40 protein-coding genes, 1 pseudogene and 1 other annotated feature are annotated in these 45,046 nt (G+C 71.7%); of the genes and pseudogenes, 17 read left to right on the plus strand and 24 right to left on the minus strand.

Features of this window, described 5'->3' with window-relative positions:
* On the minus strand, positions 1 to 811 hold an 811-nt coding region (locus tag GXB85_RS15735; RefSeq protein ID WP_161918613.1), incomplete at its 3' end, for an IS3 family transposase.
* On the minus strand, positions 808 to 1,095 hold the full coding sequence (locus tag GXB85_RS15740; RefSeq protein WP_161918614.1) for a transposase: 288 nt from the start codon (positions 1,093 to 1,095) through the stop codon (positions 808 to 810). The genes GXB85_RS15735 and GXB85_RS15740, both read right to left, overlap by 4 nt.
* Positions 1,096 to 1,180: 85 nt before the next feature.
* On the opposite strand from GXB85_RS15740, the gene GXB85_RS15745 reads away from it, so the two are divergent.
* Complete coding sequence (locus tag GXB85_RS15745; RefSeq protein WP_161918615.1) at positions 1,181 to 1,984, plus strand: hypothetical protein; 804 nt, start codon at positions 1,181 to 1,183, stop codon at positions 1,982 to 1,984.
* 4 nt (positions 1,985 to 1,988) lie between these two features.
* Here GXB85_RS15745 and GXB85_RS15750 read toward each other — a convergent pair whose 3' ends face one another.
* Entirely contained in the window at positions 1,989 to 3,206 is a 1,218-nt protein-coding gene (locus GXB85_RS15750; RefSeq protein WP_237728335.1) for an ROK family transcriptional regulator, read from the minus strand.
* Positions 3,207 to 3,341: 135 nt separating this feature from the next.
* Between GXB85_RS15750 and GXB85_RS15755 the strand changes: the two genes are divergently transcribed.
* The 3 genes from GXB85_RS15755 (at position 3,342) to GXB85_RS15765 (ending at position 9,299) form a co-directional block, all read left to right on the plus strand.
* Positions 3,342 to 5,873, plus strand: coding sequence for a glycoside hydrolase family 2 protein (locus GXB85_RS15755; RefSeq protein WP_202628067.1), 2,532 nt, complete (start codon positions 3,342 to 3,344; stop codon positions 5,871 to 5,873).
* A gap of 26 nt (positions 5,874 to 5,899) precedes the next feature.
* Entirely contained in the window at positions 5,900 to 6,721 is an 822-nt protein-coding gene (locus GXB85_RS15760) for a LacI family DNA-binding transcriptional regulator (RefSeq protein ID WP_370524288.1), read from the plus strand.
* Between the two features lie 142 nt (positions 6,722 to 6,863).
* Positions 6,864 to 9,299: a family 78 glycoside hydrolase catalytic domain gene (locus GXB85_RS15765; RefSeq protein ID WP_161918617.1), complete on the plus strand. Its 2,436-nt coding sequence runs from the start codon at positions 6,864 to 6,866 to the stop codon at positions 9,297 to 9,299.
* 60 nt (positions 9,300 to 9,359) lie between these two features.
* Here GXB85_RS15765 and GXB85_RS15770 read toward each other — a convergent pair whose 3' ends face one another.
* The 3 genes from GXB85_RS15770 to GXB85_RS15780 all read right to left on the minus strand — a co-directional run bounded on the left by GXB85_RS15770 (position 9,360) and on the right by GXB85_RS15780 (position 12,561).
* On the minus strand, positions 9,360 to 10,517 hold the full coding sequence (locus GXB85_RS15770) for an ABC transporter substrate-binding protein (protein WP_161918618.1): 1,158 nt from the start codon (positions 10,515 to 10,517) through the stop codon (positions 9,360 to 9,362).
* Positions 10,518 to 10,732: 215 nt separating this feature from the next.
* The gene (locus GXB85_RS15775; protein WP_161918619.1) at positions 10,733 to 11,554 is read right to left on the minus strand and encodes a carbohydrate ABC transporter permease; all 822 of its coding nucleotides are present in this window, start codon (positions 11,552 to 11,554) and stop codon (positions 10,733 to 10,735) included.
* A complete protein-coding gene (locus GXB85_RS15780) occupies positions 11,554 to 12,561 on the minus strand; it encodes a carbohydrate ABC transporter permease (protein WP_370524289.1) in 1,008 nt (335 codons plus the stop codon). Before GXB85_RS15780 ends, GXB85_RS15775 begins: the two co-directional genes overlap by 1 nt.
* A 126-nt stretch (positions 12,562 to 12,687) precedes the next feature.
* Here GXB85_RS15780 and GXB85_RS15785 point away from each other — a divergent pair, with 126 nt between their 5' ends.
* Positions 12,688 to 13,578 (plus strand): nucleoside hydrolase, encoded by an 891-nt coding sequence (locus GXB85_RS15785; protein ID WP_161918620.1) that lies wholly within the window; start codon positions 12,688 to 12,690, stop codon positions 13,576 to 13,578.
* A gap of 93 nt (positions 13,579 to 13,671) precedes the next feature.
* Here GXB85_RS15785 and GXB85_RS15790 read toward each other — a convergent pair.
* A pseudogene (locus GXB85_RS15790) lies at positions 13,672 to 14,397 on the minus strand (nucleotide sugar dehydrogenase); the annotation flags it as partial.
* A 25-nt stretch (positions 14,398 to 14,422) separates the two neighbouring features.
* Positions 14,423 to 15,669, minus strand: a protein-coding gene (locus GXB85_RS15795) for an IS3 family transposase (RefSeq protein WP_237728332.1) whose coding sequence is annotated in 2 segments (ribosomal slippage) — positions 14,423 to 15,360 and positions 15,360 to 15,669 — 1,248 coding nt in all. Because the reading frame shifts where the segments join, the coding sequence is not laid out codon by codon here.
* Positions 15,254 to 15,366, minus strand: a sequence feature (AL1L pseudoknot). It overlaps the preceding gene by 113 nt.
* A gap of 69 nt (positions 15,670 to 15,738) precedes the next feature.
* Here GXB85_RS15795 and GXB85_RS15800 point away from each other — a divergent pair.
* Both GXB85_RS15800 and GXB85_RS15805 read left to right on the plus strand, forming a co-directional pair.
* Positions 15,739 to 16,149 carry a sigma factor-like helix-turn-helix DNA-binding protein gene (locus tag GXB85_RS15800; protein ID WP_370524290.1) on the plus strand — a complete coding sequence of 137 codons (411 nt, stop codon included), beginning with the start codon at positions 15,739 to 15,741 and terminating at the stop codon, positions 16,147 to 16,149.
* Complete coding sequence (locus tag GXB85_RS15805; protein ID WP_161918623.1) at positions 16,146 to 17,228, plus strand: hypothetical protein; 1,083 nt, start codon at positions 16,146 to 16,148, stop codon at positions 17,226 to 17,228. Before GXB85_RS15800 ends, GXB85_RS15805 begins: the two co-directional genes overlap by 4 nt.
* 41 nt (positions 17,229 to 17,269) lie before the next feature.
* Here the strand turns inward: GXB85_RS15805 and GXB85_RS15810 are convergent, their stop codons facing one another.
* A complete protein-coding gene (locus tag GXB85_RS15810; RefSeq protein WP_161918624.1) occupies positions 17,270 to 19,585 on the minus strand; it encodes a glycoside hydrolase family 65 protein in 2,316 nt (771 codons plus the stop codon).
* Positions 19,586 to 19,683: 98 nt separating this feature from the next.
* Here GXB85_RS15810 and GXB85_RS15815 point away from each other — a divergent pair, with 98 nt between their 5' ends.
* A complete protein-coding gene (locus GXB85_RS15815) occupies positions 19,684 to 20,610 on the plus strand; it encodes a PfkB family carbohydrate kinase (RefSeq protein ID WP_161918625.1) in 927 nt (308 codons plus the stop codon).
* Positions 20,611 to 20,634: 24 nt separating this feature from the next.
* Here the strand turns inward: GXB85_RS15815 and GXB85_RS15820 are convergent, their stop codons facing one another.
* The 3 genes from GXB85_RS15820 to GXB85_RS15830 form a co-directional block, all read right to left on the minus strand.
* Entirely contained in the window at positions 20,635 to 22,431 is a 1,797-nt protein-coding gene (locus tag GXB85_RS15820) for an AAA family ATPase (protein WP_161918626.1), read from the minus strand.
* A gap of 232 nt (positions 22,432 to 22,663) precedes the next feature.
* Positions 22,664 to 23,653 (minus strand): pirin family protein, encoded by a 990-nt coding sequence (locus GXB85_RS15825; protein WP_161918627.1) that lies wholly within the window; start codon positions 23,651 to 23,653, stop codon positions 22,664 to 22,666.
* Positions 23,654 to 24,574: 921 nt separating this feature from the next.
* Complete coding sequence (locus tag GXB85_RS15830) at positions 24,575 to 25,099, minus strand: DinB family protein (protein ID WP_161918628.1); 525 nt, start codon at positions 25,097 to 25,099, stop codon at positions 24,575 to 24,577.
* A gap of 65 nt (positions 25,100 to 25,164) precedes the next feature.
* Here GXB85_RS15830 and GXB85_RS15835 point away from each other — a divergent pair, with 65 nt between their 5' ends.
* From GXB85_RS15835 to GXB85_RS15850, 4 genes are all read left to right on the plus strand, one after another.
* Positions 25,165 to 25,764, plus strand: coding sequence for a TetR/AcrR family transcriptional regulator (locus GXB85_RS15835; protein ID WP_161918629.1), 600 nt, complete (start codon positions 25,165 to 25,167; stop codon positions 25,762 to 25,764).
* 4 nt (positions 25,765 to 25,768) lie between these two features.
* Positions 25,769 to 26,278 (plus strand): CinA family protein, encoded by a 510-nt coding sequence (locus tag GXB85_RS15840; protein ID WP_161918630.1) that lies wholly within the window; start codon positions 25,769 to 25,771, stop codon positions 26,276 to 26,278.
* Between the two features lie 63 nt (positions 26,279 to 26,341).
* A complete protein-coding gene (locus tag GXB85_RS15845) occupies positions 26,342 to 26,710 on the plus strand; it encodes a hypothetical protein (protein ID WP_161918631.1) in 369 nt (122 codons plus the stop codon).
* Positions 26,711 to 26,798: 88 nt separating this feature from the next.
* Positions 26,799 to 26,978: a hypothetical protein gene (locus tag GXB85_RS15850; protein ID WP_161918632.1), complete on the plus strand. Its 180-nt coding sequence runs from the start codon at positions 26,799 to 26,801 to the stop codon at positions 26,976 to 26,978.
* A 6-nt stretch (positions 26,979 to 26,984) separates the two neighbouring features.
* On the opposite strand, the gene GXB85_RS15855 is transcribed toward GXB85_RS15850, so the two are convergent.
* The 7 genes from GXB85_RS15855 to ehuB form a co-directional block, all read right to left on the minus strand.
* Entirely contained in the window at positions 26,985 to 29,147 is a 2,163-nt protein-coding gene (locus GXB85_RS15855; protein ID WP_370524291.1) for an acyltransferase family protein, read from the minus strand.
* A gap of 120 nt (positions 29,148 to 29,267) precedes the next feature.
* A complete protein-coding gene (locus GXB85_RS15860; protein WP_161918633.1) occupies positions 29,268 to 29,852 on the minus strand; it encodes an NUDIX hydrolase in 585 nt (194 codons plus the stop codon).
* On the minus strand, positions 29,852 to 31,780 hold the full coding sequence (locus GXB85_RS15865) for an NHL domain-containing thioredoxin family protein (RefSeq protein ID WP_161918634.1): 1,929 nt from the start codon (positions 31,778 to 31,780) through the stop codon (positions 29,852 to 29,854). Before GXB85_RS15865 ends, GXB85_RS15860 begins: the two co-directional genes overlap by 1 nt.
* A 106-nt stretch (positions 31,781 to 31,886) precedes the next feature.
* A complete protein-coding gene (ehuA, locus tag GXB85_RS15870) occupies positions 31,887 to 32,702 on the minus strand; it encodes an ectoine/hydroxyectoine ABC transporter ATP-binding protein EhuA (RefSeq protein WP_161918635.1) in 816 nt (271 codons plus the stop codon).
* Positions 32,692 to 33,339, minus strand: coding sequence for an amino acid ABC transporter permease (locus tag GXB85_RS15875; protein ID WP_161918636.1), 648 nt, complete (start codon positions 33,337 to 33,339; stop codon positions 32,692 to 32,694). The genes ehuA and GXB85_RS15875 overlap by 11 nt, the downstream gene beginning before the upstream one ends.
* The gene (locus GXB85_RS15880) at positions 33,339 to 34,043 is read right to left on the minus strand and encodes an amino acid ABC transporter permease (RefSeq protein WP_161918637.1); all 705 of its coding nucleotides are present in this window, start codon (positions 34,041 to 34,043) and stop codon (positions 33,339 to 33,341) included. Before GXB85_RS15880 ends, GXB85_RS15875 begins: the two co-directional genes overlap by 1 nt.
* Before the next feature lie 12 nt (positions 34,044 to 34,055).
* A complete protein-coding gene (gene ehuB / locus GXB85_RS15885) occupies positions 34,056 to 34,988 on the minus strand; it encodes an ectoine/hydroxyectoine ABC transporter substrate-binding protein EhuB (protein WP_237728333.1) in 933 nt (310 codons plus the stop codon).
* A gap of 323 nt (positions 34,989 to 35,311) precedes the next feature.
* Between ehuB and GXB85_RS15890 the strand changes: the two genes are divergently transcribed.
* Complete coding sequence (locus GXB85_RS15890; RefSeq protein ID WP_161918638.1) at positions 35,312 to 35,797, plus strand: hypothetical protein; 486 nt, start codon at positions 35,312 to 35,314, stop codon at positions 35,795 to 35,797.
* 13 nt (positions 35,798 to 35,810) lie between these two features.
* Here GXB85_RS15890 and GXB85_RS15895 read toward each other — a convergent pair whose 3' ends face one another.
* The 3 genes from GXB85_RS15895 to GXB85_RS15905 form a co-directional block, all read right to left on the minus strand.
* Positions 35,811 to 36,026 carry a hypothetical protein gene (locus GXB85_RS15895; RefSeq protein ID WP_161918639.1) on the minus strand — a complete coding sequence of 72 codons (216 nt, stop codon included), beginning with the start codon at positions 36,024 to 36,026 and terminating at the stop codon, positions 35,811 to 35,813.
* A 71-nt stretch (positions 36,027 to 36,097) separates the two neighbouring features.
* Positions 36,098 to 37,126 carry a hypothetical protein gene (locus GXB85_RS15900; protein ID WP_161918640.1) on the minus strand — a complete coding sequence of 343 codons (1,029 nt, stop codon included), beginning with the start codon at positions 37,124 to 37,126 and terminating at the stop codon, positions 36,098 to 36,100.
* A gap of 162 nt (positions 37,127 to 37,288) precedes the next feature.
* The gene (locus GXB85_RS15905; RefSeq protein ID WP_161918641.1) at positions 37,289 to 39,274 is read right to left on the minus strand and encodes an adenylyl cyclase; all 1,986 of its coding nucleotides are present in this window, start codon (positions 39,272 to 39,274) and stop codon (positions 37,289 to 37,291) included.
* 253 nt (positions 39,275 to 39,527) lie between these two features.
* On the opposite strand from GXB85_RS15905, the gene GXB85_RS15910 reads away from it, so the two are divergent.
* From GXB85_RS15910 to GXB85_RS15925, 4 genes are all read left to right on the plus strand, one after another.
* Positions 39,528 to 40,352, plus strand: coding sequence for a DUF4397 domain-containing protein (locus GXB85_RS15910; RefSeq protein WP_161918642.1), 825 nt, complete (start codon positions 39,528 to 39,530; stop codon positions 40,350 to 40,352).
* A gap of 94 nt (positions 40,353 to 40,446) precedes the next feature.
* The gene (locus GXB85_RS15915) at positions 40,447 to 41,157 is read left to right on the plus strand and encodes a class F sortase (RefSeq protein ID WP_370524293.1); all 711 of its coding nucleotides are present in this window, start codon (positions 40,447 to 40,449) and stop codon (positions 41,155 to 41,157) included.
* The gene (locus tag GXB85_RS15920; protein WP_161918643.1) at positions 41,154 to 41,783 is read left to right on the plus strand and encodes an RNA polymerase sigma factor; all 630 of its coding nucleotides are present in this window, start codon (positions 41,154 to 41,156) and stop codon (positions 41,781 to 41,783) included. Before GXB85_RS15915 ends, GXB85_RS15920 begins: the two co-directional genes overlap by 4 nt.
* Positions 41,773 to 42,600 carry an anti-sigma factor gene (locus GXB85_RS15925; RefSeq protein WP_161918644.1) on the plus strand — a complete coding sequence of 276 codons (828 nt, stop codon included), beginning with the start codon at positions 41,773 to 41,775 and terminating at the stop codon, positions 42,598 to 42,600. The genes GXB85_RS15920 and GXB85_RS15925 overlap by 11 nt, the downstream gene beginning before the upstream one ends.
* A gap of 60 nt (positions 42,601 to 42,660) precedes the next feature.
* Here the strand turns inward: GXB85_RS15925 and GXB85_RS15930 are convergent, their stop codons facing one another.
* Together GXB85_RS15930 and GXB85_RS15935 are read right to left on the minus strand one after the other, a co-directional pair.
* A complete protein-coding gene (locus tag GXB85_RS15930; RefSeq protein WP_161918645.1) occupies positions 42,661 to 42,891 on the minus strand; it encodes a DUF6458 family protein in 231 nt (76 codons plus the stop codon).
* Positions 42,892 to 42,983: 92 nt separating this feature from the next.
* On the minus strand, positions 42,984 to 44,717 hold the full coding sequence (locus GXB85_RS15935; RefSeq protein ID WP_237728334.1) for a cytochrome c oxidase assembly protein: 1,734 nt from the start codon (positions 44,715 to 44,717) through the stop codon (positions 42,984 to 42,986).
* Positions 44,718 to 45,046: the final 329 nt, after the last annotated feature.

Consider the following 45,046-nt stretch of genomic DNA (forward strand, 5'->3'; position numbering starts at 1 on the left):
CCGCCGGATCAGCGAGGGCAAGACCAAACGCGAAGCGATGCGCTGCCTCAAGCGCTACTTCGCCCGCCACGTGTTCAGGCTCCTGGAGAGCGCCCCGATGCCCACTTGACGCCGATAGGAGCATCTCCATCATCGTGTTGTCCACGCTCGAGGCGACCCGCCCCATGGATCCGAGCAGGCCGGCCGAGCGCAGCCGGTGGCCGAAGATCCACGACGTGTACTGGGCTCCGCGGTCTGCGTGGACGATCGCGCCGGGCCCCGGCCGGCGGGTCCAGATCGCCATCTGCAGCGCGTCGACGACGAGCTCGGAGCGCATGTGGTCCGCGATCGACCACCCGACGATCTTGCGGGTGAACACGTCCAGGACCGCGGCGCAGTAGACCTTCCCGGTGTTCGTCGGGTGCTCGGTGATGTCGGTGCACCACAACCGGTCCGGACCGTCGGCGACGAACCGGCGCTGGACCAGGTCCTCGTGCGGGGCCGGCGCCGGGTGGTGACGAGCGCGCTTGCGCCGGTGGCTGATGCCGCTGACCTGCGCGGCCCGCATCAGCCGCGCGACCCTCTTGCGGCCGCACGCGATGCCCATGCCCAGGCGCAGCTCGGCATGGACCCGCGGGGCGCCGTAGGAGCACCGCGACATCTGGTGGACTGCCACGATCGTGGCCGTCAGCTCGGCGTCGGCGACCGCTCGGGCCGACGGGGGTCGGACCTGCCAGTCGTAGTAGCCGGACCTGGAGACGTCGAGCACCCGGCAGGCCACCGCGACGGAGACACCGTCGTCGGCGAGTTCACGGACCAGCCGGAACGTCATTTTGGGAGCACGTTCTCCCGCGCGAAGTAGGCGCTGGCGCGCTTGAGGATCTCGTTCTCCATCTCCAGCACCCGCGTCCGGCGCCGCAGCTCGACCAGCTCCTTGCGCTCGTCGCTGGTCAGCCCCTCCCGGCGGCCGGTGTCGACGTCGTCCTGAGCCATCCACCGGCGCAGGCACGACTCGCTGATCCCCAGGTCGGACGCGACCTTCGCGACCGGGTGCTGACCGCTGCGGGCAAGATCCACCGCGCGACGCCGGAACTCCGGCGGCTTGGCTGCAGGCACAAGGACTCCTCTCGGAGATGACATCGTCACCTCAGGACAGGTGTCCGGGGAAGCGGGTCAGGCTCCCCGAGGCTAGCGTCTGTCTGTGCGCTCCACACCGTTCGCCGTCGAACGCCGGCTGATTGACGGAATCCCGGCGATCTCAGTGCGCCCAGCGGCTGCATCGTCGAACCGCCTCGTCGTGTGGTTGCCGCCGTTGGGCGAGTCCGCTGAGGCCATGGTGCCTCATCTCCAGCGGTTGGCGGCCACTGGAGTAACTGCCCTGAGCATCGACCCCTGGCAGCACGGCATGCGGCAGGCTGCGCCTTCCGGTGCCCTTCGGGCAGCCGTGCTGGCCGACTTCCGACGGCGCATGTGGCCGATTCTCGGGCGGACGACTATCGATGCGCTCACCGTCGTGGACCACTGGGGGCCCATGCTCGGGACAGACCCGACGTCCTACGACGTAGGTGGTATGTCGATGGGCGGCGACATCGCCCTTGCCCTCGCCGCCCTCGATGCGCGCATCGGTCGAGTCTCCGTAGTCGCGGCAGGCCCGGACTGGGGCCGTCCCGGCATGCGCAGCGTGGATGGCAGCGACAAGACGATCGACCAGGGCCTCGAAGATGCGGGCGCACACTGGTGGCGACAGCAGCTCGAGCCGGCAACACGCGCCGCTGCTTTTGCGCGCGACGTCCACGTGGACCTTGAGCTCGGCGGTGCGGATACTCACGTGCCGCCGGACGCGGCGCTGGAACTTCGACGGCGCGTCGTCGCTCTCGACCCGAGCGCCGCAACACGATTCTCATGTCATGTGCATCCAGCGCTCGATCACCTCGCTGTCCTTGCTGATCAGGCAGTGATCGAACGCGCACTCTCGCGGCTCGGCGGTGCGAGTCCGTTGCAGTAGGGCCTCAGAGTGAGGATGCCTGCTGAGATACCTGCTCCTTCAACACCATCTCCGCAGCCCCGACTGCGGCCGCATCTCGCATGGTCAGCGACTCACGCACGGCCACAGGATGCGCGTGCCGACCGAGGAACGCGGTGTCGAGGCGCCGCTGGATCGTCTCGATGTAGATCGAGACTGCACTGCCGAAGCCCGATCCTGCGAGGATGACGTGATCGAGATCGAGCAGGTTGGCGGCGCCTAGAACTGCCTGCGACATTGCGTCCGCGGACGCCTGGACCGCTGCCAGCGCGGCGGGGTCGTTGCGTAGCGCCAGGGCGGCCACGCGATTCATGGCGAGGCGACGGCCCGCTAACGCCGCGTAGGACTGCTCGACCGCGGCGGGGGCCGCCACAGCCTCGAGACAGCCTCTGCCTCCGCACCGGCACAGCTGCCCAGCCGGGTCTACGACGACATGGCCGATCTCCCCCGGCCGTCCGAGCCTGCCCCCCAGCGGCGCTCCGTCGAGGACGATGCCGCCGCCGATGCCGCGATCCATCTGGATAAGCAAGAGCCTTGAGTCCTTCCCGGCGGCACCACCCCAAGCCTCACCCGCCGCTGCGGCGGCGCCGTCGTTGTACAGACGCACAGGCACACGTGCGGCGTCCTCCAGTGCGTTTCTCAACCGGAACCCGGCCCACTCAGGGAGGACCCTCGAGTCAAGGACAACATCCCGCGAGGCATCGAGTCCACCAGGCACCGCAACGCCAAAACCGACGATGCTCTCCGGCCGGAGCCCGAGGGATGAGAGCAGCTCGGCAGCAGCTTGGGCCACGCGCGTGGTCGACGCTGCAGGGCCGTCGACGCCATGGCGGAACCGCGAGCGGCCGACGACCGCACCCCCGAGACCCTCAACGACGATCGTTGCGGAGTCGGCCGTCAACTGCGCACCTAGTGCGTACCGGGACGCTGCGTTGATCTCAAGGAGAACTCGGCGCTTGCCTCCCGTGGACTCGCTGTGTCCCGACTCCGTGACCAGGCCTTCAGCGATGAGTCTGCGCGCGATGCTCGTGATCGCTGCGGGCGTCAGCCCGACGATGCCCGAAAGCTCGACTCTGCTGATCGGCGCCCGCGCCCGGATCTCCTCAAGCACGACTTCGCGGTTGTTGACGCGTCGCCGCCGGGGGGCGCCGCCGGGCGTCGGAGCGCCCCGGGCGTCGCGTCGCTCAGGCTCCTCCGGTCGCATCTCCACTTACTCCCTTTGCTTAATTTAGTCGCTTGACTAAGCGTGGTGTGGGGTCCAGTCTAGGTCTTGCAATGGCGCGACGACTCGCTGCCGTGGCTTGAGGTCGCAGGCTGCGGCCGGACAAGGAGATCTCGCGTGCACCGACCGCTACATGATGGATGGCAGGTCCGCCTGGTCGCGGGATCGGCCCCAGAGGAGATCGCCGCGAGGCTGCGTGACGGCATCCCAGCACGGGTTCCGGGAGTGGTTCATCTTGACCTGCAGCGCGAGGGGCTGATCGGCGACCCCTTCGTCGACGATGCGGAGTCTGAGCTGCAGTGGATCGGTGAAGCCGACTGGGAGTACATCACCCATTTCGAATGGTCTCCGGATGCCAGCGACCGACACGACCTCACCTGCGACGGACTCGACACCGTCGCGACGGTTCAGCTGAACGGCAGCACGGTCGCGCATACCGTCAACCAGCACCGGTCATATCGGTTCGACGTCACCAACGTCTTGCGTCCGGGCTCGAATGAGCTCCGGGTCTACTTCGCTTCGCCGGTCCGCTTCGCCCGCGAGCAGGAGTCCGTGCTGGGTGAGCGCCCGCACTCCTACCACCACCCCTTCAACTGCATCCGCAAGGCGGCATACTCGTTTGGATGGGACTGGGGCCCGGACCTCGCCTCGGTGGGCATCTGGCGTTCGATTGGCATCCACTCCTGGTCCCAGGCGCGCATCCGTAGCGTGCGTCCGATCGTGGACGTCATCGAAGGCGTGCCCTCGGTGGAGGTCCACGTCGATCTCGAGCTCTCCGATGAGAAGCAGACCGACGGCGCGCTCCGGCTGGACGTAGCAGTCGCCGGGCAACAGGGACACCTCGACGTCACGGGGCCCGGAGCACATGTGCTCCGCCTTGAGGCCCCCGACGCGCCCCTCTGGTGGCCTAGGGGCCACGGGCGCGCAGCGCTGCATGAGCTGACCGTGGGGGTTTCCAAGGCCTCTGGCCAGGGGCCGCTGGACAGCTGGTCCCGCTGCATCGGCTTTCGCACGATCGACATCGATCTGGCCCCGGACGCTCACGGAAGCGCATTCACGCTTCGGGTCAACGGCGAGGACGTGTATGTCCGAGGTGCCAACTGGATTCCCGATGACGTGTTCCTGCCGCGAATCCGGCGCGATGATCTTCACGCCAGCATCACGGATGCGACGGACGCCGGCATCAACCTGCTACGGGTGTGGGGCGGCGGGATTTACGAGTCCGAGGACTTCTACGAGCTCTGCGACGAGGCCGGTGTGCTCGTCTGGCAGGACTTCCTCCTGGCGTGTGCGGCATACAGCGAGGACGCGGTGCTCTGGGACGAGTTCGCAGCCGAGGCGGAAGAGGCCGTCACGAGACTCACGGCCCACCCGAGCTTGGCCGTGTGGAACGGCTGTAACGAGAACCTCTGGGGATATGTCGACTGGGGCTGGCGCCCCGCCCTCGCTGGCCGGACATGGGGAGAGGGCTACTACCGCCGGCTCTTCCCGGAGATCGTCGCCCGGCTCGCTCCGCGTACGCCGTACATTCCTGGCAGTCCGTGCTCGTTCAGCGACTACCTGCACCCCAATGATGACAGCAATGGCATCATGCACATCTGGGACGTGTGGAACACGCACGACTACACGCGCTATGCCGAGTATCGGCCGCGGTTCGTCTCCGAGTTCGGGTTCCAGGGCCCGCCAGCGTGGTCAACGCTGCAGTACGCCGTTCACGACGAGCCGGCGGATCCATTCGGGCCGCACCTTCTCGTCCACCAGAAAGCCACCGACGGCAACGGAAAGCTCATGCGTGGGCTCGGTGATCACCTACCCACACCGGCGACCTTCGAGGACTGGCACTGGGCCACGCAGCTCAACCAGGCTCGCGCCGTGGCATTCGGCATCGAGCACTTCCGCTCCCTGTTCCCACTCAACCGGGGCTCCGTGGTGTGGCAGCTGAACGACTGCTGGCCATCAGTGTCCTGGGCGGCCGTCGACAGCCTCCGCCACCGCAAACCGCTCTGGTATGCACTGCGTCGTGTGTATGCCGACCGCCTCGTCACCGTCCAGACCGGCGAACACGGCCTCGAGGCGATCGTGCACAACGACTCCCCGGACCGCGTCATGGCGACGGGGCGGCTGGTGCGCGAGCGGTTCGATGGCACGGCTCTTGCGGAGTACGAGTTCACCGTCGACGTCGCGGCGCGGGACATTGTGCACCTCCCGATCCCTACGGCGATCGCTTTGCCTGACGATGCATCGCGGGAGGTCCTCGTCGTCGAGCTGGAGGGGCTCGCACCCGCCTATCACTGGTGGGCGGAGGACCCGAAACTTGCACTCCGCGGCGGGGACCTGGATGTCAGTGCGTCCGCGGTCGCCGAGGGCTACGAGGTTCGCGTGCAAGCACGAACTCTCACCAAGGACGTCACCCTGCTCGTCGACCGGGTTCACCCTGACGCCAGTGTCGACGATGCCCTCATCACGCTACGTGCCGGGGCGTCGCGAGTCTTCCGGGTTCAGGCACCGGCGGGGCTGCCGCCTGAAGCGTTTGCGGATCGCCTCGTGGTGCGCTCGGCCAACGACCTCGTTGCAACCGCCGCACCGTGCCACGACGAAGGACAGAGCTCACCGGCCGTCTCCGCCATTCCCGCGGCGGCTCGGCCGTGAAGGCCCGTGGCGCCACTGTCGGCCTGGTGCTGCGGCGCCCCGTGCGCATGCTCGGCATCGAGGCGTTCTACACGGACTTCATGGCAGGGGTCGAGGACGTCCTCATGGAGGACGACCGCGAGCTCATGCTCCAGGTGGTGCCGGACATGGAACGTGAGCTCGATGCATACGTGCGGTGGTCGGAAGGCGACCAGGTCGGCGCGGTGATCATTGTCGATGTACTGGTTGATAGCGATCCGCGGCTCGCCCTGGTCAACGACCTTGGCCTGGCGGCGCTCGTCGTCGCGCATCCGGATGACGCAGGCATGCACAGCTGCCTCGTCACCGATGAAGCCGCGCTGGTGGACACCATCGTTGACGAGCTGCTCGGTCTCGGGCACCGAGTCCTCGCGCGCGTCTCCGGACCGCTGGCGCTCGCACACACGTCCAGACGGACGGCAGCTTTCGAGGCGGCCGTGAGAACACACGGTGGGCAGCCCATGGTCGTCGAAGCGGACTTCACGGCCAAGGAAGCACAGCGCGCAGTCACTCGTCTGCTCGACGGCGACCAGCCACCGACTGCGATGGTCTTCGACAACGACGTCATGGCGGTGGCCGCCCTCGAGGTCATCAGCAGTCGTGGCCTGCGGGTGCCCGACGACGTCTCGCTGGTAGCCGGCGACGACTCAGTCGCCTGCCGTGTAGCGTCACCGCCGCTGTCGGCGATGAGCCGTGATGTCCACGAGCTGGGCATGCAAGCGGGACGCGCTGTCGTCGACGTTCTTTCGGGCGCTCCCGTGAGGACGTATGCCGCGCCTCGACCGACATTTGCGGCACGTGCGAGCACGGGACCCGTGCGGCTTGCCTGACCTCGTTCAGCTGCGGGTCGAGCACACCGTCGAGCCACTCGGTGTCGACGTCCCTCAGCCACGTCTGTCGTGGGTTGTTCGCTCTGCGCTACGGGGTGATGTTCAACGCTCCGCGCGGGTCCGGCTGCGGCGGGGCGGGGTGGTGGTGTGGGACAGCGGCGCGCTGACGAATCCAGACGTGCGGCACGTCGATGTCGACGGCGCGCTGCTCCAGCCCGACGTTCGCTACGAGTGGAGCGTCGACGTGCGCACGGCTGAGGGCTCGGCGTCGGCATCGTCGTGGTTCCACCGCGGGTTGACCCATGATGATCAGTGGCACGGCGCGCAGTGGATCGCCGGATGGTCGGACGGAGCGCTCCTCGGCAGTCAACGCCCAGCCCCGGTGCTCCTGGGACGTCTGAACCTCACCCACGCACCGGAGGACGACGCGGCACGCCTCTACGTCGCGGCTGGCGGCCACACAGCGGTACGGATCAACGGCAAGGACGCCGACCTTGGTGCCGTGGTCCCAGGCTTCACCGACTATGACGTCCGCGTCCAGTACGTCGCTGCCCACGTCGGCCGGCTGCTGCGCAGGGGCGACAACATCGTCAGCCTCGAGCTGGGGCGCGGGTTCTATGGACCGCTGGCCCGGAGCACGTGGGACTGGCACATCGCGCCGTGGCACGGGGAACCGACGGCTCGATGCATGCTGGTCGTCGACACGACACACGGTCCTACCCGCCTTGTCACTGACGACAGCTGGGAGGTCGTCGATGGCGGGACGCTACGCGACGATCCGTTTGCCGGCGAAGACTACGACGCTGCAGCGGATCGCACGCTTTGGCCGGAAAGCAGCGAGCGGCCGGAGCGACGGCGACCGGCCGTCGTCGTGGCAGGCCCGCGTGGACGCCTGGAGCACCAGCGGCAGCAACCGCAACGGGTCATCGACCGCATTCCACCTGACCGTATCGAGCGCACCGCTCCAGACGTCCTGCTCGCACACTATCCGCGCCTCGTCTCGGGGTGGGTTGAGGTGGCGCCACCTGGTGACCAGCCTTCCCGACTGAGGCTCGACTACGGTGAAAGGCTCACAGCAGCGAGGACGCCCGACAACCTCGACACACACGGCTACTTCGATGGTCGGTTCCAGGTGGACGAGGTTGCGTTCCCGGCGGTGGCCGCTGACAACGTGCGAGACTGGCATCCGAGGTTCGGTTACCGGGGCTTCAGCTGGGTTCAGGTGACGGGGTGGCCGGAGGAGCGGGGTGCGGGTCTGCCCGCTCCAGAGAAGCTCAGCGCCCTAGTCGTCCACAACGACGTGGCATCCCGGGCAGAGTTCACCTGCTCCGAGCCATCACTCGTCGAGCTGCACGCACTTGTGCGCCGGACAATCCTCGTGAATCTCCACGACCTACCGACCGATACGCCGACGTACGAGAAGAACGGGTGGACCGGCGACGGCATGCTGGGCGCCGAGATGATGCTCCGGAACTTCGACACCCAGCAGCTGCTGGCGAAGTGGCTCGATGACATCGCCGACACGACGCGCCACACCGGCCTGCCCGCTGTCATCGCGCCGCACGGCGGCTGGCGCGCGGACTGGACGCCGACGCCGACGTGGAACGCCGCGTTCCCGCTGCTTGCATGGTGGCTGCGGGTGTACGGCGGTGACGACCGCCCGATGTTGCGCCACTACGACGCGTTGCTCCGGCACGCGCGGCTGGAGCATGACCGCACAGATGGTGGCATTGCGACGACGACGCTCGGTGACTGGGTCAGCCCCGAGGCGGACCCCGGCGGCGGCAACCCCCCGGAGGATCTGCGTGTCGCGGCGACAGCGTACGTGTACCGCATCCTGAGGACGGTCATGCGGATCGCCCTCGTCCTTGGCCGGCGAGACGATGCCCGAGAGCTCTCAGGGCGCGCCCGCGACGTCCGTGACGCGTTCAGGCGCACCTTCGTGAGTGCTACGGGCGCGGTGCGCGGCGCCGACGAAGAGACCTTCCGCCAGACGCACCAGGTTCTCGCACTCAGGTTCGGTCTCGTACCCCGCAGCCTCCAGGCACGCACCGCCGCCGGCCTCGCTGCGGACGTACGCGCCCGGGGCGACCACCTCAACACCGGCGCGCTCGGAACGAAGTACCTCCTGCCGGTCCTGAGTCGGCACGGCTACGCGCGCGAGGCTCTGTCCGTCGCGGTCAATCCCACGTATCCCGGGTGGGGCCACTGGCTGCAGCATGGTGCGACGACGCTCTGGGAGCACTGGGCGCCTGAGTCACGATCACGTGGACACTACTTCCTGGGTACGGTCGACGACTGGCTCTTTGAGGACGTCGCCGGCATCCGCCCCGCCTCGCCGGGATGGCGCACCTTCGACGTGGCGCCCACCCTCACGCACCTTCTCGACCATGCCGCCGCTCGGCTGCAGACACCACTCGGTGATGCGGCAGTGTCCTGGTATCACGAGGACCGCCGGGTGGTCCTCGAGGTGGAGGTGCCAGTAGGGGCCGTCGCTCGGCTCCGAGTGCCCGGAGCCGATGGACGCAGGCTCGGCCCGGGACGCCACCGACTGGAGCTGGCAGGACCGTCCGGATGACGATCGCACCGGCATTCCGCCGTAGCGGAACGCCGGTGCGTTGACGCCGGTGGGATCGTGTCAGCTGGCGATTGCGTCGTCGAGGCGCTGGAGCACCTCCGCCGGGGTGACGTCCCGGTTGAAGAGCTCCTGCATCGCGATCAGGTACTCCTCCTTGACCTGGGTGTTGGGCCACGTCTGGTCGGGGTACACCGCGGCGCGTCCTCTCTCCAGGGCGTCGATCAGCGGCTGGTTGATCTCGTCGGCCTCATAGTCCGGCGCGGGGAGTGCCGGCGAGCTGTCCGACGCCGTGGCGAACAGGGCCTGCCCCTCGGGCGATGCGACAAAGGCGAGGAACGCCTTCGCTGCCTCGGGGTTCTCCGCCTTCGCGTTCATAGCGAAGTTGATACCGGGAGCGACGGGGACGTAGGTGTCGTCCGGGTTCTCCGTTGCCGGGAACGGCGCCAGGGAGAAGGTGGTTCCGTCGGCTGCGTACTGGCGGGCCGCTGAGACCGCCTGGGAGACGTGCACTGCTCCGAGGGCCGCCCCCTCGCCCACCATCGTCATCTGCGCGTCGTACGCCGTGCCGTTCGCTCCCTCGTTGAAGCAACCGGCGTCGTCCATCTCAACGACCTTCTCCAGAGCCTCCATCCACCCGGAATCCGTGAAGGACGCCGTGCCCTCGGTCTGGTCTTCCGTGAAGGACGGATTGGGGCCGTAGACCAGGGTGCCCGTGAGCGCGTACGGCAGCAGCTGCGCCGTCCACGCGTCCTTCGTTCCCAGCGCATAGGCCACCTTGCCGTGTTCCTGAGCAGTTGCGCAGAGCTGGAGGACCTCCGACCACGTGGTGGGGGCGGTGGCACCAACCTCGTCCATGGCAGCATCGTTGTAGATGGCGCCGATGCCGCCGATCGTGGCGGGCAGTGAGTACAGGTCACCTTCGTGTCCTGCGAGGGCGACGAGGTTCTCCGGGATGTCGCTTGCCCACGGTTCATCGCTGAGGTCGGCCACCAGGCCGTCCGCCGCGACGGCCCCGATCGCCATCGCATCGCCTGCACCTGGCCACACCTTGAAGATGTCGGGTGCTGTCCCGCCGGAGAGCTGGGTGCGGAGCTGCTGGATGTATGCGGCGTCCTGCTCGATGAACACGGGCTCGACCGTGTACTCCGGGTGCGCCTCCTCGAAGGCAGCGAGGAGCGGCTCAGCGGCTACCTGCTGGCCGCTCGCGAATGTCAGCACAGAGCTGGCGTCACCAGTGCTGGTGCCGCTGCCGGTGGGGTCTGCTGCCTCCGTCGAACAGGCACTGAGTGCCAGCGTGAGGATTCCTAGTACGGCGCATGCACCGGCGGCGCCTGTGGGCTTAGAAGTACGGTTCACTGCTGTCTCCCTATGAGTGTCGCGTCATTGCAAACTGGGAACACCAGCCCCTGTGGGCACGGTGGTCGTGCGGCCTCTCAGCCCTTCAAGCCCCCCGCGAACCCGCGGATGATGTACTTCTGTAGGAGGAAGTACAGGATCAGCACCGGCAGAATCGTGATCAGCAGCGCGGCGAAGACGAGAGGCCATTGGGCCACGTACTGACCGACGAAGTTGTAGATGGCGACCGGAGCGGTCGTCTGGCCACTGCCGGAGAGGTACAGCAGAGGCGTGAAGAACTCGTTCCACACGGACACGGAGTTGAGGACGACGATGGTGCCGGTCACGGCGCGCAGGAGTGGGAACACCACGCTGACGAAAGTCCGCACCGGTCCGCAGCCGTCGAGCACAGCGGCTTCCTCATACTCCACCGGCAGCTCCCGCAGGAAGGTGGTGTAGAGAAAGATCGAGAACGGCAGCTGACCGCCGATGTTGATGAGGACGACGGCCCACAGCGTTCCGAGCAGGCCGGCGTCTCGCATGGTCACGTAGAGCGGAAGCAGTCCGAGCTGGGATGGGATCAGGAGTCCGGCAAGGAAGAAGAAGAACGTCCCGCGGGACCAGCGGCGCGTGCTGCGCGCAAGGGGGTATGACGCCATCGCAGCGATGACGACCACCCCGACGACACTGAGCACCGCGACGACGGCGCTGTTGACGAGCGCCCCGCCTAGTGCGCCCTGTGACCATGCCTGGACGAAGTTGTCGGTGCTCAGGGGCCAGGAGATGGTGAGAGCGTCGGCCGGTCGACCCTGCGGGGTGAACGCGACGTTGGTGAGTGCCAGGAGTGGCACGAGGAACACGAGGGCGACGAGGATGACGCCCGCCTCACGGAGGCCGGTCCGAACGGTGTAGCGATGCATCAGGTCACCTTCCGGGCGGTCATCCGGTACTGGATCGAGGCGATGACCGCGATCAGGATCGTCATGACCACGGCCAGAGCGATCGACACGGGATACTCGCCTGAGCTGAAGGCCCCCTTGTAGATGGTGGTGGAGATCGTCTCGGTAGCGATGCCCGGTCCTCCCCCGGTCATGGCCATGACCTGGTCGAACTGCTTCAGACCGCCGATCAGCGACAACATGACGTTGATGACGATCGAGCCGTTGATGAGCGGGAGTGTCACGCTTACGAACCGGCGCCATGGACCCGCGCCGTCCATCGCGGCTGCCTCGTTGATCTCCTCCGGTATTGCTTGGAGGCCGGCTAGGAAGATGACCATGGAATACCCGGTGAACTGCCAGATGATCGCGGCACACACCGCCCACAGCGCCGTCGATGGGTTCCCGAGCCAGTCCTGCCGCCACGACTCCAGCCCGACTGTGCTCAGGAGTGTGTTCAGGGGTCCGGTAGGAGCCAGGAGGAAGCTCCATATGTACCCCGACACGAGTGGCGTGAGAACGACGGGCGCGAAGAAGAGCACCCGGAGCACGGAGCGCGACTTCAGCGCGCCGTTGAGGGCGACGGCGAGGCCCAGGCCCAGTGCGTTCTGCACCACGGTGACGACGAAGGCGAGAAGAACGGTGTTCTTGAGTGCGGACAGGGCACGACGGTCATCGAAGACCTCGGCGAAGTTCTCGAAGCCGACGAGCTGCCAGTCGCCGGACAAGCCGTTCCAGTCGGTGAAGGCGTAGAAGCCACCGCGCAGGCTGGGCCAGACCACCACGAACACGTACATCGCGACGGCGGGAACGAGGAACCACCACGGCGCGCGCAGGGGGGACCGCCGGCGCTGGCTTCCGGGTGCGCGGCCATCAGTGGGGGACTCGTCAGTCCTGTGCACCGTTTCGATCTCGCTGCGGCGCCGCGGCACGGTGGCGATCGTGCGCCCGAGATCTGGGTCCCCGCGCTGTTGCCTCTGGTCTGTCACGACATCCTCGTCCCTGTGTGACCTGCATCCCACTCCGTACCGCTGGACGGGACGCTAGTCGACGCGCGGACTAAATACAACTAATTAAGTAAGATCGATCCGTTGTCCACTCACCGAGGAGTCCACGTGCAGTCCACCCCGCTCCGCAGTCGCCTTCTGCTCTCCACAGACGCGAAGAACGAGGCGGACGACCAGTTCGCCATCGCGCACGCCTTGCTGTCGCCGACCCTTGACCTGCGCGGCGTCCTCCCGGCACACTTCGGCACGCGAGTGCCGGACTCCCGCGCGCAGTCGCGCGCTGAGGTGGACCTTCTGCTCGCGCTCGCGGGCCGAACCGACGTCACCGTCGCGGACGGAGCGGACGGCCCACTTGGGGACCGCACCACGGCACGTCCGAGCGAAGCGTCGCAGCTCATCGTCAGCGAAGCGCTGGCTGAGGACGAGGCGCCGCTGTTCGTCGTCGCTCTCGGCCCGCTCACGGACGTCGCTTCCGCCATCTTGAGCGAGCCGGGCGTCGCCGCGTCAGGAGCCACCGTCGTCTGGATCGGCGGTCCGCCGTACGACGACGTGGAGCCGGTCTACTGGCCGGAGTACAACCTGTCGAACGACATCGCCGCAGCGAACGTCGTCTTCAGCTCCGGGCTGGAGATCTGGCAGGTGCCGATGGACGTCTACACCCGCGTGGGCGTGAGCTACAGCGAGCTGGACCACCGCGTACGTCCCCACGGCCGACTGGGCGGGTACCTGGTGCGACAGCTGCACGAGTGGAACGCGCAGCACATGTCACGCGCGGTCGATCATCGCTCGTTGGGAGACCAACCCGGTATCGGCTTGGTGCTGAACCCGTTCGGGGCCGTCTGGCGGCGCCTCCCTGCGCCCTCGTTCAACGCTGATGGCTCAGCGACTCAAGGAGAGCCGTCGCGACGTGTGCGTGTGTGCAGAGAGCTCGACACTCGCTGGCTACTCGAGGACTTCTTCCACAAGATCGCCGACCACGCGCGAGACTCCGTCGGGTGAGCCGAGCGCTAGACCGACGCGTGGGCTGGCCGGCGAGCTGATCACAGCCCCGACGCTGCCGGGCGGCGGCGGACGGCGACTCCGCGCCTCGGCTCAGGCCGCCCCGACGACGACGCGGGGAGTCCCGGCCCAGCGAGCCGGGTCGGTGACGTTGCGCCCGTCGGACAGCAACCGGATCCCAGGCAGGTCCACCGGCGACAGCTCGGCGTACTCGGGGTGGTCGGCCTGGACTACGGCGAGGTCGACCGGCTCCCCCAGGTGGTACGGCGTCCACCCGAAGCGGGCGAGCTCGTCATCCGCGTACATGGGGTCGTGCACGAGCACCTGCGCGCCGCGCGCCTCGAGCGCCGCGACGGTCGCGAAGACGCCCGAGAAGGCCGTCTCCTTGACCTTGCCCCGGTACGACGCGCCGAGGACCACGGCCCGCAGGCCGGTGAGGTCCCCGAGCAGCTCGGCGGCGCGCTCCACGACGTGCTCGGGCATCGCCGCGTTGTGCTGGCGGGCCGTGCGGACGATCGAGGCGTCGGGGTCGGTGGACAGGTACAGGCGCGGGTAGACCGGGATGCAGTGCCCGCCCACCGCGATGCCCGGCCGGTGGATGTGTGAGTAGGGCTGGGAGTTGCAGGCCTCGATGACCTTGTACACGTCGATGCCCGCCTTCTCGGCGAAGAGCCCGAACTGGTTCGCGAGCCCGATGTTGACGTCGCGGTACGTCGTCTCGGCGAGCTTGGCCATCTCCGCGGCCTCCGCGCTGCCCATGTCCCACACGCCGTTGGGGCGGGCGAGGTCGGGACGCTCGTCGAAGGTCAGGACTGAGTCGCCCTGGCTTTGATGGAGGCTCGGGCTATGGGATTTCGACCAGGGTCTGGCCGCTCCCGTGGGTAGCGTAGAACGTGGTCTCGAACTCGGCGGGTGGGACGTCGCCGAGGTAGCCGTGCAGGCGCGCGGTGTTGTGCCAGTGGACCCAGCCGAGGGTCGCGAGCTCGACGTCCTCGACGCTCTTCCAGGGACCGGTGCGGGCCGGGCCGCGGATCAGCTCGGCCTTGTAGTAGCCGTTGACGGTCTCGGCCAGGGCGTTGTCATACGAATCGGCCACGGTCCCGATCGAGGGGCTCGCGCCGATCTCGGCGAGGCGTTCGCCGTAGCGCAGTGACGTGAACTGACTGCCGGCATCGCTGTGACACCTCAAACCCTCGATCCTCGTGCCGCGGGACCAGCGGGCCATCTCGATGGCGTCCAGGACCATCTCGGTGCGCATGTGCGCTGCCACGCGCCAGCCGACGATCATCCGAGAGTAGGCGTCGGTGATGAAGCAGACGTAGGCCACCCCGGCCCACGTCGGGACATACGTCAGGTCGGTGACCCACAGCTGGTTCGGGGCGGTGGCTGTGAAGTCGCGTTCGACCAGGTCCGGGTGCCGGGCCGCGCCCGGGTCGGCCTTGGTGGTGCGGACCCGCTTGGTGCGCCGGGCACCCTCGATGCCCTCGGCCCGCATCAGCCGGGCGACCTGATCACGACCCACGTCCCAGCCGGCCCGGACCGCGGCCTTCCAGAGCTTGCGCGCCCCGTAGACGCGGTAGTTCTCCTCCCACAACTGGCGCAGCACCGGGCGCAGGACGCCGTCGCGGACCTCCCGCGCCGAGGGCCGGCGGGCCTTGGCCGCGTAGTACGTGCTCGGCGCCACCTGCAGCACGCTGCAGATGGGCTCGACGCCGAGCTCGTCACGGTTCGCGTCGATGAACTCCACTACTTCTTGTGTTGGCGGTCGAGCTCCGCCCCGAAGAAGCTTGCGGTCCGCTTCAAGACCTCATTCGCCCGGCGCAGCTCGCGGACCTCCTGCTCCAGTTCCCGCATCCGGGCGCTCTCGCTCGAGGTCACCCCCGGCGCGTGACCGTCATCGATGTCAGCCTGCCGCACCCACAGCCGCACCGACTCCGTCCCATAGCCCAGCTGGGACGCGACCCGCTGGACCGTGCCGTGCTCAGTCCCGAGCTCCGCGCGCAGAGCCCGGACCATCCGCACCGCCGCAGCCTTCTCCTGATCGGAGTACCGACGCGTAGTCGGCTTCCCCTTCGACACCTCTCGTGGCATGACTCCATCCTCGTTTCCAAGGTCAGGAGCCTCCAACCTCTCCAGGGCGACTCACTCCCCTGGCTCCTGGTGGTCGCGCGCAACACCATCGCCAACCGCCGTCGCTCGGTCTACCGCAGGCGCGCCGTCGAGGCAGAGCTGGGCAGGGTCGCCCACCTCGTGCGGGCGGACGACGATCCGCACATCGGTCTCGACGAGCGGGAGAGCCTGCTCACCGCGCTTGCCGAGCTCAGTCCACGGGAACGCGAGGCGTTGTTCCTCACCGGCTGGGACGGGCTCTCGCCTGCGGACGCCGCGCACGTCGCCGGCTGCAGCCCGGCGACGTTCCGCATGCGCCTCTCCCGCGCCCGCCGTCGGCTGAGCGCCGCGGCGGACCGTGCCGTGGCCGACGACGCAACCCGCACGCGTACACCCACCCCGCCCATGTCGGCGCTCGACCCCGATCCCACCCTTCCTTCTGTTCAGGGAGAACACCGATGACCCGCGACGCGTGGACCCTCCTGCTCGAGCTGGCTCCTTCTGTGCCCGTGGACGAGGCCGGGCTGGCCCGCGCTCGGTCTCACGTCGAGGCCCGCCGGGCCGGCGTCGACGATCTGGCCTACCGCAGGCGTCGTCGTGCACTCGGTGTGCGACGTCTCACCGCCGCCGCCGGCGTCGCAGCGGTCGCAGCGGTGGTCTGGCCGCTGGGCGGGAACGGCGACGGGGACGGACCGTCGACGGGAGTGCCGCAGGCCCTCGGCGTGCTGCCAGCCGCTGCGGTGGGCATGGGCTGCACCAACGAGGACCTTCCGGTCCCCGGTCTCTCGGACCCGGACCAACCCGTCCCCCGAGACCTGTGGGGCTCGGTGCCGCAGGTGCGCGAGAGCCTGTACCTCGTCGGTGACCGCACGCCCGAGACGGCGCACGTGACGTCAGGTCCGGCCGTGTGCGACGCCATCCCCGTCGCCGTGCTCCACGACGAGGTCGGTCGACGAGGGGTCGTCGTCTACCGCGACGTCACGCAGGCGTTCCGCGGGGCCACGAACCTCGGCCGGACGACCGTGCGGGGTCACGCCGCCCAGGTGCTGAGCCCGCCGGCGGGGCACCACTTCGTCTCGTGGACCGATGACGAGGGCATCCGGTGGTTCACCGAGGCCGCCGGGGTCTCCGTCGAGGAGCTGGTGGGGATCCTCGACACCTCTCTGGACGACGACGGCCTCGTGGCGACGCCCGAGGGCTTCCGCTCGGTTCCCGTGCACGCCCCCGACCCGGAGGGCACCGTGTACCGCTGGACCGTGCAGTACGAGTCCGGTGGCTACCTCTACCTGGAGGTGACGACGCCGGCACGCGGCGCCGTCGAGATGCGGGCGTCGTGGGCGACGGAGCAGCAGTACACGACCGTCGGGGACGTCCGCGCGGTCTACCTCCCGCAGGAGCAGGGCGGGGCCGGCCTGCGTTGGACGACCGACGAGGCCAGCTATCGACTGGTCGTCGCTGGTGCGGATCTCGCGGAACTTCAGGAGATCGCCACGAGCCTCGAGCACGTCTCGCCGGACGACCCGCGTCTGCCGAGGCCGTAGTCCGGCGGCAAGCGCGTCCTCAGGCGGCCGAGCCTCCCGTCTCAGGCGAACGGCTCGCGACCCGGAGGTTGGCGCGGGGTCGGGCCCGGTGCCGGGCGCGGCGACACCGGGCGCGTCACCTCAGGTACCGCCGGCGTGAGCTCCACACGCCCGCCGTCGTGCGTCAGCACGACCCGGGGGCCGCCCGTGAGCCGGTAGGTCGCCGTCGTCGGCGTCACCTGCACGCGGAACGTCGACGGCCCGAGCCGCAGACCGAACGAGAGCCCGCGCAGCGCGGGCGGGAGCACGGGCCGCAGGTGCAGGCCGTCGTCGTCCCAGCGCAGCCCGCCGAACCCCGCCACGAGCGCGGTCCACGCACCCGCGTGGGCGGCCACGTGCACGCCGTCGGCGGTGGGGCGGCCGTCGTCGCGCAGGTCCACCAGGGCGGTTTCGCGCGTGTACGCCCACGCGAGGTCGAGGTACCCGACCTCCGCCGCGACCACCGCCTGCGGGGGCGCCGAGAGCGACGAGTCGCGCACCGTGAGCGGCTCGTAGTAGTCGAGGTCGCGCCGCTTCTGCTCGGGCGTGAACGCGTCGTGCGCGAGGTAGGCCGCCATGACGACGTCGGCCTGCTTGAGAACCTGGTGCCGGTACAGCGCGCTGTAGTGCGAGCTGCCGTGCAGCGGGTAGTCCTGCGGGCGTTCGGCCGCGAAATCCCACACCGCGAGCTCGGTGTAGCGCGCGGCCTGCTGGGTCACGCCCAGCTCGTCGTCGTACGGGACCGCGATCGCCTCGGCCGCCCGCTGCCACGCCGCGCGCTCGTCGGGCGTCACGCCGCGCTCACCGGCCTCCTGCGGCAGCCGGCTGGTCAGGAGCGCCGCCCAGCGCAGCGTGCGCGCGGCCATGAGGTTGGTGAAGGCGTTGTCGTCGAGCAGCGCGCTGTACTCGTCCGGCCCGGTCACGCCGTCGATGTGGAAGCGCCCGTCGCTACCCCACCGCCCCAGCCCGGCGTACATGCGTGCGGCCTCCACGACGACGTCCAGGGCCACCTCGCGCAGGAACGTCTCGTCACGCGTCACGACGGCGTGCCGGACGACGGCGTCGGCCACGTCCGCGGTCGCGTGCACCGCGGCCGAGCCGGCGGGCCAGTAGCCCGAGCTCTCACGGCCCGTGATGGTGCGCCACGGGTACGCGGCGCCCTCGAGGCCGAGCACCCGCGCCCGGTCGCGCGCGGCGGGCAGGGTCGCGTGCCGCCAGCGCAGGTGGGCCTGCGCGCCCGCGGGCAGCACGTGGTCGAGCACGGGCGCCACGTAGGTGTCGGCGTCCCAGAAGGTGTGACCGTCGTAGCCCGTGCCGGTGAGGCCCTTGGCGCGGATGCCGACGTCGGCCGAGCCCGCGCCCGCCTGCACGGCCTGGAGGATCCCGTAGCGCACGGCGCGCTGCAGCTCCTCGTCGCCGTCGAGCACCACGTCGCCGTGCTCCCAGACCTCCGCGAGCACCGCGGCGTGCTCGTCCAGCAACGCGTCCCAGCCGAGGTCCGCGACGCCGTCGAGCACCGCGCGCGCGTCGGCGAGCAGACCGTCCGCCGCCCGGTCCGGGCCCGCGACGTAGGCGACGGGCAGCACGAGGCGCAGCCACTGCCCCGGGGCGAGGTCGGCCGCGAGGGTCGTCACGTGCGGGCCGCCACCCCTGTGCACCTGGACGCCGTCGGCCGCCTCGACGCGGTGCACGCCCGCGGCCCCGACACGCACGCCCGAGCGCACGGCGCGGTGCACGGTGGTGGACCGCTCGCCGTCGTGCGCGCACGCCTCGACCACGAGCGCAGGGCGGTCGGGGTCCGGCTCGGGGGCCTCGGCCGCACCCGGGGCACCGGCGCAGCAGGGGAACGGGCGCAGCTCGACCCGCGCCGCCGTCGTCGCGCGCACCTCGTACTGCACCAGCACCAGCTCGCGGCGCGCGAGGGACGCAAACCGGTCGCTGCGCACCTCGACGCGCGCACCCGACGGCGTTGTCCAGTCGAGCTCGCGGCGCAGCACGGCCCGGCGCAGGTCGAGCGTGCGCTCGTGGCGCTCGGGCTCGAGGCGCACGTCGAACGGGTGGTCGTCGACCCGCAGCTGGACCGCCCACGCGTCGGGCACCGGGACGAGGTGCTCGCTCGAGCTCGGGTAGCCGTAGGCGGGCTCGGCGTAGGTGAGCGGCACGTCGTCGTGCGCCGCGGCCATGAGGGTCGCCGGCCCGGCGGCCGGCCGCAGCTCGTCGAGCGCGCCGCGCACGCCCACCCAGCCGTTCGACACGGCCAGCACCGAGGCGCGCGCCTGCGGGCTCGGCTGCTGCACCGCGGCCTCGGGGAGCGACCACGGGTCGAGCGCACGCGTCATGGCGCACAGTGCACCAGACCACGCCCGGTCGCGCGCGCCGTCGTCGGGCCCCAGCCTGGGAGGGCGGCGCCGCCCGGGCGTCGCGGGACGGAGGCGGGATGGGACGCGTGGCCGTGGTGGGACAGGTGGGCCGCGACCTGGTGCTGACGGTCGACGCGCTGCCCGACGGCGGCGGTGCGGCCGACGTGCGCGGCCGGCGCGAGCTGCTGGGCGGCAAGGGCGCGAACCAGGCGGTGGGCTGCCGACTGCTGGGGCACGAGGCCGCGCTGGTCGCCGTGGTGGGCGACGACCCGGCCGGTGCGATGGTGCTCGACGAGGCGCGGAGCGACGGGATCGCCGTGGACGCCGTGGCGCGGCGGGGCACGACGGCGCTGCTCGTGGACCTCGTCGAGGCGGACGGCACGCGGCGCCTGCTCGAGCACGTGCCGGGTGAGGCGTTGCTGACGCCCGACGACGTGCGCGCTGCGGGTGAGATGCTCGCCCGGGCCGATGCGGTGCTGCTCCAGCTCCAGCAGCCCGGCGACGCCGTGCTCGAGGTGCTGCGGATCGCGCGCGCGGCCGGCGTGCGCGTGGTCGCGGACGGCGCCCCCGAGGACGACGGTGTGCGGGACGCCCTGCTGGGTGGCGCGCACGTGCTGCGCGCTGACGCGGCCGAGGCCGCGCTGCTGCTCGGCGACGAGCCGTCCGGGGTCGACGCGACGCTCGAGGCCGCACGCGAGCTCCAGGGGCGCGGCCCCGCCGTCGTCGCCCTCGCGGCCGGGACCGAGGCGAACGTGGTCGCGTGGGACGGCGGGTACGTGGTGATGCCGCTGCTCGACGCCGGGCCCGCGGTGGACCCGACCGGCGGCGGCGACGCGTTCGTCGCCGGGCTCTCGGCCGCGCTGCTGCGGGGCGAGCCGGCCGAGGTCGCCGCGTGGTGGGGGTCCGCAGCCGCCGCGCTCACGGTCACCCATGCCGGTGGGCGGCCGGACTACGACACGGGGTCGGTCGAGGCGCTCGCGGCCCGGGCCAGGGCGACCCACTGACGCCGTCGGCGACGTCGGGCCGGGTCAGGCGGCCGAGCTCGCTGCGGCCTCGGGCGACAGCGTGTGCTCCGCCGCGTGCGCGGCAACGGCAGCGTGGAGGACGTCGGTGATCTGCGGGCCGATGAGCTCGTGGCGTTCGAGCAGGGCGTCGCGCAGGGCCTCGACCAGGTGCAGGTTGCGGGTCAGCAGCCAGGTGGCGCGCTCCTTGGCCTCGTCGAGCACCTTCTCGAGCTGCTCGCGGGCCGACGCGTCGCGCAGCACCGACGTGACCAGGTCGCCCTCGGCCGCCATGAACGAGACGAGCGAGCCGGTCATGCCCGCGGCGCCCACCATCTGCGCCGCCGTCCGTGTCGCGGCCGCGAGGTCGCTCGCCGGGCCGGTGGACGTGCGGCCGAAGAAGATCTCCTCGGCCACCAGGCCGCCCATCGCGATCTGGACGAGCGCGCGCAGGTCGCTCGACGAGTGCGTGTAGACCTCCTCGGCATCGCCGTGCGCGAGGAGGCCCAGGGACTCGCCGCGCTTGACGATCGTGAGGACCTCGAGCGTCCGGTTGGGCGCCACGAGCCAGGCGACGACGGCGTGCCCGGCCTCGTGCGTCGCGATGAGCTCCTGCTCCGCGAGCGTGTACTCGACGGGCTGGCCGATGCCCACCATCTCGGTGATGCGCGCGCTCTCGACGTCGGCGAACGTCATCCGGTCAGCGCCGCGGCGCAGCGCGTTGACCAGGGCCTCGTCGAGCAGGTGCTCGATCATGACCGGGGTCCAGCCGTTGGTCGCGGCGGCGACCCGCTCGCGCAGCGCTGGCTCGTCGAGCTCGGGCGCGTGCGAGCGCGTGCGCAGGAAGCGGTCGACCAGCGCGCGGCGGCCGTGCACGTCCGGTGCGGGAAACGTGAGGCGGCGGTCGAACCGACCGGGGCGCAGCAGCGCGGGGTCCAGGCTGTCGGCGCGGTTGGTCGCGGCGATCAGCAGGATCGGCGCACGCACGGGCTTGATCTGCGGGATCTGCTGGTCGGCCGAGAGCAGCAGGTTGATGCCCGCGATGAGCCGGTTGAGCAGCTTCGCGCCGCCCGTGGGCTGGTCGAAGGACTGCATCTGCACCAGCAGCTCGTTGACCACGCCGCCCGTGCCCTCGCTGATCATCGCGTTCTGGACCGTCCCCGGGACCCCCGCGTGGGACGACGTCGTCATGCGCGTGCCCGGGGCGAGCATGCCGCCGCGGCGCAGCGCGATCGCGTCGATCTCCTCGATGAAGCCGATCGCACCGCCCTCGGCGCGTGCGGCCTTGCGCAGCGCGGTGAAGTACGCGCGGATCTTCTTGGCGGTCGCGCCGTAGTACATCGACTGGAACGAGGTCGCGGAGACGAAGAGGAAGGGGACGCCGGCCTCGGCCGCCATCGCCTTGGCGGTCATCGTCTTGCCGGTGCCGGGGAGGCCCTCGAACAGCAGGCCGCGGCGCGGCGAGCCGCCCATCTGCTCGGCGAAGCGCCGGTGGGTCTGGAAGAGGTCGATCGAACGGCGCACGTCCTCCTTGATCGGGTCGATGCCGATCACGTCGTCGAGAGTGACGTCCACCTGCTCGGGCCGGTAGGTGAGGTGCGGCGAGCGGCCGGCGACCACCTGCGTGCCGCCCACCACGAGCAGCAGCAGCGCGAAGAACACGATGATGACGATGAGGAACGGGTCGAGCGCCGGGACCGGGAGCAACGGCCGGCCCGCGAGCGCCATGCCGATGACGTACGCCTCGAGCACGATGAGCACCGCGGCGACGCGGTAGAACCGGCGCCTGCGCAGCCGTTCGCGATCGAGCGCGACGTCGTGCATCAGGCTGGACCTGGGAGCGTCGGTTGTCGCCACGGGGGCCTCCAGTCCGTGCCGGGCGCGCCTGGCACGCGACCGGGAAGATTCATCGTGACCCCGGACCCGGGGCTCGGCAACCGGACATATCGGACACTGAGACGATCCCGCCCCACCCCACCCGAACGAGTGACCCGCCCCCCAGCCCGCGCCCGCGCCCGCCCCCCACCCGCCGAGATGGGTGGAGCGGCGGGGCCCGTCAGGATCTCGGGAGGAGGCGTTGGGTCGGCATGGGTGGGGCCGGGAGGTGGGGCTCCGGGTGGCCGTGGACCTGGCCGAAGCGGCCCGGGGCCGCGGTGCCCTCGGGGTCGGCGGCAGCGAGCTGGGCCTGCCACGCGTCACGCGCCGCGACGACGTCGTCGTGGTTGCGGCCGATGAAGTTCCACCACATGACGATGCGCTCGCCCAGTGGTGCGCCACCCAGCACGAGGGCGCGCAGCTCTCCGCCGCCGGCGCCGGCCTCGACCTCGAGCGCGTCGCTGCCGGGCGGCACGTAGGCGAGCTCACCGGCGCGCACGTGCACGCCGCCCACCACCGCCTCGCCCGCGTCGACGAGGAGGCCGTGCTCGTGCGCCGGGTCGACGGCGAACCGGTGCCTGGCGCCGTCGTGCAGGCGCAGCTCGGCGCCCAGCAGCGGCGAGAAGGTCGCGACCGGGGACGCCACCCCGCCCAGCGAGCCCAGGAACACGCGCAGCTGGCCGTCGGGCAGCGTCGTCACGGGTGGCACGTGGTGCTCGAAGGCCGGCGGGACGTCGCGCAGCACCTCGGGCAGCACCACCCACAGCTGGACGCCGTGCAGCACACGGGTGTCGTCGGTCGAGTCCTCCGAGTGGCTGATCCCGTGGCCCGCCGTCATGAGGTTGAGCTCGCCGGGCCGCACCAGGGCGTGCGTGCCGAGGCTGTCGCGGTGCTCGATCTCGCCGCTGAACAGCCAGCTCACCGTCTGCAGCCCCGTGTGCGGGTGCGGCGGGACGCGCATGCCGCCGGTGATCGAGACGTCGTCGGGCCCGTAGTGGTCCGCGAAGCACCAGGCCCCGATGAACGAGCGGCGCCGCTGCGGGAGCGTGCGACGCACGGTCATGGCGCGCGGGCCGCCGAGGGGGACGTCGCGCGGCTGCAGCACCTCGACCGCCGACGACGGCGCGTCGCGGCAGTCGAGCTCGGGCGGTACGGCCTCGAGGTTGGTCACGCGGGGCTCCCTTGCTCGTCTGCCCAGGTGAACGCGTGCGCGTGCGGCGCTGTTCCACGCGCGCCCGCATCCGACGCCCTGCCTTCCCGCCGCCCCGCCGCCCCGCCGCCCCGCCGCAGATACGAACCCGCACGCAGAGAGAGGCGGTCTGAACGTCCACTTGTGCGCGCAGGTTCGCCTTCGAACCTTTGGGCCGGGTGGGTGTGTCGTTGGGGGCGGGTGGAGGGCTCGCCGCTTACCCTGGGCGTGCACGCGCGCAACAGCAAAGGCCCCTCGGAGTAAGCGTCCGAGGGGCCTTGCTGTTGATCATCCGACCTTCGCGTTCCGGTTGCCCGGAGGACGGCGGTCCCGCGCCGACGTGCGGTGGACCCGTCGCTCTCCCCTGCGCCGAGGCGGTCAGGTCGAGCTGTCGGTCCTGATGATCACCCACCGATCCGTGCGGCCCCTGTGGCGTCGTCCACAGCCCGGCAGGTCGCCCTGCCGAGTGCCCTGCGAGTCGCCCCGCCGAGCCGGTCCACCGTGAGCCGGTGAGCACCGGAAGCGCCTCCAGCTGCGCGGCGATCCGGGTCTCCCCGGTCCGTCGCCCTCCCAGGTCTCCCTGGTCGGATCCGTCCGGGTCTCCCCGGCCGGTGCGGCTGACCTTGCTTGCCGATGACCCATTTCTAGACCTGCGGTGAACGGCCGACAAGGCCCCGGCGACCACCAGTTTTCGTCCACCGATGAGTCACAGGTTCGTCCACAGGCGGAGCCGCACGATCCCCAGGCGATGCACAACCCTGTGGACAAAACTGGTGCACGACGACCTCGCGCGCTGGGCCGAACGGGTGATCCTCGTCCGCCTCGAGCGACGCAAACCACGAGCGCGGAAGGTGGCCCGGCGGCTTCCGCGGACAACGTTCCACAAGGCCTCGCGGCCCGGCCTCAGGCGTGGACGTCGTGGAGGTGGTGGACGACGTCGTGCGCGAAGTACTGACCCAGCGTCTCGACCGTGAAAGCCGAGCCGTTGCTCCGCAGCCCCGGGCGCTGCCACTGCTCACCGTCCACGGACGCGAACCTCGCGGCGATCGCCGCGCCCGCCTCGGCCAGCTCGTCACTCACCAGCGCCGGCGCCTGGTCCGCGTAGCGGCGCTCGAGCGCGGTCTCGTCCTGGTCCCAGTTCGGGAAGGTCGGCGCGTCCTCGGTGAGCATCAGCCGCACGCGCTCGTCGAACACGGTGAAGACGTCGCGCACGTGGCACGCGTACTCGAGCGGCGACCACACGGTGGCCGCGGGGCGGCTCGTGGCGCCGGGACGTTCGAGCACGTCCTGCCACCGCTCGACCCACGCCGGCACGAGGTGCGAGAGCGACGTGCCGCGGATCGAGGAGGCGTCGAGCCCGCACTCGGGGCACGGCTGCTGCAGCACCCACGTCCAGTCCTTGGTGTCCGGTTCGATCGGCTCGGTCATGGTTCGACCCTAGGACGCACCGCAAGCCCCACCGATCTCCCGGCGAGCGGTGGAACAATAGACGTGTGCCCAAGATCATCGGGGGCTCGCTGAGCGAGCACCGCGAGCAGACCCGCAACAAGCTGTTCGCCGCCCTGACCGCCCTCATGGCCGATCGCGGCTTCCACGCGATCAGCCTCGCCGACATCGCGGCCGCCGCGGGCATCGGCCGTACGGCGGTCTACAACCACTTCCCCGACAAGGAGTCGCTGCTCCTCGCGTTCATCACGCACGAGACCGAGCAGTGGGTCGCGTCGCTCGAGCGCGCGCTCGCGGGCGTGGACGACCCGGTCGAGAAGCTCCGCACCTACGTGCGCCAGCACGCCCAGCTCAAGCGCGTCTTCCACCTCGCCCCGGGCCCGGACCTGCGCTCGGTGATCTCGGCCGAGACCGGGCGCCGGCTGCGCGAGCACGCCGAGCCGGTCGAGGAGATCCTGCGCGAGATCCTCGCCGACGGCATCGCGTCAGGTGCCTTCGCGGCCCAGCCCGTCGACACGACGGTGCTGCTGGTCAACGCGTGCCTCGCGAGCCGCGGCGTGCCCGACGGCGGTGCGGGGCGCGAGGCCGCGATCGCCGCGACCGAGGCGTTCGTGCTGCGCGCCGTGGGGGTGTCCTCCCTAGGCTGAGACCATGTCCGACCTGCACATCGCCGTCGAACGCACCGCAGAGGCCGCGAGCACGCTGCTCGAGGGACTGGACGACCTGCTCCGCGAGCGCGGCTGGACCCTCGCGACCGCCGAGTCGTTGACCGGCGGGACCATCGCGACCGTCCTCACCGCCGGCCCGGGCGCCGGCGACTGGTTCCGCGGCAGCGTGGTCGCGTACTCGGCCGAGGTGAAGTTCGACCTGCTGGGCGTGCCACGCGGCCCCGTGGTCACCGAGGAGTGCGCCACGATCATGGCCCGCTCGACCGCCCGCCTGCTGGGCGCCGACCTGTGCGTCGCCGTCACGGGCGTCGGCGGACCCGAGCCCGACGAGGGCGAGGAGCCGGGCACCGTATGGCTCGCCGTCACCACGCCCGACGGCGTGTGGACGGAGAAGCTGGTGGTCGAGGGCGACCCCGCCCAGGTGCTCACCCGCACCAGCGCGCACGCCCTCGCCCTGGTGCGCCAGGTGGCCGGCAGGGGCGACGGAGGCTGAGCCGCACCGTGGAGCGGCGGGGAGGCCTCCGCCGCCCGCGTCGGGACAGGAGAGGCAGCGGTGATGCCACGAGTCGCAGGCCGTGCGACCCAGGTGATGGTTCTTGCGGCGGCCGTGGCCGGCTGCGGCGGGACCGGGCCCACCGACACGGTGCGCACGGCGGTCCCCTTCCACGAGGCGTGGACCAGTGACGGCGCCGATCTCCAGGTGAACGCCTCCTCGTGCAACGGCGAGCCCGAGATCACCGCACTCGAGGAGACCGCCGACCAGATACGCCTCGAGCTGACCGCGACGATCCCGGCGCCGGGTAACGCAGGGGACGGCTGCCTGGACACGGTGATGGTCCCGCTCGAGCAACCGCTCGGCGACCGCGCCCTCACCGACGTCACCAGCGGGAAGACCGTCCCGGTCGAGGTGCGGCGGCAGGGCTGACAGGACGCCGGTCCGACCGCGCCCCCTGGACCTGCCGCACAGAGCGGTCGACGCGCGCCCCACGTTCCCCGATGCGAGGGTGGAAGGCATGAAGGCCCTCCTCGTCACCCTGCTCGTGATCTGGCTCGCCGTGTCGCTGCTGGGCGCAGTCATCGAGGGCCTGCTGTGGCTGACGGCGATCGGCGTGCTGCTGATCGTCGCGACCGCCGCCTACGGGTGGTTCAAGCTGCGCCACGCCGTCGGCGGCCGGCAGGCGCCACAGGCCTGACCTGCCTCACCGTCCGACCAGCTCCTCGAGCTCGGTCGCGAGGCGTGGTGCGAGTGCCGTCGCGTAGTCCGCGGCGATGTGGCTGTAGTCGCGGTAGACGACCATGTCGCCGACCACCGGGTAGCACGTGGTGTCGTCGCAGAACGCGTCGTCGAGCTGGATGAGGTGCACGCTCTCGCGGGCGCCGGACTGCCCGACGGCGTCCACGACGGCACTTCCCGTCAGCCCCGTCTCACGCGGGACCGCACAGGCCATGCGGTCGTCAGGGTGCGCCGCCAGGCAGTTGGGCACGTTCTCCCCCTGTGTCCTCGGGACGTCGGAGAGCACGACCACCTCGATGCCGGCCTCGACGAGCTCTGCCCACAGTGCCGTGAACCCGTCGACCCGTGGATCGGCGAGGTCGTGCGCTGCGGATGGCGCCCACTCGTACGCGGTCGTGTACGCGGCCGTCACCACGACGTCGACGTCAGACGCGAGCAGCTCTGCGAGGACGGCGTCCCGCCACACCCCGCAGTCAGCAGCCTCGGCGTCCGTCTGCTCCGAGGCCAGGACGCGCGTGGCGAGGGTGAAGGGGCACGACGCCTTGGTGTACGTCCGGACCGTCCACCCCAGGTCCTCGCCCACTGCCTCCATCGCCGGGAACCACTGCGTGGCGTGGGAGTCCCCGACCATCGCGACGGTGCGGTGCGAGTCAGCGGGGTCGGGGCCGAGGACGCACGAGGCGACCTCGCTGCCTCGGAGGCTCGCCTGACACCCTCGGTAGAGCGGCTCGGTGTTCTGCCGGCTGACGACCTCGGGAGGCGGGACGAGCGCACCCGTCCCCTCGACCGGGTCGCAGCCGTTCGCAGGGTCCAGGGCGGTCGGCCCGACGCACCCCTGACCGGCGGCCTGCTGCGTCGCGGCCTCGGCTGCGGCCGCTCGACGGTCGAGCTCCCAGGTGAGGCCCGTACCGGCGCCCACGGCAACGACCATCCCCAGCGCACCCGCGGCGAACGTCCGCCACGGGGCGGCGGCGAGGACACCCCAGGTACGCGCCGGGTCCTCGACGAGTACCTTGCTCGCCCAGGCGAGGAGGACGGTCAGCACCAGGATCGCCAGCTTGTCGACGGTCCCGAGCGGCGCCCCCGTCGCGTGCGGCCAGACGACGATCAGCGGCCAGTGCCAGAGGTAGACCGAGTACGAGATGTCGCCACCGAACCGCATGGGCGCCAGGGACAACCACCGGGCGGGCGCGAACCTGCTCGCCGTCGTTCCGGCAGCGAGCACCGCGACCGTCCCGAGCACCGGGAGCAGCGCGACCCAGCCAGGGAAAGGCGTCGCGCCGTCGAAGGCGAGCCCTGCTGCGAGCACCGCCGCGAGGCCGGCCCACGCGAGCGGAGCTCGCCACACCTGGCCCGGCAACCCCTTGGCGGCGACGAGGGCGAGCATCGCTCCCGCCGCGAACTCCCAGGCCCGTGCCGGGGTGACGAAGTACGCGAACGACTGGTCCTGCGAGGTCACCCACACCGAGTACCCGAGCGAGACCAGCGCGAGGAGACCGAGCCCTCCGACGAGCACGGAGCTCAGCGAGACGCGTCGGGGGGCGGCCCGCCACAGGGCCGCGAAGCCGAGGAGCAGCACGGGCCACACGAGGTAGAACTGCTCCTCGACGGAGAGCGACCAGTAGTGCTGCGCGACCGTCGGGACGTTGTCGGCCGCCATGTAGTCGACGGCGTCGCCCGCGAGCGCCCAGTTCTGCACGTAGAGAGCACTTGCCACGACCTGTCGCGCCGTCTGGTCCCACATCGTCGCCGGCACCCAGACGAGTGCGGCCACGCTCGACGCCACGAGCACGAGCAGCGAGGCCGGCAGCAGCCGACGCACGCGGCGGGCCCAGAACCTGCGCAACCCGATCGTGCCCGTGCTGACCAGCTCGCGGTGGATGTGCGCCGTGATCAGGAAGCCCGAGATGACGAAGAAGACGTCGACGCCGACGAAGCCTCCGGTGAGGCGGTTCGGCCAGAGGTGGTAGAGCACGACGAGGCCGACGGCGACGGTTCGCAGCCCCTGGATCTCGGGACGGAACCGATCGGCCGCCGCGGGGGCAAGACCCGAGGCGGCGGAGCCCTCACGCAGCGCGCGTCGTGTGCGGAGGTCTCCTCCGGTCGACGCGGTGACCGCACTGGTCACGAACGCCTGCAGGTCTGCTCGGACGTCGCGAGAGTCCTCACTCTCGTCCTCCACTGGTCGCGCAACGGGACGTCCAAGTGTAGGGCCGTCGTCGCGCGCGCCCTCGACCACCCCTGCTCCTCACGTGCGCAGCGCGGCGCGCACCCGGGCGAGGCGGCGCGGTAGGTCAGCCACGGCGCCGTCGGGCAGGGCGTCGACGGCGAACCACGCGACGTCGTGGCTCTCGTCGCTCACCGCGGTGGCGGCCCCGGCGTCCGCGACCAGCGCGTAGCCCACGTCCCAGTGCTCGCGACAGCGGCCGAACGCCGCGCCCAGCGCGTGCCGGTCGACGTCTACGGCGCCGGGCAGCGCGAGCGCGACGTCGGCGATGCCGCTCTCCTCGCGCGCCTCGCGCAGGGCGGCCTGGGCCGGGGTCGCGTCCCCCGGCTCCATGTGCCCGCCGGTCTGCACCCAGAACCCGCCCTTGCGGTGCAGGCACAGCAGCACGTGCGCGAGGTCGGGGCTCAGCACGAACCCGCTCACGGTCAGGTGCTCGGGCCCGCCGTCGCGCCGCACCGCGTCGCCACCGCGCGCGTCGAGCAGGGCGAGGTACTCGGCGCGGAGCGCCGTCTGCTCCGGGCCCGACGGCGTCCAGCCGGTCAGGTCTGCGGTCGCGCCCCGGGCGAGGCCCGCCCAGGCGGCCGTCGCGGCGCCGTCGTCGGGCATCAGCCGTGCAGCGGGAGGGTCAGCACCGCCGGACCGCCGTCGACCACGCGCACCGGGACGCCCCAGTCCTGCTGGTTGAGGTGGCACGCGGGGAACTCGATCGACGGGTCGGCGTCGCACGACGCGGCCTGCGCGGTCACGTGCAGCACGCCCTCGGTGACCTCGGGGTTGATCCGCAGCACGCGCTCGAGCGGCACGTCGTCGCCCGCGCCGTCGAGCAGCAGCTCGGGCGGGGAGGCCGACACCTGGAGGCGGGTCGAGGGGCCGTACCGGTCGTCGTACTTCTGGCCGGTGGCGGGGGTGAAGACGACGTCGAGGCGCACCTCGCCGCCGCCGATCTCGGAGACCGGCCGCTGCGTGCGGTGTGCACCCGCGTCGAGGATCTCGCCCGTGAGCCCCACCGGCAGGCGCAGCCGCGTCAGCCGGTGCGCGGCGGACTCGACCACCAGCAGGTCGAGCGCGCCGTCGTCGTGCACCTCGACCAGCAGGCCCGAGGGTTCGGCGAGGTCGCGCGCGAGGGTCGTGACCTCGCCCGGTCCGTCGGGGGCCGGGGCCCAGCGGCGGATCGCGCCGTTGTAGGTGTCGGCGATCGCGACCGAGCCGTCGGGCAGCGCGGCGACGGCGAGCGGGTGCTGGAGCAGCGCCTGGTCGGCCGGGCCGTCGCGGTGGCCGAAGTCGAACAGCCCGGCGCCGACGGCGGTGCGCGCGGTGACGGACGCGCCGTCGGTCGGTTCGAGCCAGCGCAGCGCGGACACCTCGGAGTCGGCGAGCCAGATGCGGCCGTCCGGGCCGACGGCGAGCCCGGACGTCTGGGCGAACCACGCATCGCGCCCCGGCCCGTCGAGCAGGCCCTCGTTCATGGTGCCGGCGAGGTGCGTGATCGAACCCTCCTTGAGGTCGAGGGCCCAGATCGTGTGGTTGCCGGCCATCGCGACGACGAACGCCGCGAGGTCCTGCGACCAGGCGACGTCCCACGGCGAGGTGAGGTTGATCCGCAGCGGGTCGCCCGCGTAGTCGCTGCCCGTACGGTCGGCGGTCGGGTGGTCGTCGACGACGTTCTCCGCCCCGCCCACCATGAACTGGCGCCCGGTGCCGGCCACCGTGGTCACCGCGCCGTCGGAGAGGCGCACCGTGCGGATGGCGTGGTTGACCGTGTCCGCGACCACGACGTCCGCGTCGACCCACGGGCGCAGCTCGTCCGGCACAAGGCACAGGCCGTTGGGCTCGGAGAACCGGGCGTCGTCGGGGCCGCCGTCGGCGAGGCCGCGCTCGCCCGAGCCGATGCGGCGGACGAGCGTCTCGCCGTCGGGCGCGAGCTCGGCCAGGGAGTGGTGGCCGGCATCCGCGACCAGCAGGTTGCCGTTGGGCAGGCGGACCGCCTTGGCCGGGAAGCGCAGGGTCGACGACGTCGCGGGCGGGGGCACGTAGGGACCGTCGCCGCGGTGCAGGGTGCCCTTCGCCTCGTGCTCGGCGACCAGCTCCCGCACCAGCACCGCGAGGTTGTGCTTGTGCCCCTCACCGGCCATGTGGGCGACGATGTAGCCCTCCGGGTCGATCACCACGAGCGTGGGCCAGGCGCGGGCGCTGTAGGCCGACCAGGTGGTGAGCTGCGGGTCGTCGAGCACGGGGTGGTGCACCTCGTAGCGCTCGACGGCGGCGGCGAGGGCCACCGGATCGGCCTCGTGGACGAACTTGGGCGAGTGCACGCCCACGATCACGAGCACGTCGCGGTGCTGCTCCTCGAGCTCGCGCAGCTCGTCGAGCACGTGCAGGCAGTTGATGCAGCAGAAGGTCCAGAAGTCGAGGATCACGACCTTGCCCCGCAGGTCGGCCAGCGTGACGTCCTTGCCGCCCGTGTTCAGCCAGCCGCGGCCCACGAGCTCGGACGCGCGGACGCGGGGCAGGCGGCGGGTGCTCTGGTCGCTCACACCGGTAGTGAACACGAGCGCGCCCGACGACGTTCCGTCCGGCCGCTGGGTGGGCGGCTTCGTCGGGAACGCTCCACACCAGGGTGGGCACCCGGCCACGCGCGCGTCAGAGGACGGCCTGGAGGAACTCCCGGGTGCGTGGCTCGGTGGGGTTGCTGAACATCACGTCCGGCGCGGCCTCCTCGATGATGCGGCCGTGGTCGAACATGAGCACGCGGTTCGAGACCTCCTGGGCGAACTGCATCTCGTGCGTGACGATCAGCATGGTGATGTCGGTGTTCTTCGCGACCTCGCGCAGCACGCCCAGCACCTCCCCCACGAGCTCGGGGTCGAGGGCCGAGGTGACCTCGTCGAGCAGCAGGATCTCGGGGTCCATCGCGAGCGCCCGCGCGATCGCGACGCGCTGCTGCTGACCGCCGGACAGCTGCGTGGGGTGGGCGTCGGCCTTGTCGCCGAGCCCCACCTGCTCGAGCAGCTCGCGCGCCCGGGCCTCGGCCTCGTCCTTGGACCGGCCGAGCACGTGGATCGGTGCCTCGGTGATGTTCTCGAGCACGTTCATGTTCGGGAACAGGTTGAACTGCTGGAACACCATGCCGATGCGCCGCCGCACCCGGGCGACGTCCTTGGGCTTGCGCTCGACGCGCTTGCCGTTGCGCTCCTCGAACGTGAGCGGGTCACCGTCCACGTAGATGTAGCCGCCCGTGAGGTGCTCGAGCGTCATGAGCAGCCGCAGGATCGTCGTCTTGCCCGAGCCGCTGGGGCCGATCAGCGTGACGCGCTCGCCCTTGGCGACCGTGAAGTTCAGGCCGTTGAGGACGACGGTGTCGCCGAACTTCTTGACGACGTCCTGGAAGACGATGCGAGGCGCGTCACCGCTGGTCGAGCCGTCCGCGGGCCCACCTGTGGGGTTGTCAGTAGGCAAGTCTCTTCTCCAATCGGCGCATGAGCACGGCCGTGGGATAGCTGGCGGCGAGGAAGATCAGGCCGGCGATCGTGAACGCCTCGACGTAGGTGAAGTTCTCCCCGCCGTACTCGCGGGCGGAGGTGACCATCTCGGCCACGCCGATGACGATGAGGAACGGCGTGTCCTTGAACATCGCGATCGCCCAGTTGCCGAGCGAGGGCAAGGTCGCGCGCAGCGCCTGCGGCACGATCACCGCTCGCCACGTGCGGCTCTTCGGGAGCGAGAGCGCGGTGGCGGCCTCCCACTGTCCCTTGCGGATCGACTCGATCCCGGCACGGTACGACTCGGCCATGTACGTCGAGTAGTGCACGCCGAGCACGATGAACGCGATCGTCATGACGTCGAGCTGCACGAACACGTAGTAGAGGAAGAACGCCTGCAGCGGCAGCGGCGTCATGCGGATGACGTCGAGCACCCAGGCGAGCACCTTGCTGACGGGCGTCGGCAGCTCCCGCAACGCGACCGCCCAGACCAGACCGAGCGCCGCGGCGATGAGCGAACCGACCACCGTGAGCACCAGCGTCTTCGTGACGAAGGCCTCGAGCAGCAGGGGGAAGACGCCCGCGGCGTCCTGCCAGTCCCAGTTGATCCCCATCAGGCCACCGCCCCTGCCGTCGCCTGCGCCGTCTGCGCCTTGGTGGGCGCGAGCCCGAGCTTGCGCTGGGCGCGCCGCTCGAGCATGCGCAGCACCGTGGAGAAGCCGAGCGAGATCAGGTAGTAGAGCGCGAACCCGACGCCGAAGGCGAAGTACGTGCCCTCGGTGCGGCGCAGCTCGTCGACCACGAACGTGAGGTCGTGCAAGAAGATCAGGAGCGCCAGGGCCGTGCCCTTGACCAGCATCACCATGAGGTTGTTGAGGCCGGGCAGCATGAGCGCCCACGCCTGCGGCCAGATGATGCGGCGCATCTTGGTCACCCACGGCATCGAGAGCGCGGTGGTGCCCTCCCACTGCGCCTTGGGTACGGCGTTGAGCGAGCCGCGCACCACCTCGGCGCCGTACGCGCCGTAGTTGAGGCCCAGCGCGACGATGCCCGCGGCCATCGACTCGAGCCGGAAGCCGAGCTGGGGGAGCACGAAGAACAGCCAGAACAGCTGCACCACGAGCGACGTCCCGCGGAAGAACTCCACGAGCACCCGCGAGACCCCGCGGACCACGCCGATCTCGGAGATCGAGCTCAGCCCGAGGGCGACCGCGATGACGAAGGCCAGCGCGGCGCCCCCGAGCGAGAGCTGGAGAGTGATCTGGATGCCTGACCACAGCTGTGGCCAGGCATCCAGCAGAGACTCAAAGAAGTCCAAGGAGTCGCTCGATCACTCGGCGTCGGGCAGCTCGCCGGCGCACAGCATCTCGGTGGTGATGTCCTCGGTAGGACGCTCGGCCTCGCTGAAGCCGAACTCGCCGAGCACGCGCTCGAACTCTGCCGAGTCGCCGATGATCTGTGCCGAGGCCTCGTTGTAGGCCTCACGCAGGTCGTCGTCCTCGGGGCGGAAGACGGTGCCACCGGCACCGACCTGCTCCTTGCCGTCGACCACGGCGACGAACGCGTCGGTCACCTCGACGGGGGCGTCGGGGTTGTTCTCCGCGAGCGCACGCAGCGAGATGCCGGTGAGCGCGAACACGTCGGCGCGACCGCTGACGACGGCGTCGAGGCCGTCCGTCGGGGAGCCGACGTCCATCGAGTCGATACCGAGGCTGGTGGCGTAGCCGTCCTCGATCGCACCGCTCATCGCGGCGAACGTGACGTCGTCGGCCTCAGCGACGTCCTGCATGTTCTCCAGGCCCATCGGGTTGCCCTCGGGAACCATGAAGGCCGTCGTGTACATGATCTCCGGGATGGAGAAGTCGGCCTGCTCGCAGCGCTCCGGGAGGATCGACATGCCGGCGCTGATCGCGTCGAAGCGACCCGCGTTGAGGCCCGGGATGAGGGAGTCCCACTCGACGAGCTGGCCCTCGACGTTGTCGATGCCGAGCTCGGCGAACACCTCCTCGTGCAACGCGATGACGGCGCCCGTGAGCTCGCCGTCGTCGTCGAGGTAGCTGTAGGGCTCCTCACCCGCGATGCCGACGGTGATGGTGCCGGCGTCCTGGAGCTCGGCGAGGATGCCGCCCTCCGAGGAGCTGTCGCCGCCGGCGGTCTCGCCGCCGTCCTCGCCGGTGGTGCTGGTGCAGGCGGCGAGCAGGCCCAGGGCCAGCACGCCCGCCCCGGCCGTCAGCGCGCCCTTGCGGCGCGTCATGCTCGTCATGAGAGTCCCTTCGGTTGGACGAGGCAAAGCCCCACTGCCGCAGGCCGTCAGGCCCCCAACGCAGGAAAGTCGCCCCGAATGGTCATGGCGCGTCGACCAACTTAGGCAGATGGTCACGACAGGGGCAAAGGGAGGTCATGCATGCCCCCCGGGGTGCACGGAGCGGCTCGCGCGGGCGCCAGATCCGCCCTCTGACCTGCGGCGTCACCGCTGCGTGCCGCCGCCTCCGCGTCGCGCGCGGACGCGCGTCCTCGCAGGTCAGATCGTTACCTTCTCGAAACATTGAGGCGGTGCGACCGCCCTGACCGGGGCACACTCGGAGCATGCGGATCGAGCTCACGATCGACGAGATTCTTGCCCTGGCGCGCGCCGCCGCGCCCCTGCCGCCGGTGGTCGCAGACGTCCGTGCGGCCGACGACGGCGTGCACGTCACCCTCGATCTGCGCGAGCTGCCCGGTGTGACCGGCGCGCAACGGATCGCGGTGCGGATGGCCGGTACGGCCGAGGTGGTCGCGCGCCTGCACGGGTTCGCCGACGGCGTGGCCACGCTCGACCTCGACGTCGCGGTGCGCGGGCTGCCGGTCGACCGGCTCGTGGGTCTGCTCGGCGACCGGCTCGTGAGGACGCTCGAGGCCCAGGGTGTGCCGTGTGGCGCGGTGACCCTCGTCCAGCAGCCCGAGCTGGCTGCGCGGGTCGACGTGCAGCACGTCCTCGCGGAACGCGTCACGGGGGTGCGCCTGACGTCCCTCGAGGTCGACGGCGGTCGGGTGCGGGGCGAGATCGACCTCGGCGCGGTCACGCTCCGGTGAGCGGGTCAGCGCGTCAGCCCTGGGCGCGCACCCGGCCCACGACGCGCACGTCCACGGGCACACCGTCGACGTGCTCGGGCAGCCCGGCGCCGTCGGCGTCCTCGACGAGGTTGACCACGAGGCAGTAGCCGTCGGCTCGGCGACGCAGGCCCACCTGGACGCCGCTGCGGCCCGCGAGCGCCGCGCGCAGGTGCGCCTTGGCCACCCTGGCCTGCTCGATCTCCGTCACGGTCCCTCGCTCACCGCCCTGTCCGGACGGGCTCGCGGCGCGGCGAGGACGTCCCGTCGCGCGGGCGGGCGTCACCTCAGCAGCGTCGCGCCGACCTTCTCGAGCACCGTCGCGATCGGGTTGAGGTACGTCAGCCCGGTCCCATTCTCGCCCCCGCTCTCGGAGCCAGCAAAGAGCAGGCCGACGGCGGCGCCGTCGGCCGTGCGGTAGACGAGCGAGCCGCTGTCACCGCCGCGCGAGAACGGCCCGGCACCCAGACCCTCGACCTCGATCTGGTCGTCGAAGCCGATCTCACCCACGCCGGGCCCGTATCCGACCACGACGTCGTCGAGCTCGATCGCCGTGACGCGCCCGCGGGTCACTCCCGTGGTGCGGCCGATCTTCTCGACCTCCTCGGCCCCCTCCACCTGGGCGAGCTCGGTCACGCGTCCCACGGGATAGGTGGGGTCGACCTCCGAGGCGTCGAGCAGTGCCGTCGCGGCGTCCACGTAGGCCGCCTCGCCGGGCTCGAGCTCGACCACGCGTGCGAGCTCGCCCACCTTGTCGCGCGGGTCGACGCCGCCGTCGGCCGGGCCCGGCTGGAGGATCGCGTCCCCCGCCTGGGCGCGCGCCGACCCGGCGAGCACGTGGAAGTTCGACAGCGCGTGCAGCACGCCCTCGACCTGCACGAACGCCCCGAGCGTGCCCGCGCTCACGTCCACGTGCGCGATCGAGACGCCCGGGCGCAGCGGGCGCACTCGACCGGTCTCGCCGAGCGCCTGGGCCGTCACGACGGGTGGACGCGGGCCGACGCCCCGCGGCAGCGACGGCGGCACGGCGCGGATGCGACCCGTGCGTCGCACGTCGACGGCGGGACCCGCGTGCTCGGCCACGCGGCGCGCGACCATGCGCGCCGTCGGCACGCCGAGCCGGTACCGCACGGCAAGCCCGTAGCCGCCGTCGGACTGCGGGGAGAGCCCCAGGCTCACGCCGAGCGACGAGCGCACGCCCGCGGCGGCGTCGTCGGCCTCGAGACCGCGCGCCTCGACCTTGCCCGCGAGCAGCTCCCGCACGAACCCCGCGGCCTCGACCTTCGCCGCGCGCGCCGTCACCAGATCCATGTGCGCTCTCCCCCCGCTCGTCCCCCAGCCTGCACCCACCCGCCGACACCCGCCCTGCCGAGACGACGACGTGAGCGCGGGTGCCCGGGCGGGGCCGACGACGACCTCCGCCCCGCCCGGGCCGTGGGAACGGTTACGCGCGCCGGGGCGCGCTACCGCTGGTCACGGGTACTCCGCCACGTAGGCCGGCACTCCCGTGTTGGTGTTGTCCACCTGGCCGCCCACGCCATTGACGACGTGCTCGATGGTCCCCGCGCTCAGGTTGACGGTCATGATGTGGTGCAGCCGCACACCGGGCCGCTGCGGCACCTCGAACCCGTTCTCGGTGACGATCTCCGGGTTGTTCTGGTTGAACACGTAGACGCCGCCGCCCCAGAGCTCGTGCGTGCGCACCTTGTCGCCCACCTTGTACCCGGCCCAGCCGAGCGTGCCGTCGGGCTCGGTCCAGTCGGCCTGGGTGGGCGGGTCGTACGGGAGCTCGTTCTGGTAGAGCACCACGCGTCCGCGCTCGCCGTTCCAGATCGTGTTGTGCTCCTGGAAGTGCTCGACGAACAGGCCGGTCGCGGTCACGTCGTCGCCGTTGACCACCACGCCCACACGCCCGGTGTTGGTGCGCCAGCGCTCGGTGTCGCCGTTGACGCCCTCGGTGAAGCCCTCGACGCCGTGGTCCGCACGCCACACCCAGGTGTGGTCGATCAGCACGTCGTCGGCGTTGACCTCGAGCGCGACGTCGGTCTTGCCCACGTGCGGGCCGCCCACGCGGAAGTAGACGTCGCTCAGCGTGATCGGGCCCAGGCCCTTGCCGCCGTGCCCGTGACCCCAGCCCCGGCCCTTGCCGTGACCCCAGCCCTTGCCCTTCTTCTCGCCCACGCGCAGCAGCACGGGCGACTCCTCGGTCCCGGCGTCGATCGTCACGCCGGCCACCACGATCCCGGCCGCGTCCGCGACGGTGAGCGGGACGGCGCCGTCGACGGCGGTCAGCGTCGCGTGGCCAAGCCCCAGCACCACGGTGCCGGGACGCGTCACGGCGATCGACTGCGCGACGTCGTACACGCCGGGGCTGAGCAGCAGGTGCTTGCCGCGCGCGAGGGCCCGGTTGATCGTGCGCACCGAGTCGGACGGCGTCGCGACGTGGAACTGCGTGAGGGAGAGCGTGCGGCCCGGCGTCATGCCGTCGGCCCACGTGATGCCCCGCGTGCCCGTCGCGGCCGAGGGCACGCGCACGTTCCACGCACCCCGCCGGTCCACGAACAGGTACGGCTTCTCGCGGCTCACGGGGGTCTCGTCGAGCGTCGTGTACGGCGGGTCGGGGAAGGTCGCGTCCGACGGCGCGCCCTCGACGCCCGCGAACACCTGGTTCCACACGGCGTTCGACCAGCTGCCCACGACGCTGTTGCGCGTGAGCCACTGCTGCTGCGAGCCGTTCGTGACGTCGCCGAACCGCGAGTCCGCGATGAACCCGCCGCTCGCGTACTGCGGGCCGGCCGTGCAGTAGTCCATGAGCGAGAAGCCCGGGCGGCCGTCCCCCGTCAGCACGTCGAGGCGGCGCACCGAGACGGCCTGCGAGACGGCCCAGAAGTTCGCCGTCGCGCGGCAGTCGTCCTGCCCGGTCGCGTCGATGTCCAGGGTCAGGTTGGACAGCGTGCGCCAGAAGTTCACCAGCGCGATGCAGTTCGGGTTGGCCGGGTCGTCCGAGAGGCAGCGGTTGTAGGCCTCGATCTTGCCGTGCACGACGACGTCGCCCGGGGACGCGCCGAGGCCGGCGACCTCCGTGTAGTAGCCGACCTTGAGGTGCAGCGGCTGCTCGGCGCTGCCGTAGGTGCCGGGCAGGAAGAGCAGGCTGTGCCGGTTGGTGCCCATCTCGTCGTCCACCTGCTGCGCGTGCAGGGCGTCGACGGTCTCCTGGATCTCGTCCGCGGGCATGCTCGGATCGAGCACGACGACGTTCGGCCCCAGGTCGGGCGTGCGGGCGTGGTGGCCGGGCGGGCCGGCCACGGCCGCGGGGACCGCGAGCGCGAGGCCGCCGAGCGCGGCGACCAGCGCGGGAGCCGCACGGCGTGCGAACCGCCGTCGGGCGGGGTGCGGCGCGGGGGCCGCGGGACCCGACGTGACGCCTCCGGGGCGCCGTCGGGCAGGGAGCTGGACCATCCGAGTTCCTCTCCGTCGAGGTGTCCTCCGGCGGGTCGCCGGGGGTCGGGGTGCGCCGTCGGCCGGACGGCGCGCAAGGGGGCCCGCGCTCACCCAAGCACCGCAGGACGCTGCTCCACAAGAGTGAACTGGGACCGGTCTCATCCGGGTCGAGAAGTCTCTTCGCATCTGCTGCATCCAGATGTGGGGGGCGTCACGTAGTAGAGGCGTCAACCAGTTCAGGCCCTCCGGGGTCGTCACGAAGGAGATCCAGATGCGCACCCGAGTCGCAGCTGCCGGTACCGCCGGCCTCGCCCTCGCCCTCGCGGCCGCCGTCCCGGCCACCGCCGCCACCGACGACGCCGCCTCGCTGTCGGTGCTCCACGGCGTGCCCGACCTGACGGTCGACGTCTACGTCAACGGCGAGCTCACGCTCGACGACTTCGAGCCCGGCGACCTGGCCGGGCCGCTCGAGCTCCCGGCCGACACCTACGCGGTCGCGATCACGGCCGCGGACGCCGCGGACGACAGCTCGCCCGCGATCGGCCCCGTGGACCTGCCGCTCGAGGCGGGCATGAGCTACACCGCCGTCGCGCACCTCGACGCCTCGGGCAACCCGACCGCGACGCTGTTCACCAACGACATGTCGCAGACCGCCGCGGGCGAGGGCCGGCTCACGGTCCGCCACACCGCAGCGGCCCCCGCCGTCGACGTGCTCGCCGGCGGCAGCCCGGTGATCGAGAACCTCGCCAACCCGGACGAGGCGTCGCTCGACCTCCCGGCCGGCACCGTCTCGGCCTCCGTCGCCGCGACCGGCACCACCGACCCGGTGATCGGCCCGGCCGACGTCAACGTCGCCGAGGGCGTCCACACGATCGTCTACGCGTGGGGCAGCCTCGACGCCGACAACCTCGACCTCGCCGTCCAGACGATCGAGGGCCTGCACTCGTCGCCGTCGGGCGTGCCCTCGGGTGAGCTGGGCCTCGCGGCCGACAACCAGACCAACGGCTGGCTGATCGGTGGTGCGCTGCTCGTCGCCGCCGCCGGTGCCGCGCTGGTCGCCCGCCGTCAGCAGGCGCTCACCGCCGAGCGTCGCTGACCTCCAGGTCGGGGTGCGGCGTCCGGAGCCTGGCGCCGCACCCCGACCGCACGTCCGCAGTCCGCGACCAGCGACCGATCCGAGAGGCAGTCCCGTGACACGCATCGACCAGCGCGGCTCCGACGCCCGCGCCGACCAGCCCCGGACGGGCCGCCGCGCCCGCCTGGCGATGGTGGGCCTGGCCGTCGTCGTCGGACTGGTCGGGTGCGCACCGGCCGACGACGACGGTCCTCGACCCGAGGCGTCCGCACCCGCGGCGGCGCCCAGCCCCACACCCACCCCCGCACCGCGCCCGGTACCCGACGTGCCGGTCACTGACGCGGGGATCGACGAGGTCGAGGCGGTGGCCGCGGTGCCGCCGGTGGACCTCAGCATCCCGTCGCTCGACGTGAGCCTGCCGATCGACGAGGTGGGCGTGGCCGAGGACGGGCAGATGGAGATCCCGCCGCTCGCCGAGCGCGGTGGCTGGTACCGGTACGGCGCCGCACCCGGCGACCCCGAGGGCACCGCGGTGATCGCGGCGCACGTGGACTCGGTCGCGTCGGCCGGCGTCGGCCCGTTCGCCCGGCTCGGCGAGGCGCAGGTGGGTGACGAGGTGCAGGTGGTGCGGGCCGACGGCGCGGTGGTGACCTACGCGGTCACCGGTGTCGAGCGCATCGCGAAGCCCGCCGTCGAGTGGCCCGACGTGTTCGTGCGCGGCGGCCCCGCCCGGCTCGTGCTCGTGACGTGCGGTGGTACGTTCCAGCGGCAGGCGCGCAGCTACTCCGACAACGTCATCGTCACGGCGGAGCCGGTCGGTGGATGATGTCCGCGACGGCGCTCGCACCCGCCCCGACGACGAGGAGGCCCCGGCTGACCAGCCCCCGCCACCCGACGACGTCCGCTCCCCCCGCGTGGTCGGACGACGAGGTCGCGCGCGCGTTCGCCGTGGGTGACGAGGCCGCGCTCGCCGAGGCGTTCCGCCGCTGGTCCCCGTTGGTCCACACGCTGGCCCTGCGGACGTTGCGCAGCACGCACGACGCCGAGGACGTGACCCAGCAGGTGTTCGTCAACGCGTGGCGCGGCCGGGCCGGGTTCGACGCGGACCGGTCGCTCGCGGGATGGCTCACCGGCATCACGCGCAACGTGGTGGTCGACGTGCTGCGCCGCCGCTCGCGGGACCAGCGCGACGCGGTTGCCGTCGCGGCCGACGGCGTGCCGGTGGCCACCGACGCCGAGGTCGCGTCCGTGGCCGAGCGGCTCACCATGGCCGACGAGCTGGCCCGCCTGGGCGAGCCGCAGCGGACCATCCTCTCGCTCGCCTTCTACGACGACCTCACGCACGACCAGATCTCCGAGCGGCTCGACCTGCCGCTCGGCACCGTCAAGAGCCACATCCGACGTAGCCTTCTGCGGCTGCGCGACCGACTGGAGGTGACCCGTGCACGTTGACGACGACGCCCTCGCGCTCCTCGCGCTCGGGGAGACCCCGTCGGCCGCCGACGCCGAGCACCTGCGCACGTGCGAGCGGTGCACGCGCGAGCTCGCCGCGCTCACCGACGTGGTGCGCGTGGGCCGCTCCGTGACCGACGACGACGTGCTGGTCGCGCCCGCGGCCGACGTGTGGGGCCGCATCTCCGACGAGCTCGCCCTCGGCACGGGCGGAGCGGGCGGTGGCTCGGGCACCGGGCTCCAGGCGGCCCCGTCGCTCGCCTCGGTCCCGGACGCAGGCTCCGAGAACCGCACGTCGGAACCCTCGACGCCAGATGCTCCCGCGACGCCGTCGGGCACCGCGCCCGACGGCGACCTCGCCGCGGTGGTGCCCCTGCGTCGCCGTCGGGCAGCGCCGTGGATCGCCGCCGCGGCGGCTGCCGGCGTCGTGGCCGGTGGTGCGGGCGGCGCGTGGTGGGCCGGCCAGGACACGAGCCCTGCTCCCGCCGTCGTCGCCCAGGCCTCCCTCGACCCGCTCCCCGGCTGGCAGGCCACGGGCGAGGCCGTGGTCGAGGAGTCGGACGACGGCACGCGCACCCTGGTGCTCGACCTCGACGCGCCCACCGGCGACGACGCGTTCCGCGAGGTCTGGCTGATCGACCGCGACGTGACGCGCCTGGTCAGCCTGGGCGTGCTCGACGGCACCGAGGGCCGGTTCACCGTGCCGAGCGGCCTCGACCTGAGCGACTTCGCCGTCGTCGACGTGTCCGAGGAGCCCTACGACGGCGACCCGGCGCACTCGGGCGACAGCATCCTGCGCGGTCTGCTCGACACCTGACGCACGAACGGCCGCCCGCACCGCGAGGGGTGGGACGGCCGTCGTCGTGCGCGGTCGCGCTCAGCGCACGGGCGGGGGCGTGCGGTCGTCGTAGCGCTCGACGACCTCACGGTGCGAGGTGTTCGCCCGCTGGCGGGTGTAGACCATGCCGAGGATCAGGGCGATGATCCCGGCCGCGATGCAGATGTAGCCGACGATGTTCAGGTTCACGACCTCCCACGTGTCGGGAGCGATCGCGAAGGCCAGGATCGCGCCGACGACGATGAGGAAGATGCCGCTGCCGATGCCCATGGTCGAACCTCCTTGTCAGCGGGCGGGGGCGCCGCCCGTTCGACCACGAGGGTCCCGCAGGTGCGCGCGACGCGCCTGTTGAACGGGCAGGTTCACCCTCGTTCGCGACCCAGGCGCTCGAGCATCGCGTTGTACTCGGCGAGCTCGGCGTCACCGTCGCGCTCGGCCGCGCGGTCCCGACGACGGGCCGTGCGCTCGTCGTCCCGCGTCCACGAGACCGCGAGGACGATCGCGAGCGCGAGCATGGGCAGCTCGCTGATCCCCCACGCGACGGCTCCGCCGATCTGCTGGTCCTCGATCGCCGACGGCCCCCACGGCCGGCCCAGCAGCCCGAACCAGCGCGGCACCAGCAGCGTCTCGTCGCTCACCAGGGCGACCCCGAAGAACGCGTGGAACGCCATGGTCGCGAACAGCAGCACGAGGCGTACGGGGTAGGCCGGGCGGCGCGGGCCGGGGTCGATGCCCACGAGCGCGTTGACGAACAGGTACCCCGCGAGGGTGAAGTGGGCGATCATCGCGAGGTGGCCCACGTAGGTGGTCAGCGCGAGCTCGAACAGGTCGGTGTAGTAGAAGACGATCATCGAGCCGGCGAAGTTGACCGCCGCGACCACCGGGTGCGCGAAGAAGGTCGCCCAGCGCGAGTGCACCAGGCCGAGCAGCCACTCGCGCGGACCGCGTGAGCCGTCGGTGCGTGCGGGCAGCGCGCGGGCCGCGAGCGTCACGGGTGCCGAGAGCGCGAGGAAGATCGGCACCACCATCACCAGCACCATGTGCTGCACCATGTGCGCGCTGAACAGCACGTGCCCGTAGACGGCCGCACCGCCCGAGGTGGCCCAGGCGAGCACGACGACGCCCGTCACGAGGCTCACGGTGCGGCCGAGCGGCCAGGCGTCGCCGCGGGCGCGCAGGCGACGCACCCACCGCAGGTAGACGACGACGGCGGCCAGGCAGCCGAGGGCCGGCAGCAGGTCCCACCGGAAGCTCGTGAGCCAGAGCGTCGCCGTGGGTTCGGGCGGCAGCGGGTGGCCGGTCACGAGCTCAGCCGGCGTGGGCGCGGCGGGGGGCTCGAGCGGCGTGGGCGGCTCGGTCGCACCGAGCGCGGCGGCGACGCCCGACACCGCACCCATGACGGCGAGCTCGACGGCCACCAGCCGCCAGAAGAGGGCAGGTGCGCGGGGGCCCGCGGGGCCCGACGCCGGCACCTCGAGGCGCGGGATGGTCACACGGCGGTGCCACCAGCCGAGGGCGCCGAGGGCCGCGGTGAGCGCGACCTTGGCGAGCACGAGCAGGCCGTAGCGCGTGGTGAACCCGTCGACGCCGCCCAGGCGCGGGACGGCGTTGACGATCCCCGAGACGCCGACGGCGACGAGCGACCACGCCGCGATCGGTGAGTACCGCGCGACGGCGACGCGCAGGTCCGGGCCCAGGCGGTGCGCGACGAGCGCGAGCGCCGCGAGGCCACCGAGCCACAGCGCGGCTCCCGTGAGGTGGAGGAACATCGAGGACAGCGCGAGCTCGTGGTTGCTCGCCCCCGCGGCGTGGCCGGTGGTCGACTGCATGACCAGCGCGGTGGTGGCCAGCAGCGCCGTGACGAGGGCGCCCCGCGGCCCCGTGACGAGCAGGGCGACCGCGCTGGTCAGCGCAGCGACCACGGTGATCGCGAGGAGCGTGCGGCCCAGTGAGATCGAGGTGAGGAAGACGCCGAGCTGGGCGCCGAAGCCCGGGTCGCTCGGGGAGGTGCCCGCGACGCTCGCGTACGTCAGCACCAGGTGCGCGACGCGCGCCGTGGCCCACACGCCGGCCGCGACCGAGACGACGAGCATCATCGAGGGCCAGGCGTCACCGTGGCCCGATCCCTGCGAACGGCCGGATGCACCGGCGGCGCCAGTGCGGCGGTCGGCCGGTCCGTCCTGGCGACCTGACGCGCGGCCGGCGGCGGGCCGGTGGCGCGGCAGCACGACGGCGGCCAGCACGGCACCGCCGATCGCGACGGCCGCCGTGATCTCGGCGAGCGCCGTCAGCGCGGGTAGGCCCCAGCGCGCGGCGGGGCCGGGCTTCAGCAGCGCGCTCCGGGCCGGCGCCCCCCGCCCACGGCAGGGGGGGGGGCGCCGGGGGCGGGGGGGGGGGGGGACACGAAATGGGCGGGGGGGGAGGT

This window comes from Cellulomonas sp. APG4 (assembly GCF_009996735.1).
Lineage (GTDB): Bacteria > Actinomycetota > Actinomycetes > Actinomycetales > Cellulomonadaceae > Actinotalea.

Bases quoted from the DNA above. Each gene is read 5' to 3' on its own strand.
- GXB85_RS15750 (WP_237728335.1), bottom strand. From the start codon at position 3,206: ATGCGACCGGAGGAGCCTGAGCGACGCGACGCCCGGGGCGCTCCGACG.
- GXB85_RS15830 (WP_161918628.1), bottom strand. From the start codon at position 25,099: ATGACCGAGCCGATCGAACCGGACACCAAGGACTGGACGTGGGTGCTG.
- GXB85_RS15930 (WP_161918645.1), bottom strand. From the start codon at position 42,891: ATGGGCATCGGCAGCGGCATCTTCCTCATCGTCGTCGGCGCGATCCTG.
- GXB85_RS15860 (WP_161918633.1), bottom strand. From the start codon at position 29,852: ATGCCCGACGACGGCGCCGCGACGGCCGCCTGGGCGGGCCTCGCCCGG.
- GXB85_RS15890 (WP_161918638.1), top strand. From the start codon at position 35,312: ATGCGGATCGAGCTCACGATCGACGAGATTCTTGCCCTGGCGCGCGCC.
- GXB85_RS15935 (WP_237728334.1), bottom strand. From the start codon at position 44,717: ATGATGCTCGTCGTCTCGGTCGCGGCCGGCGTGTGGGCCACGGCGCGC.
- GXB85_RS15840 (WP_161918630.1), top strand. From the start codon at position 25,769: ATGTCCGACCTGCACATCGCCGTCGAACGCACCGCAGAGGCCGCGAGC.
- GXB85_RS15820 (WP_161918626.1), bottom strand. From the start codon at position 22,431: ATGCACGACGTCGCGCTCGATCGCGAACGGCTGCGCAGGCGCCGGTTC.
- GXB85_RS15905 (WP_161918641.1), bottom strand. From the start codon at position 39,274: ATGGTCCAGCTCCCTGCCCGACGGCGCCCCGGAGGCGTCACGTCGGGT.
- ehuB (WP_237728333.1), bottom strand. From the start codon at position 34,988: ATGACGAGCATGACGCGCCGCAAGGGCGCGCTGACGGCCGGGGCGGGC.
- GXB85_RS15805 (WP_161918623.1), top strand. From the start codon at position 16,146: ATGACCCGCGACGCGTGGACCCTCCTGCTCGAGCTGGCTCCTTCTGTG.
- GXB85_RS15850 (WP_161918632.1), top strand. From the start codon at position 26,799: ATGAAGGCCCTCCTCGTCACCCTGCTCGTGATCTGGCTCGCCGTGTCG.
- GXB85_RS15810 (WP_161918624.1), bottom strand. From the start codon at position 19,585: ATGACGCGTGCGCTCGACCCGTGGTCGCTCCCCGAGGCCGCGGTGCAG.
- GXB85_RS15875 (WP_161918636.1), bottom strand. From the start codon at position 33,339: ATGGGGATCAACTGGGACTGGCAGGACGCCGCGGGCGTCTTCCCCCTG.
- GXB85_RS15920 (WP_161918643.1), top strand. From the start codon at position 41,154: ATGATGTCCGCGACGGCGCTCGCACCCGCCCCGACGACGAGGAGGCCC.
- GXB85_RS15900 (WP_161918640.1), bottom strand. From the start codon at position 37,126: ATGGATCTGGTGACGGCGCGCGCGGCGAAGGTCGAGGCCGCGGGGTTC.
- GXB85_RS15775 (WP_161918619.1), bottom strand. From the start codon at position 11,554: ATGCATCGCTACACCGTTCGGACCGGCCTCCGTGAGGCGGGCGTCATC.
- GXB85_RS15845 (WP_161918631.1), top strand. From the start codon at position 26,342: ATGCCACGAGTCGCAGGCCGTGCGACCCAGGTGATGGTTCTTGCGGCG.
- GXB85_RS15910 (WP_161918642.1), top strand. From the start codon at position 39,528: ATGCGCACCCGAGTCGCAGCTGCCGGTACCGCCGGCCTCGCCCTCGCC.
- GXB85_RS15815 (WP_161918625.1), top strand. From the start codon at position 19,684: ATGGGACGCGTGGCCGTGGTGGGACAGGTGGGCCGCGACCTGGTGCTG.